Genomic DNA, 57,671 nt, shown 5'->3' on the forward strand with positions numbered 1-57,671 from the left:
AGGAGTGCAAGCACTCCATCAAGTCCGCTCGACTTGCATGTATTAGGCACGCCGCCAGCGTTCGTCCTGAGCCAGGATCAAACTCTCCATAAAAGTTAGTTTGACTTGCTCAATAACGTTGTTGCTTCAAAATTTCTCATCACCAGCAAGCTGATGTTGTAAACTTTGTATCGATTCAATCTTGCGATTGTATCGGGCAGTTTCGCTCGTTGTTCAGTTTTCAAAGAACAATTACTTATCTTTTGTTTCTTGTTTGTCAGCCGTTTCTCTCAGCGGCGACTTTTATAATATATCACAGGTGCCTATCTTATTGCAAGTACTTTTTTTCGACTTTCGACATTTTTTTAATCATGTCTGTTTTCGATATTTATCACTCGCAAAAGCGGCGAGTTCTAATGTATCACAGAGACCTAGAACTCGTCAACACCAAACGACATATTTTTTTCAGTCCTTATAATAAGCGAGACGCCAAGCCCCTTCGCTCAGCGTCTCTCCCATTTTAACTTCCTATGATGTGGCGGCAATCATGTATCTCAGCTCAAGGGCTCCAGACTCCTTGGGCTCCTGCATAATGGCGACTTCCCTGACATATGCGCGCTTGACCAGCTTATGAATGACAAGGGACAGCTCGATTTGCAAAGGACTGATCGACGGGTGGTTTTGAAGCTCCCCAATGCTCCAAGGCTCTTCACGGCTATTCATTACATTCAATAGAAGCGAGCAGCATACTTTCATCTTGCTCATTACGGAGAATTCGCAAGCCAGCATAACTAGCTGCACCCTTTGCTCCAGCGTCTCAGGACTCGCCGTCAGCTCTTCATACAACTTATATACGCCGGGATGTACCCGTCTGAGCTGCTTCCATACGGTAAGCTCCGGATGTCTTCCTTCTTCTATAAGCACAATATGCGCCCAATGATGTAGTGCAGTCAGGATATGACTGTAAGCATCCAGCAGATTGCCATCCAATAGATCCTGTTTTGCCTGCAAGTACGTTCTCAGAAATCCGGTAAACTCGATAAATTGCTTTTGCTCGCGCATGGACTCAGGAAACAGAAGCAACCTTTCACGTACGCCTGCCAGATAACCGTCGCGATCCAACCATATCTCCCCCCGCACTAACCATTCAATAATATTGCGATTCTCGCCGCCTGTAATCCACATATCCAGTTCATCTCGATGTACCAGTCGAATAAGCGCTCGTTCATCATCCAGTTGAACATGCTCCGCGGATTCCACGTCTACATATCGCTCGGTCACGAGAAGCACTAACATATCTAAACCATCAATAAGCGGGTTATAGGAGTACGGGTTTTTGATGACAGATATGGCCAGCAATCCAGGCAGTTCCCGATAGGTGTCTATTACATGCTCTCTGATATGCTCCACTGGGTTCCTCCGTATAGCTAATCGAAGTAGATTAAGCTATAATAATAATCTACAGATTTATTCCTTTTCGACAAACCGGATGCACATTCCTGCTTTCCGATGTAGAAATTGAGTCTTATTTTCGTAAGCCAATAGTCACAGGAAGGGTATGAATAATGAAAAAGATCTTTTTTAAATCGGCAAAAATCAATGAATTCCGCCTTTGGGGACTTGTCTTTACGCTGGTCGGCATGGGAATTATGATACTGGGAACCGCCGGTATTGTCCTGTGGGGACAAGCAGGCAAAATCATTGCCGGAATCTTCATGGTATTCGGCATGATCTCGCTGCTCATCAGCGTAGCTGTCTACTTCTGGGCCGGCATGATGTCGACAAGCGCGACCATGCTGCAATGTCCGGAATGCGGAAGGCAGACCAAGATGCTGGGCAAAACCGACCGCTGCATGTTCTGCCGTACCATCCTTACGCTGGACCCGTCCCAAGCGACCGATCTGAATGCAGAAGAAGCCAAAGCATAACTCAAGCGACTACATAACAAGACCTCCGGGCGATTACGCTCGGAGGTCTTTGTTATATAATGAGATATTCAATTATGGCATCTTGGTCAACGCTTCATCAATAGCGCCCCATATCGAAGGCGTCTGGAACGTACGCTGCCAGGTTGCTACACCGGCTAAATTATATTTCCGCGCAAGCTCCACTCTTGACTTCATCGACATCTCGTCCTCAATCCAGATCCGCTTCAGCGCGCCATCTTCTTGATACTCTACATAGTTCTGGCCAGCGGCTTCATCCAATACCGGCTTCAGCTTCTTCTCGCTGATGATGGATTTCATCGTCTCCATGCCAATGGCCTTCGAGGAAACCTTCACCGCTCCGGTCTCGTCCTTCTGCTCTGTCCAGACCCTTGTGTACAGCGGCATACTCAGAATAAGCTTGCTTGCGGGCACGCCGTCTTCCTCCAGAATACGGGCAATAGAACGCTCAACCCATGGCAGCGAAGCGACGGAGCCAGCCTTCGGACTGGAGCCCCAATGCTCATCATAGGCCATTACCATCATATAATCGACGACTTTGCCCAGCGCAGGACGATCCAGGAAGACCGACCACATCTCGCTGTTCGACTTCGGCGTCACATCGATCGAGACGACCAGTCCCTGCTCATGGAGCAGCGGCGTCATTTCCTTCACGAATTGAACCAGATTTTCTTTATCCTTCGTATATACGTTCTCAAAATCAATATTGATCCCTTGCAAATTGTAGATCTTGGCGAAGGCAAGCAGCTGCTGAATCATCGAAAAACGGGATTCCACGGTAGACAGAGCTTCCGTCGTCTGCTTCGGCTCAAAGCCGTTGCTGAACAGCGCCCACACCTGGTAGCCGCGATTATGCGCCCATTTCACGTAAGCCGGATCCGCTTTCCCCTCGATCGTGCCTTTGCCGTCCGTCAGCTCGAACCAGGTCGGACTGACCACGTTGACGCCTGGCATCTCCCCGATCTTGGCCGTATCCGTCTTCCGGTTATAGACCGCTTCCCAGGTCAGATTAATCTTGCTGCCCATGACCTTCCAAGGAATAAAGGCCTCCGGCTGCTCGCTCTCGGGGATCTTGTCGATCTTCGTCAGCCTAAGATCCTTCTTGTTCATATAACCGACATGACCAGCTGCGTTCTGAACGAGCATCCAGCCGTCGACTTCCTCCCAAATCCGCACGGTCTCGCCTTGACCAATCTTGAGCAAATAAGGCTCTCTAATGGAAGGCGCGACGCGGATGGCCGCGCCATCCTTTGGCGTAGCTTCCGCCAACTGAATCGTATCGGCTTCGCGCACGATCGTGATGATCGAGCTTGTCTCGTCGTATTCGGCATGGAGGCCGAACAGCTCCTCCAGCGGCTCAATCGGAATGTAGACGGTACCCTCTACCACTTCCGCCGCGATCGTGAGCTTATAATCGCTTTGATTCATGATGCCGGTCAAAGCATCCGTCTTCAGCCGCAATACTTTGTGCGCCGTAGTCATGACAAGCGTCTTGGATTCTTCTTCATAATGAATTGGCTTGTCCTCTCCAAGCAGTTCTTCCAGAAGCGGAAGCGGAAGCTTCACAGCTCCGTTGTCAATAACAGCCCCATACCCCGTATCCTTACCGGATACGATGATCGGATTCGCGGAGCTGTAGCTCGGCGCCTGATGCTCGTTGCTTGGGATAAACTTCATATATCCGAACCACCCGAAGGTAATAATCGCCGCAGCAAAAAACAACATCAGCATCAGGCCGCAGCCGCCTCTTCGTCTCTTGCGGGTTGCGCGCCCTGCATTCGTCTCCAATCCCTCACTCTCCAATCCGCGTATTGAATGAAGTCCTCTCTCAAACAAAAACGTGCAGTGTAGCGTATGATCGCTTCCGGCACGTTATGTGTAAGAACTTATCTAGTTTATATACGTTTTATTTCACGGATGTGTTGCAGGAAGAACACAAACCGTATATTTCCATCCGATGACCTTGCACCGTAAATCCCGTCTCCTTCGAAGCGGCTCTCTCCACTTCAAGCAGCGGCGGGTATCCGAAGTCGACAATTTGCCCGCAGCTCTTGCAGATCGCGTGGTAATGATCGGACAAATCCGCATCGAACCGGCTTGAGTCGTCGCCATACGTAAGTTCACGCACTAAGCCAGCTTCTACAAACAATCGGAGATTGTTGTATATGGTCGCTACGCTCATGCTCGGGAATGCCGGTGAGAGCGCTTTATAGATCTCATCCGCAGTAGGATGAGACTTGGAATCCATCAAGTAGCTTAATATGGCGTGACGTTGCGGGGTCATCCGGACGCCATTCATCTTCAGTTGCTCTAGTGCCAATTGAACGCTGGCTGCCATTCCCCTCACGCCTTTCTTCATTGTAGTTATTACTATTGTACGTTCACGTTCGCAAATTTGTCAATGAATGCGCCAATCGCCTAAAGGCCCTGACCATGTATCGATATGCTGTTCGTCGCATTAATATGAATCCGATAATCTCCGGTTCCGATGACTCCGCGCAAGGTTTTGCGTGTCTGGACAAGCGGAAGATCGGTCGTAATATTGCCGAAAGTTACCGATCCGTATACGGTGTAGCTGCCGCTGTAAGGGATGCGTAGATTGATCTCTCCTACAGAGCTGTCGAGATCCCAGTTGCCTCCGACAACCGGGCTGTCGATCTCCACGTTGCCGTTCAGCGTACTCGCTTTAATATCCATGGCAGCATTCGAAATCCGGATTCCGCCGTTCTTGGTCTCGGTATCAAGATCGCCATATATATCGATGAGTTCAAGATTTCCGTTCAAGGTGCTAGCGTAGACATCGCCCGCAGCTGACTCCACCCGGATGCTGCCGTTTTTGGTAACGAGACTGCTCTGGCCGCTAATGGAACTTGCCTCGAGGCTCGCATTGACGCCTTCTACCGAAATATCGCCATGTATGGCTGTCAACTGCACAAGACCGCTGCTGCTACGGACGGCAACGCCGCCTTTTGCATTCACATCCATAACGACGACCGAGCCGTTGCCGCTGTTGATGTTCAGCTTAAGCTCTCTTACGCCCGGCGCCCTCTGCTCCTCCGAATCAAACGAAGCATCCGTACCGGCAGGCGGCACAGCGCCGTCTTGCTCTGCATCGTCTTGCGCTGTACCGGAATCATTCGACGAGCCCTCTTCTCCAGGAACGATACCGTCAATTTCCGACGGCGCCCCCGTCTCTTGCGCGGTGATGCCAGCGTCTTGCGAATTCTCTTCCGCATTCAAGCTTGCTTCATCGCCATCGGCAGCATTGCCGGATACGCTGCCGCCATCCGCTTCTTGCTCTTGGCCGCCATCAAGCGGTTCCTCGGGAGGCGGCGGAGGGCCCATAAAGTCCTCCTGCGGCACTTCCAGCTTCGGCACAATAATCTCTACATTCATTTTGGGCAGCCGATTGCCGTTCGCGCCATAGGCCTGTCCCTTTCCCTCCAGTACCGTCTCCGCGCCGGGAACGGCATGAAAGATGGATTGGTCCGCAATCGACTTGGCCTCCGCCTCATCGGTCAGATCGACCCACACCGTCGCATGGATCTCAATCTCCTTCACTTCGCCCATGCGAACATGGATATCGCCATTGGCATTGTCAATTCGCAGGGACTCCACACTCTCGTCGAAGGGAACCTTCATCACATTTTTATCAAAACGGAATCCGTTCTCCTCGGCATATTCCTTCCGGCCGTTCAAATCCACGTTGAACTGATCCAGCCATTTCACCGGGAAGTCCGCATATTGCGTAACCCCATAAGCCGTCACCGCAATAACCAGGGAGGCGGCAATGCCCGCCGTATCGAACCGAAGTCCCGCAGCCTTCCGCTTCAGCATCGTGCTGTACAGCATAATCTCGATGCCCAGAAGCACAAATACGGCCGGCCACCAATCCTTAAGCAGCGCGATGTCATTGCGGCCCCGAAAATGGTCCCACAGCAGCAGCCCGCCGACAGCCAGCAGAATGACGCAAGCCGTTAACCGCCCCAGCTTGAACATAAGGCTTTCTCCCTTCCTTGTTGCGCGCAGCCATAAGAGCGAGGCCGTGATCAGCAGCGGGCCTACCGACCACTCCGCCAGCTCGTTCATCCACGGCAGCAGAATAGCGGGCGGCTTCAGCAAAACAAGCATAAGCGCGCCTGCAAGCGTCAGCCAGATGCCATCCTTCAGCCGCAATGAAATGCCTGCCTGCTTCTCCTCGCCGCTGAATTGCAGCACTTCAAAGACGCTAATAAAATAGAAGACCGGCAGCAGCAGCACCAGATATACAATGAGGAGAAGATGCCTTCCGCCATCAGAGTCCGCCAAGCGGAAGATCGCTACATAGTCGAGCAGCAAAGCTGCAAGCAGAAGAAAGCCTCTGGCATATTGCCCGCTGCGCATATGGCCGAGTCCCGGCAGCGCAAAAGCAAGCAGGACGGAAAGCAGCCTTCCGGCCCAAGGTTTTATTCCGAGCTTACCCAACGTATGCCCTCCAGTTTCTTCAGTTCGTCCAGCAGCTGCATCAGCTTCTCGTTCTTTCGCTGCGGCATGATCACATGCAGCACCAGCTTGGTCAGCTTTTCATCCCGCTTATCGCTGTCCGCTACGTCTTCCATATACATTTTTTTGATGACCACCTTGCGATGATCGAATACGCTGTTCAACTGGTTCATCACGGATGACAGATCTGCGGCATGGACGCTGATGAGTTGTTCCTTTTTAGCTTTAATATACCGCTTCTCCAATTTGTTAAACAGCCATAGCGTTAGCAAAACCATCACCGTCACGCTAGCCGATGCAAAATAAAACCCGGCGCCCACCGCAAGGCCGATCGCTGCTACGACCCAAAGCGATGCCGCAGTAGTCAATCCCGTAATCGACTTGCCTGTGAACAAGATGGTGCCTGCACCCAGGAAGCCTACGCCCGTTATAACGGCAGCAGCCAGACGCGCAGGATCGACGCGCACATTCGGCTCCTCGACAAAATCCGAAAATCCGTAAATAGACAGAAGCATCAGCAAGCAAGCCCCGAGACATACCAATATATTCGTCCGCAAGCCTGCCGCGTGATTCGACTGCTCCCGCTCCAGCCCGATCAAGCCGCCAAGCAGCAGAGCCAGCGACAAACGGATTAAAATATCCACTTCATCAATAAACCATGGATTATGCAACGCACTCAATGTCATCATCTTGGGTCTTGACCTCTCATCCTGTATTCTAAGCACCTTACCCCTGCCTACCTCATCATATGCGGCAAAAGGCGCGACTCATCTCTATTTGATGAATCGCGCCTAACAGGATAAAGGGTCAATCGTTATTGAAGACGCTCAAGCAACAGCTTGTTGACGAGTGCCGGGTTCGCTTTGCCCTTCGTTTCCTTCATAATTTGTCCCACCAGGAAGCCGATAGCCTTCTCCTTGCCTGCGCGGAAATCCTCGACAGACTGCGGATTCTTCTCGATGACAGCGTCGACTATAGCCAGAATCGCGCCTTCATCGCTAATTTGAACAAGTCCTTGCTCCTCTACAATCTGCTGAGGAAGCTTGCCGCTCTCCAGCATGGACTTGAATACGGTTTTGGCGATTTTGCCGCTGATGGTGCCCTTCTCCAGCAAGCCGATCATCTCGCCAAGTCCTTGTCCGGTAATCCTCACATCGGACAATTCCAGGCCGTTCGCATTCAGGTAGCCGAGCAAATCGCCCATAATCCAGTTCGAGACAGCCTTCGCGTCCTTCGTATAAGACAGGCTCTCCTCGAAGAAGTCTGCCAGCTTCTTGGAAGCGGTAATGACCTCAGCGTCATAGGCAGGCAGTCCGTAGTCTGCCGTATATCTCGCCTTGCGCGCATCCGGAAGCTCTGGAATGGAGGCGCGCACGCTTTCCTTCCACTCTTCGCTAATATGAAGACGCACCAGATCCGGATCCGGGAAGTAGCGATAGTCATGCGCTTCTTCCTTGCCGCGCATCGAGAACGACTTGCCCGCCGCATCGTCGAAGCGGCGCGTCTCTTGCACGACTTCGCCGCCGGCGTCCAGAATCTCCGCCTGGCGGAGCTGCTCGTACTCCAGTCCGCGCTGCACGCCGCGGAACGAGTTCATGTTCTTCAGCTCGGCGCGGGTGCCGAATTTCTCTTGTCCGTAAGGACGAAGGCTGATGTTGGCGTCGCAGCGCAGGCTGCCCTCTTCCATCTTCACGTCGGACACTTCGCAGTACAGCATAATCGCTTTGAGCTTCTCCAGATACGCCTTCGCTTCTTCCGGGGTGCGGATATCCGGCTCAGAGACGATCTCGACCAGCGGCGTGCCGACGCGGTTGAAGTCGACCAGCGATGCGTATCCGCCGTCTACGTGCGTCAGCTTGCCCGCGTCTTCCTCCAGATGAAGGCGCGTAATGCCGATGCGCTTCGTCTCGCCATTCACTTCGATATCAATCCAGCCGTTCTCGCCGATCGGCTGATCGTATTGCGAGATTTGATACGCCTTCGGCGAATCGGGATAGAAATAGTTTTTGCGGTCGAATTTGCTGACGTCGGCAATGGTGCAATTCAGCGCCATAGCAGCCTTCATCGCGTATTCAACAGCCTGGCGGTTCAGCACCGGCAGCACGCCGGGATGACCGAGGCATACCGGGCAGGTATGCGTATTCGGCGGAGCGCCGAAGGAAGTGGAGCAGCCGCAAAAGATTTTGCTGTTCGTATGCAGCTCGACGTGCACTTCCAGCCCGACGACCGTCTCGTATTTGTTCGATACAGACATTCTTATCGTTCCTTTCCTGAGCGTCCCTCTTGTACGCGATAATTACAGCTGCGGACGCAGCTTGTGATGGTCGGTATGAGCCTCGAAGGCATGAGCGGCGCGAAGCACCGTCGATTCATCGAATGCCTTGCCGATAATCTGCAGGCCGATCGGCAGTCCGTCAGCCGTTCCGCATGGAACGCTGATCGCAGGAATGCCGGCCAGGCTGACCGGAATGGTGCATATATCGTTCAAATACATCGTAAGCGGATCGCCGACTTGCTCGCCGATACGGAAAGCCGGAGTCGGAGCCGTCGGTCCGATGATCAGGTCGTATTGCTTGAAGATGTTGTCGAAGTCGCCTTTGATCAGCGTGCGCACCTTCTGCGCCTTCAAGTAGTATGCATCATAGTAGCCGGAGCTAAGAGCGTACGTGCCCAGCATGATGCGGCGCTTTACTTCAGGACCGAAGCCTTGGCTGCGCGACTTGCGGTACAAGTCGATCAGGTTGTCCGGATTGTCAGCGCGGACGCCATAGCGGACGCCGTCAAAGCGGGCAAGGTTGGAGGATGCCTCCGAAGAAGCCAGCAGATAGTACGTCGCGATCGCATAGTCAGTATGCGGAAGCGATACCTCTTCCCACGTAGCGCCCAGTGATTCGTACACTTTCAGCGCGTTCATTACGGCTTCCTTCACGCGCGGGTCAATGCCGGCGCCAAGGTATTCCTTCGGAACGCCGATGCGCAGGCCCTTTACGTCGCCTGTCAGAGCCGCCGTATAATCCGGAATGTCGATATTGGCGGATGTGGAATCGCTGGCGTCATAGCCGGCGATTGCCTGAAGCACATACGCCGAATCCTCGACATTCTTCGTCAGCGGTCCGATCTGGTCCAGCGAGGACGCAAAAGCGACCAGGCCAAAGCGCGATACAAGACCGTAAGTCGGCTTAAGGCCTACGATTCCGCAATAAGCAGCCGGCTGGCGAATGGAGCCGCCTGTGTCGGAGCCAAGCGAGAAGTAGACTTGTCCTGCCGCTACGGAAGCCGCGGAGCCGCCGCTGGAGCCGCCCGGCACATAGTCCGTATTCCAAGGATTGCGGGTCGGATAATAGCTGGAATTTTCATTCGAGCCGCCCATGGCGAACTCGTCCATATTCAGCTTGCCGATCGTAACCGCGTCCGCGTCCTTCAGCTTGCGGGCCGAGGTAGCGCTATAGATCGGATTATAATTGCTCAGGAATTGGCTTGCGCAAGTCGTCAGCAAGCCTTCCGTGACGATATTGTCCTTAATGCCGGCCGGAAGGCCGAACAGCAGCCCCTTCTCGCCGCCTTGCTGCAGACGGTTGTCCAGTTCGCGTGCCTCTGTGCGGGCGCCGTCCTCATTCAAGGTCAGGAACGCCTTAATCGATTCGTCCGTTTCCTTGATTCTCGCGTAAGACGCGTCTACGAGCTCCGTTACGGACAGCTCCTTGTTGTTTAGCTTGTTATGTACATCCTGCAGGCGTAGGTCAAACAGTGCCAACAGTAGCTCCTCCCTTCAAATAAAACCGTAATTTATTCAAGCACCGCCGGCACTTTGAATTGACCGTCTTCCTCATCTGGCGCGTTAAGCAGCACCTTCTCGATCGGAAGCGATTCTTTCTGCACGTCGTCACGCATGACATTCGTAATCGGAAGCACGTGGCTGGTCGGCTCCACGCCGTCTGTATCCAGCTCGTTCAGCTTCTCTGCATATTTCAATATCGCGTTGAGCTGCTCAGTGAACTGGGCTTTCTCCGCATCGCTCAGGTCCAGACGGGCCAGATTGGCGACATGCTCAACATCCTTCAATGTAATGCTCATCAGGGTACTCTCCTCTGCAAAAGTCATTCTTTTTATTATAGCCTACATATGCTCCGGTCAGCAATGATAGGGATGAATCGCAACCCCGCTTCAAAAGCAAAAAGGACGAAAGAGGCTGCATGCCTTCCTTTCGTCCTTCCGCTTATGCAGGCCGCTGCCAGATGCAGCCGTCGCTCTAATGCTTCTCCGGGATACTTCCCGGTATTAAATCCAAGCCTTCAAATTTACCTGACGGATAAAGTCCTCGCGGCTGATAGGCTCCTTGCCCGCCTGCTCTTCCTCGACTTCTTCCTCATCGCCCTTCATAATCCGGTTGAACAGTTCCTCATTATGCGTCGCAAGCGCATAATCGATCAGCGACTCCCGCTCGATGCGGTCCACTTCCAGTTGAATCAGCACCTCTTCCAGCTCCACGTCCTCGTCGGGCACCAGAAAATTGCGATTCGCGTTCGGTACGCGCACCACATAGTCGAATACATTGTCGGCATTGCGGTCATACGCGATTATATAGCCATACTCCCCAATAGGGAGCTTCTGTTCGAATTGGTCAGCCACTATGACAACCTTGGATCCTAGCTGCAGCATAAGTCTCAACCCCTATTTCATCGTTGCTGTGCTTCTTACTTTTCTATTATCCTACTAGAAATTAATATCCATGTCCAATAGGAGAATCATAGAGAAGAGATCCAGTCAGCGGCGGAATCGGACGAGCGTCTAGTTCTCTTCTCTTCCAAGCTCTAGCAGCGCGGAAGGCAGCTTGAACTGCTGGTTGCCCATCAGCAGCCTGGTCAGCTCCTCGGCTCCGTCCTCACCCTGCGTTTCCTTAATGACAGAGATCTCCCGGTGCAGGCGCTCCATCTGCAGATCCAAGCGGTTGGCCGAGTCTGACGCCTCCTTCAGCTCTTGAAGAAGGCTGCCCGGCACAGACTGATTGTATTTGTAAAATATCTTATGCTCCAGGCTCGCCCAGAAGTCCATCGCTATCGTACGAATTTGAATTTCAACGCAGACGCTCTCGCGGCCGTCCGACATGACAACCGGAACCTCTACGAGAAGATGAAGGCTGCGGTAGCCGTTCGGCTTCGGATTCTGGATGTAATCCTTCTCCTCATTGACGCGCAGATCGAATTGAGTAGTCAGCATATCGCGAATATGGTAGATATCCTTAATGAACGAGCAAGTAATGCGAAGACCTGCAATATCTTTAATATTATCCTTAATATCGTCCAGCACGAACGGAATGCCCTTGCGGCTGATCTTCCTCATAATGCTCTCCAGCGACTTGACTCTGGACTTGGTATGTTCAATCGGGTTGTAATCATGAAGGAATTGAAATTCTTCTTTCAATATTTCGATCTTGGTTTCCAGCTCGTTCAGCGCGAATTGATACATCATCATAAAGCGTGTAACTTCATTCTTCATCTTCTTGAACTGTTCGAATTGTATTGGTTTCATAACGAATCTCCCTCTATAGAAGCGGCGATGCCGCCCATCACTTCGGATGAATCCATCTTAGTATGAATGAGACCGCAATTGCAAATAGAGCAGCCGGATGCATCCTGCATATGGAAGAAGAAAGGGCATTCCGTGCTGCAGTCTGGCTGCAGGCGGAATGCCCTCCTATCATATGCAATAGCCTTTGCTGCCTCCCGGCGAGCTACACTTTCACAAGCGCTCCGCGATTGTCCGCGGAACGAATCTCGGCCTCCACGATCTCCAGCGATTCCGCCGCGCTCTCCGGCGAGCATACCGATACCGGCTGACCCTTCGATACCGCATCAAGGAAGTACTTCAGCTCGCGGTAGTAGCCCATATCCGCCGGCAGCTCCGCAAGAAAGCCAGGCTGATCATTCGGATTGACACGCAGCTGATCTCGCTCGAAGATCAGATTGCCGCCTTCAAAGTTGATGCGGTATGACATCGCGAAGCCGAAGTCGCCTTGAAGCGTCCAGTCAGCCTGCGCGTTCAGCACCTTGCCGTCCGCATAGATATAGTTGGTCGATACGCTGTCATAAGCGCTGCCTGGAATGACATTCCGCGCGATAGAGGATACCTCATCCGGCTTGCCGAACAGCCAGTTGATCATATCGGTATCGTGGATATGCATATCCAGCATGCACCCTCCGCTCTGCTCCCCGTTCAGGAACCAGCCCTGCGGCGTTCCGCTGCCGCGGAAGAAGCTGCCGGACAATACGCTGCCGAAGCGGCCGTCCGTCACGCATTGCTTGGCATATTCATAAGCCGGCCAGAAGCGGAGACATTGCCCGATCATTAAGGTGCTGCCTGTGCGCACAGCCGCCTCGGCCATGCGATGCGCCTCGGCGGACGTGCGCGCAATCGGCTTCTCGCACAGCACATGAATACCGCGCTCAAGCAGCGAGACCGCCAAGTCGGCATGAAGCGGCGTCGGCAGCGTAATGCTGACCGCATCCAGCTCCTCCTTCTCCAGCATATCGTCAATGCTTTCGTACAACCGGTAAGGCGACAAGTCGTACACGTCCTGCGCAGTTGCAATATTGCCCCATGCCGATGCATTCTTCAGCTCTTCGATGCGCAGATCGCAGATCGCAATCAGCTCGACCTCCGCGCCTTCCTGCATGAGCCGCACATAATTATCGAAGTGCATCCGTCCCATAAAGCCAAATCCGATAAGTCCTACTTTCAGCATCTTCATCTCTCCTATTCCTTTAATATTCAACTGGCCGTTAGCTGCGGCCGAGAATCGCATCCATCGATTTGGAAGTATTGAAAATAATCTGGTCCGTATGATGGGCATATGGCGGAATCATCTCAGCTGTGACATATCCGTTATAGCCGATCTCGCTCAACGCCTCGACAACTGCAGGATAATCGACGTCCCCCGCGAGAAGGTCCACAAATCCATGCAAGCCGCCGGCCTGCCTTCTATAGTCCTTGAAATGAACTTTCTTGATCCGATGACCCAATATCCGTATCCATTGCTCCGGATAACCGCTGTGCACGACATTCCCCACATCGAAGTAGGAGCCGACGTAAGGCGTATTATGCGTGTCGATGAAGCCGCGAAGCTCCAGCGGCGAAAGCAGGAATTTGTTCCATACATTCTCGATCGCGATAGCTACGCCCGCAGCCTCCGCATGCGGCACCAGCCTCGCGATCGCCTCCGACGCCCGATCATACGCCTTGTCATAGGACACGACCTCGGAGCCCGGGATAAAATCGACGCCTACCGCGCCAGGTATAACCAGAATGGCGTCCACTCCAAAGGCTGCCGCCAGCTCTAACTGCTTCTTGCATATATCAATGGCCTTCTGACGCTTCTTCTCATCCTCGCTCGTCATGGCATAATCCCAATATAGTCCCGTCGCAAGGCCTGCAATTTCAAGCCCCTCATTCTCCAGCATCGTCTTGATGCCAACAACTTCCTTGTCGGTCGCATCAAGCCCCAATTCCCCAGTCTCATTCAGCGACAGCTCCAGTCCTTCGAAGCCGGCTTGCTTGGCAATCCTTGCACATTCCTGAATGGTGCGGTCAGCCCGGAACGACCAGATGTTGATCCCTTTCTTCATCGGTAGTTCTCCTTCCTCTTTGTCGGATTCCGTTCACTTGTAGGGAACGGTTGTTCATGCCATAATACTTTTATAATAATCGCTTATGAAGCATTATTCTTTAGCAGGAAAAGTTATTATTTGCACAAATCCGTTCAATCTCATACTAGGTAAGAGCAGAGGAGGAATACCCTATGGAAGCACACCAAAGCAGCTTTCCGCTGCGCCGCCAAGCTCCGGTCAAGGAATGGTCGCCGCGCATCCATTACGCCCAATTCCAGCGGATGCCGACCGGCTCGCTTCCCGAGAGGCGCATCTACGACTTCGAGCTGCTCTATGTAAGCCAAGGCGAAGCCGTAACGACAATGGGGGGCCAGCGTCACCACTTGTCAGCGGGGCAGCTGATTGTGCTGCCGGCAGGCGTCTATCACCGGAATGAAGCGGTATCCAGTCCGGATACGCGATTTCTGGGCATACACTTTGACTTCTTCGATGAGCTTGATATCCAGACGGAAGCCGATATGATTGTGAATGATGACCATGTTCAGCCCAGCCGATTCGCCCATGAAGCGGTAGCCAGCGGCTTTCAGCCCTTGTCGCAGCAGCCCGTCTATACGCCAACGCTCGCCTGCGTGCAGCTGATGGAGCAGCTGGTGCAGGAATTTACGCTTCGCCCTGCCGGCTATGAGCTCGCATGCAAGGCGCTGATGCTGAACATTCTGACGCATCTGCTTCGGCTGCAGCAATCCCGCTCCCGCTCGCTCGCTACGCAGTACAGCGGCAAGCTGATGGACATTATCGACGAGATGGAGCGCAATCCGGCCAGGCTATGGACGAATGCGGGCATCGCCGAGCGGATGAACCTGAGCGTCGATCACGCCGCCAAGCTGTTCAAGCAGATGACGGGCTTGCCGCCCAATGAATTTCTGCACAATGTCCGCCACCGCGAGGCGCGCCGCCTGCTTCGCGAAACCGATCTGTCCGTGGAGCAAATCGGCGAGCAATTAGGCTATTCCGGCATTCACTACTTCAGCCGACTCTTCCGCAAGCATGAGGGCATATCCGCCACGGAATACCGCAAGCTGTCCCGCGTGCTGTAGCCGAATTCCGGATACATGCTTCTAGTCAGCAAGACTAATGTTTTCTGCAATCGCGCAGAAGCTGTTCCTTGGCCACGGATTCCGTATTTTCATAGGGCATTTATCACACCCATCTAGGCTGGCACATAGAATAATCCTGTCAAATTCGATTCCCGAAAGGCAGGTACCAGGTCATGGCAGTCTCCTATATGGATTTCACATCACCAAGCACGCAATATACTTATACATTGTCCGACAATCCTTTTTTCCAAAAAGACGCCCAAAACTTCATCAATACGCTGTCTGTCAATCAATTAAATACACTGGGCAATGCATCGCTGCTTGATATTTTCCTCAGCAAAGACAATGTGGTCGAGCCCCATATCCACCAGAACGCAACCGAGCTTGTCTATTGTATAACCGGCGGGGCAGTCGTATCGCTGATCAACCCTTTTACGAAAGAGCTGCTGAATTTCACGATCGGGCCCGGCCAAGTCGCCAATGTGCCGCAGGGCTGGTGGCATTACGAGATTGCCAATCAGGACAATACCCATCTGCTCGCCATCTTCGACGCTCCAGTGCCGGAGGTGATCTTCGGCTCGGATATCCTGCGTCTTACGCCTGCTCATGTATTGGCTCATTCGTATTGCCTCGATGAGGCGAAGGTGAAGGATACACTCGCCCCGATTACGGACAGCGTCATTATCGGACCTCCCGCTTCCTGCTCTAAGCAGAATGCCAGCGGGATGCAGCCCATGGGCTATCCGATGGGGCAGTTGATGAATCAGGGCAATTATGGCAGCATGAATACGTCCCAGACAACGCCTGCGCCTTACCAGCAAGGCAATCAGAATCAGACCTACCATTACCCTTATCGTCCAATCAGCGAAGAAACCGTGAGCAGCTATACACCGCTGGATCAGCCCTTTCATCCCATTCCGTTCCTCTACCGGAGATGGGGGTAACAAAGGCTCCGCAGCGCCCGCTGAATCAATCAAAAAGGAGCTGCGCCACACCAGTGACGCAACTCCTTTGTTTATTTCTTTTATGAGAAACGGACAGCATGCTCACACAAAATAGAGGTCGTCAAACGCAATCACGTCATCGTCAACGGTAAAGCGATTGGTCTCCAGACGTTTTAATATTTCAAGAGAAAACTCCTCAAACGACTGGGCAATGACCTCTTCATAGCTCATGCCGGAATGAAATTTAAACACCTGTCCGATACTGCCGTTCACCCCGGGGTCCAAATCCAAAATCAGATGCGAGGAACCTTCATATTCGGTAAACGGAATCCACTTCCTGCTCCAGATCAGCGGCTTGATGCGATCCTCCCGGACCCAATCCATTTCATCTTCATCCTCGAACATATCACTCAGCATGGACCAGGTTTCAATCATATCCGGAATCGGCAAAAAAGAATTATAGCCGATAAAGGGCACAAGCTCATGCTGACCGTTCCATACCGATAAGTAACGCCGGAAGGCGTCAGGCAATTGAACGTTCAAAGCATTCTCCAATTGAGTGATCTCGTTCTCTGAGGCAGGGGGGTTAACCGACTCGTAAATCGGATGAGACACCGCCTCGATATGCTCTAATATGCTGGCCCAGACATCCTTCGCCACCTGCTTATCACCGCCGCTCTTCATAGTCTACACCTATGGGCAAGGCGTCAATGCTGCTCCGCATCCTAGTCTTCCAAAGAAACTTCATGCTTCGCAAACCGCTCTTTTAGTCCCGCTTCATGCGGAACCCACTCCCAGTCGCTCCATAGCGGCAGGCCTGTAAGCCCGGTGAGCTTGTCCACCGCTTGCGCCGGAGCTGTCAGGCTGGCTAGTTCATCCATCTCTTCCTGGCTGATGCCGAGCGCTTCCCGCAATAGATCATCCTGAAGGCGCTGTTCCTGCAATCCATATTCATCTCTTGTCCACTCTTCGCAAAAGATTCGTTCCGCCTGAATCTCTCCATCCCGAAATACCGACAGCTCAAAAATTTCATCATGAATAAATCCGAGCGTCACTACCTGCTCTCCAATATGTCTGGACAGCAATTTGCCGACGCGCTTCACCGTTCCCCATACCAAATAGTTTTGGAGCACGCTGACCCAGTTTTCGTTGCTTTGGCTAATATACAGTACAAGCTGGCCCTTGTCCGGTTCATGGCCAGAATCGGATACATACGCGCCGCTTTGCTCTTCATCCGATAACCCTAAAGAGTCAGGGTCCTGTATCGCTAACGCTCTGAACGCTTCAATAGACTTCTCCAAGCTGTCCGACTTGATATGCAGATTCGCAAATGATCTTCCCAAAGTCTCGCCTCCTGTAGGTTGCCGGCAATACAGAGCTGCCTGCTTGCGGGCATCAAGTTAGTATCTTATTTCCATTATAGTAATAGATCTTATAGGGTCCTACCGACTATTTACCTGAATTTGGGGGAGCCTGGTCCCAGCTCCTCTGCTTCTGGATGCCAAAAAGAGCCCTCAAGTCACAAGGCGACTTGAGGGCTCCTTTTAACCTGCTTATAGACCAGTCTTGCTTATACCGCGTTGACGACAATCTCCTCATCCTCATTGCGATTGAACGCCTCGCGGTCGAACTCGCCTTCGGAATTGGCTACGAGCAGCGACGTAACCGTGGTGCCTGTAGCGTTAACCGCCGTACGGCCCATATCGATCAGCGCCTCAACGCCCGCTACAATCGCGATACCTTCAAGCGGCAAGCCCAGCGCAGTCAATACGACCGTCGTCGAGATGACAGCCGGTCCCGGCACGCCGGCAACGCCAATGGAGGAGATAATGCTGACCAGCACCAGAATAATGTAATCCGTCAGTGACAGCGTAATGCCGAACAGCTGCGCGGAGAATACAGCGACGATGGCCGGCCATACGCCGCCGCAGCCGTTGAAGTTGACCGACGCGCCCAGCGGAGCGACGAAGCTCGCGATTCGCGGGGAGACGTGCAGACGCTTCGTAATCACTTCCAGGTTAATCGGCAGCGTAGCGTAGCTGCTGCGTGTCGAGAATGCTACCGTGATCATCGGATAGATCTTGCGGAAGAACTTCAGCGGATTCACGCGGGCTACCAGCCATACAAGACCGCCGAAGATCAGGACGAAATGAATAATAAGCGCTGCATAGGAAGATACGATCACACTGCCAAGCTCCGTCAGCGTCTCCCAGCCATAACGGGCCGTCATGCCTGCGATGAGGGCGAATACGCCGTATGGTGTAAGACGAATGACGAACTTGACGACCTGATGCAGGATTTGCGTCAGCGAATGAATGAGATCGCGGACTGGCTTTACGGTCTCTTCGTTTTTGGAGCCTACTTTAATAATGGCGATCGCAATGAAGATGGCGAAGATCAGGACAGGCACAACCTTGCCCTGCGCCGCTTCATTAATCGGATTGGACGGCACCAGATCCAGAATAACCTGCGAGAAAGTTGGAATTTCCCGCGCGGCAAAATCAGCCGGGATGTCCAGATGAAGCCCTTTGCCCGGATTGAAGGCAAGCGCGACCAGAAGGCCGATTATCGAAGCGATTCCCGTCGTGCCAAGGAACCAAGCGAAGGTCTTAAAGCCGATTTTCCTCAAGTAGTCGAGGCTCTTCAGCGAAGCGATACTGTTCAGCACCAAGACGAAAACAAGCGGAATAACGAGCATTTTGATCAGATTGACATAGATGCTGCCGAAGGTAGTAATGCCTTTGATCTCGAATGAATCCAGACTTTGGAATACAATGCCTGCCACGACGCCAAGCCCCAGCGCGATCAATACCCGGGTGCCGAACCCGACCCGCTTCCGTGCGAGGAAAAATAATAGCGCAAATACAAATACAGAGACGGCGAAGCTGTACCAATTCGTTTGGATGGCTAGTAACAAGTTGTTATCTATTTGATCCATCTCAGTAAACCCTCCTAATCCTATAATTTTTATCGGAATATCGTATTCAATTTACAAACAATAAATGACATTGTCAATTGCTTTTACAAAAATAAATTTCATGGAATGTTATGGAAATTGTTGTTTTTCTTTAATTCCGACAAAAACTATAGGAAAAATTAAAATAATCGTTGACAACGGGTTCCTGCCGCCTTACACTAAAGCCAGATACAGTAGGGTCAGCCACTTTTATATGGACTGCGAACGATCAAATTAATCGACTGGATAACCAGAGATTCAATGGGAGCGAAGATTTATGCTCTTGTTGGATCTTCTTTTTTTGTCCGAATTCATGATAAAGGAGGGTCCTCGGCGGACTGTATCCCTCTCGTACAGCAACAGGCAAGCTTTAACTACAACAATGCTCCCTAATGAAGGAGCCATCCGAGAAAGGAAGGTCTATCCATTATGAAAAAAACAAAGGTAAACAAGCTGTCCATTACACTGCTCGCATCTGTCGCCGCGTTCACCGTGCTTACGTATGCAGCCGTATCCGCCAATAAGGCTCAAGTGGAGTCTTCTAATAATGATCCGCTCACGCAAGAGGCAGCCGCAGTTATCGAGCCAGCAGCTCCAGCTGTTATAGAAACGGCGGCTCCAGCGAACGAACCTGCTCCAGCGGCTGAAGCTGAGACGGCTGCAAGCGAAGCTGCCGCTGAACCGGCAGCAGGGTCTGAGGAGAATACGGCTGAAGCGGACGTCCAGCTTGCCGTTGATACGCCTGCGGCTGCTCCTGCTGCAGCACCTGCCGCCAAGACAGCTGCTGAAGCGCCAAAGCAAGATTCGGCCAACGGTGCAGTGAAGACAGCCGCTTCAGCTCCGGCTGCGAATGACAACAAGGCGGGAGCAGACACGGCCCAGGCCGCGCCTCAGCCATCGGCAGCGCCGCAGAAGGAAGCTCCTGCCGCAACCGCTCCTGCCAAAGAAAGCAAGCCAGCTGCATCGGCTGAGCCGAAAGCGGCGCCTGCGCCGGCTGCTGTGGAATCCAGCCCGAGCAAATCCATTAGCTTCGTCAATAATTCCAACTCCTCCAAGCCCGTAGCGGTGGCAAAGCCTGAGCCTGCCAAGACGAATACGGCATCGGAATCGGCGTCATCCGGCTCTTCCGGAGGCTCTTCTTCGGGCTCGGCGCCTTCGAAGCCGACGCCTGCCCCTTCCGTTCCTGCGCCAGCGCCATCTACAGGCGGCGACAGCAGCTCGGAAGAAGAATGCTAATCACTTTATAATCAGAGGAGGAATGCAACTATGCAAAAGCGCAGCTTTAAAACAATCCTGACGCTGCTGCTTGCGCTTACTCTGGTGCTGCCGGCGGTCTCCGCCGGCACTGCCAGCGCTGCAGGCAACGCTCCAGCGAAAGCGGCCAAGTACGGCACTTACAACTCTTATTTCTCCGATTCCTACAGCGAGCTGGCTGGCAAAGCGAACGTATTCGAGACGCTCACCTACCACCAGCTATGGGATCTGTTCAATTCGAACGGCACATATGTCGTGCTGTTCGGAGGCGCATGGGATGAGCATACGCAAGCTGTCATCGGCTACATCAATGACGTAGCGAAGGATTACGGCGTTAGAGCCATTTACAACTTTGATACTAGACTCGACGGGGAGACAGCTTCCGCCGATATCGCGGACAGCAGCAGCCCAGATACATACCGCAAGCGTTATGTGGAGCTGGTGAACCAGCATCTGACGAATTTGGAGCTTGAGGGCGCGGATAAAATCTCCTATTCGGTCGGCTCCCAAGCCGGCGAGGCTGACCGCATCGAGTCCCCTTACCTGTTCGTCTACAACCGGACGAACGACGGCGGAGCAGCTCCGATCGTCTCGGATTTGCAGGAGCTGCTGACAGCGGAAGACTTCCTGACTGACGGCAAGATCGACTCCGCCAAGGTGGAGGCTTACAAAGCAAAGGTGCGCGAGGTATTCGAGCCGATCTCCAAGGAAACGGACGGCAAGAAGACAGCCTCCCATTCCCTGATTGATAACGAAAGCTATTTCAGATCCACTTACAGCACCGCTGCCGGCCGCACGGTCTTCACAGGCAGCCGCGTCGTGTTCCAGGCTGTTACCTACGATGAGCTGAAGAAGCTGCAAGAGAGCTCCGGCGATTACGCCATCCTGTATGGCGGTCCATGGTGCCCGAACACGCAGCCGGTCATCGATCTGATCAACCAATGGGCAATTGATGAAGGCATTCAGACAGTCTACACTTGGGATACAAGACTGGACAACGGCTTTGATCCGGTAACAAAAGAGTTCAAGAGCGCCGAGCTTCATGTGCGCGACGTGAATCATCCCAATGCCCGTATTTACGTCGACCTGGTCAATCAATATTTGCCGAACATTACGACGGCGAACAGCAAGCATGCCAACGGCAATCCGGCTTCACCGCCAGAAACGCCTAACGGCAACTATTTGATCTGGTACGGAGACGCTGGCAGCAGAGTATATGCGAAGCGCCTGCAGGTTCCTTATGTGTTCACCTACAATAAGGACAATGTGGACGCGACTGGCGCTGCTGCTCCAATCTACGGCCATGTCGAGCTCATGTACACATGGGCCAACATTGAAGAAGGCCATACAAGCGGCAACCGCGACCGGTTCAAAAAAGCGCTGAGCCTGCTGTCCAGCAGACAAGAAACGGTGCCGACCGGCCTGACCACAGTCAATGCTTCTTCATCCAGCGCCAGAAACGGCCAAATTACAGGCGTATCCGCAGCGCTGGAATACAAAGCCAACAGCTCTGACACTTATCTGCCGGCAGCAGGCACTGCTATTACAGGCCTGGCGGCTGGAACGTACCAAGTCCGCTATAAGGCAAAAACAGGCTATAACGCAGGCGCTACTGACCCTGTTGAAAATTATTATGAAGCAGGACAATCCGTTGATGTCATTGTAGGAGTAAGTTCCGGCTCACCTTCTCCAGGAGGCGGCGATCCGGGGCCTTCCACACCATCTCCGGAGCCGACGACAACACCTGAGCCTTCCGGCAGCAACGGCAAGCCTGTTGCCGTGACGCTCCCTGCAGCCAAGGATGCAACCTCGGGTATTACGGTAGCTGTCGTCAGCGAAGAGGAAGCCGCGAAGCTGATTGAAGCTGCGAAGCAAGATGCGGCGGCAGGCAAGCCGACAGCCGTGGAGCTGAACGTGAAAGCCGACTCCGCTGAAGGCACGACGCAAGTAACGCTGACGCGCGAAGACTACAGCAAGCTGATTGCCGGCTCCAATGTAGAGCTGAAGGTAAATGCAGGCTTCGCCTCCATTGTCCTTGATTCCGCTGCGTTGACAGCTATCGGACAGTCGAAGGATTCAGGAGACATCAGCTTTATTATCGCGAAGTCCTCGCTTACAGAGGAAGGCAAGGAAGTGCTGGGCGACAGACCGGTCTACGACCTGAGCGTATTCGCCGGCGAAACCTCCGTATCGGAATTCGGCGGAAGCAAAGTGCTGGTCAGCATCCCTTACCGCCTGCAAGCCGGCGAGGATGCGCATGCCATTATCGTCTACCATGTAACGGATGAAGGCGAGCTGCATACGGTGCGCGGCCAATATTCCGCTGCTGCGGGTGCCGTTGAATTTGCGACGACCCACTTCTCGCAATACATTATCGGCTACAACAAAGTGGAATTCTCCGATGTGCCAGCGGGCGCATGGTACAGCAATGCGGTTACCTTCCTCGCTGCAAGAGATATTACGAACGGCTCCGGCAACGGCGAATACAACCCTGGAGCGGCCATTACAAGAGGACAATTCATCGTCCTGCTGCTGAAGGCGTACGGAATTGAAGCGGATGCTGCGGGAGCAGCCAACTTCTCCGACGCAGGCAGCACCTATTACACCGGCTACCTGGCTGCCGCGAAGCGTCTGGGCATTACGACAGGCACAGGCGACAATCAGTTCAAGCCGAACGCTCCCATCACGCGCCAGGATCTGTTCACGCTGCTGCATCGCGCGCTTGAAGTTCTGAAGGAAGTTCCGGCCAAGGAGTCGAATGCTTCCACGGCGGACTTCAGCGACGCCGGTCAAATCGCAGCATACGCGAAGCAAGCATTCGAGGCGCTCGTAGCTGGCGGAGTCGTATCCGGCAGCGACGGCCAGCTCGCTCCTGGAGCGAATTCCACTAGAGCGCAAGTTGCTCAGGTGCTCTACAACCTGCTCTCTGCCAACTAATCTCTTCTATATAATATAGAAGGTTCCCGGCAGTACGAGTGAGCAGCTATAACAAGACATCCGCAACAGGCAGCCCCAGGCTGCCTGTTGTTTTCGTATATTTAGCGCTTTAATGGAACAAATCTCCGCAAGTGTACAGAAAACGCTTGCCAATTTCAGTCGAAATCTGTAGAATCATCAAAGGAATTTGTCGAATTTCATTAAAATTTCAAGGAGAATGATCTATGAGTAAAACGATCGGCGTCCATGAGAGGCCGCCAGCCGTCCCGAGCCTTCTGCTCAGTCTGCAGCATCTGTTCGCGATGTTCGGCTCGACGGTACTCGTACCCAACATTTTTGAAATTGATCCCGCCATCTGTTTGCTGATGAACGGTATCGGCACCCTGCTGTACATTCTCGTTACCAAAGGCAAGATCCCGGCGTATCTGGGCTCCAGCTTCGCGTTCCTCGGCCCTGGCGGCGCGATTATTTTCAGCCAAGCGGCAGGCGGCGGCTATGCGGCAGCGCTTGGCGGGTTTATCGCAGCTGGCGTAATCTTTACAGTATTAGCTTTCATCATTCAAGTGGCCGGTACAAAATGGCTGGACGTAGTTTTCCCTCCTGCAGCTATGGGCGCGATCGTTGCCATTATCGGTCTGGAGCTTGTGCCGGTCGCAGCGAAAATGGCCGGGTATATCCCTGGCGACAAGGACGATCCTGCAACTTGGGTGATGAACCCCACTATCGTCATCATATCGACTGCCACACTGGCTGTCACCGTTCTCGGATCGGTGCTGTTCCGCGGTTTTATGAGAATCATTCCGATTCTGTTCGGTATCATTTTCGGTTATGTGCTGGCTTACTTCATGAAAGAGACGAACTTCGACGGCGTTGCCGACGCTTCCTTCATCTCCAGCCCAACCTTCACCTTCCCTGAGTTCCACTGGTCGGCCATTATCGCGATCGCTCCGGTTGCGCTGGTTGTTATCGCCGAGCATATCGGCCACTTGATCGTAACGGGCAATATTGTCGGCAAGGACCTGAACAAAGATCCTGGTCTGCACCGCTCGATGCTCGGCAACGGCATCTCCACGATCCTGTCCGGCTTTGTAGGCTCGACGCCGAATACGACTTACGGCGAGAATATCGGCGTACTGGCGATTACGAGAGTATACTCTACGTTCGTCATCGGCGGCGCTGCGGTCATCGCAATTATCCTGTCGTTCTCCGGCAAGTTCTCCGCCCTTGTATCCGGCATCCCTACGCCGGTAATGGGCGGCGTATCGCTGCTGCTGTTCGGCGTTATTGCCGCTTCCGGCCTGCGGATGCTGGTGGAATCGAAGGTCGACTACAGCAAGCCGACCAACCTGTTCCTGACCACAGTTGTGCTGGTGATCGGCCTTAGCGGCGTGAAGCTAACACTCGGCGAAGTATCGTTCAGCGGCATGTCGCTTGCGACAATCGTAGCTATTGTGCTAAGCCTTCTCTTCAAGCTATTCGAAGTGCTTCGCATGACGAACGACGACGACGCAGCTGCTCATTAATCGGACAAGCTGTCCTGCCTGCAGACCTTCGGGTTTGCTGGCAGGGCTTTTTTTTTATCGAAACGAACGGGATTCGGCAATCGTATGTTATAGAACAGGCAGAGAAGCGAACCACACAAAATTACGATTTCTGTTAAGGAGGAATGACATACAATGTCCGCTTTCGGAATCTTAGGCCTACTAATGCTGCTCATTATGTTCATGCTGTTTCTTCTGAATATCGCCACCAGCGTATGGGCTTATCGCGATGCCAAGCGGATGGGCAAAAGCAATGAATACGCTCTGCTCGTTCTTATCGGCACAATCGTGTTCCCCGTAGTGGGCTTCATTATTTATTTGATAATCCGCAGGGACTGATTTGATCTGAGCTGATCTGATCTGATCCGCTCTATTCTCCTGCCGCCGCATCTCTGCACGAAACTCCAATCTAAACCGTTCCTCCTATGACCGCTGTCCATGGAGGACTCTTATTCGCGCCATGCTCCTTCCCCGCCGCGCATCATTTCACAATCTTGCTTTTCCATCTTATACACCGTACATTCGTTCCGTCTTTCCGCTATACTAAGAGCAGAAGGAGTGAAGCGGATGGCGATTCAACGCAATGATCGGTTAATGAATAGACAGGCAGGCCTTGTGCACCCAAGAAGGCTTGGCATCATATCTGAGGAGCAGTGGACGGCGATTTGCGGGAATGACGGCTCCTATGACGGGCGCTTCTATTATGCGGTACGGACGACAGGCATCTATTGCAGGCCGTCCTGCAAGTCAAGACCTCCGAAGCGGAGCAATGCGGAGGTTTTCGCCACTTCGGCGGACGCCGTCTCTGCCGGCTATCGGCCGTGCAAGCGCTGCAAGCCTGCCGGTGAACGGCTCCCTGACGAGGAATGGTCAGCGCAGATTGCCGCCTATGTGGACCATCACTATATGGAGGAGCTTGATCTGGCGACGCTTAGCGAGATTTGCCATGGCAGTCCCTATCATCTGCACCGCACCTTCAAGAGAACAACGGGCATGACGCCGCTTGCTTATATTCAGCAAATTCGGATGCAGCATGCCGCGCGGCTGCTGGAGGAGACGGACAGCCCCGTATCCCGCGTCGGCGAGCTGGTCGGCATTCGCAATACACCTTACTTTATTACGTTGTTCAAGAAAACAAACGGATGCACTCCTGCCGTCTTCAGGCAGCGGCATCAGATCGGAGGGTTTTGAGGATGGCATCACTGACTAAAGCTCGTGAAAGAACGATATATGGAGCGCTGCTGGAGCATGGCGGCTGGACATTGCCGATTGGGGCTACCGCGGACGGACTTTGCTGCGTTGGAGCAATCGGAGAATCACTTGAGGACTTGATCCAGCGCGAATCATCCCGCTTTAAGCCGTCTCAGTGGGTACGGGATGATAGCAGGCTGAACCTGTATATGGATCAGCTTAAGCAATATTGGGACGGTGAGCGCACCTCGTTTTCCTTTCCGCGCGATGTAACGGGAACGCCCTTCCAGCAGGCTGTATGGGAAGCGCTGCTCGCCATTCCTTACGGGGCTACCGTCTCCTATTCGGATATCGCGCAAGCTATCGGCAAGCCAAAGGCGGTTCGCGCCGTCGGCACCGCAATCGGGTCGAATCCTGCATTGATCACGATTCCCTGCCACCGTGTCATCGGCAAGAATGGAGCTCTCGCAGGTTACAGAGGCGGACTCGCGATGAAAACAAAACTGCTGGAGCTTGAGCATGCGAACAGAGCTTCAATATAGAGAGCCCAAGTCCATTCTGAACAAGGGGACAGGCTTTCTCTCCGGCTACACTCATTCGCTGAACCCTTATGGGGGCTGCGCTTTCGCATGCTCCTATTGCTATGTCAGGGGAATGCCCGTCTCACTCTTCAGGCAGCAGGAATGGGGGTCGTGGGTCGACATTAAGCAAGGCGCGGCAGAGGTGCTTCGACCGCAGCTTCGGACAGCTAAGAAGAAAGGTCCGGTCACCATCTTCATGTCGTCGAGCACGGATCCGTATCAGCCTGCAGAATACAAAGAGCAGGTGACACGCTCGCTGCTGGAGGCCATGGCTGACGAGCCGCCGGACTTCCTGCTTCTGCAGACGCGCAGTCCGCTTGTTGCGCGGGATGTCGATCTGCTGAAGGGTCTGGGAGAGCGGGTGCGCGTCAGTATGACGATCGAGACGGACCGGGAGGATATGCGCAAGCTGTTCTCGCCGTCGGCACCGCCCATAGCGGCAAGGCTGCGGACACTTGCCGCATTAAGCGAAGCGGGCATCCCGACGCAGGCGGCGATCGCGCCGCTTCTTCCGAGCAGCGAGAGCTTCCCGTGCCTGCTCCGCCAAGCGACGGGCCGGGTATGCGTCGACGACTACTTCAACGGAGACGGCAGCGGCGGCAAGCGTACGCAGCGGCTTGGTCTGGAAGAGCTCTATCGTAAGCATGGCCTATCGGAATGGTATCATCCGGACGCGCTGCAGCTCGTCATCGAACGTATCCGGGGGGAATTCCGGGATGGCGAATGGCTGGTCAGCCAAGAGGGCTTTGAGCCGTAACCGCAATCGGGAGAATCTTCTCATAGTTGCCTACGGAAGCCTTCCAGCAAAGCAGGAGAAGCGCGGAGCAACTCAGTCTCATGTGGCCGAGAGAAAGCTGAGCTGCAAGACGAAAACACGGCCTAGAAAGCGCCGCCGTGCGGAAAACAAAGCTGCTGGACGAGAAACTCGGCTTAGACAGCACCGACGTGATGAAAACGAAGCTGCTGAACGAGAAACTCGGCTTAGAGAACGCTGCCGTGCGGAAAACGAAGCTGCTGGACGAGAAACTCGGCTTAGAGAGCGCCACCGCGCGGATAACGGAGCTGGAAGCCGAGAAACTCGGCTTAGACAGCGCCGCCGCGCAGATAACGGAGCTGTACGCCGTAAAACACATCATGATTTTGCATCCCCTGCGACTCAAAAGAAATGCCTTCAAACCCACTTTTGAGGTGGTTTTGAAGGCATTTTCAACGTTTGAGTTTCGGTCGCTTCCCTTTTGGGAAAGCTCTTTCCCCTATAAGAAAAAACTCGCAATGATGCCGCCCAGCCCCACCAGCGTGCTCACGACGCCTCCCAAACGGGTGGACAATAAGTAGAGATCGGATGGTTCAGTCGCATCATTGGACTTCCACTCCTCGGAAATAGCCCATATCCATTGCGGCTGTATGAGCATCACGAGCCCCATAGGCAATAACACGATCGAGAGAATGAACAACATTTGAACGGCCTCCTCTACTATGAACCGATACCATGCTCATAACTATTGCTTGGCAGCCTCGCAGAACTGGCGCAGCGCCTGCTCCACAATAAACCGCGGACACGCCAGGTTGACGCGCAGCCAGCCTTCGCCCTCCACGCCGAACATTGAACCTTCGTTGAACGCTACCTTGGCTTTCTTATGCATCAGATGCTTGAGGCCGTTCTTGTCGAGTCCAAGCGCTCGGCAATCCAGCCATAGCAGATAAGTGCCGTCCGGCTTCATCGGCTTCACTTGCGGCAGATGCTCCTCCAGGTAAGCGAGCGCATAATCCAGATTGCCCTTCACGTACACAAGCAAATCTTCCAGCCATTGCTCGCCTTCATTATAAGCCGCCACTACCGCATCTTGCGCGAAGTGCTGCGCCATATGAATGCTGAGCGTCTTGATCCGCTTGTCGAGGCGCGCTCTCATGCCGCTGTTCGACACAACCATAAAGGAGGTATGAAGGCCCGGCAGATTAAAGGTTTTGGTCGCAGCGAGACACGTAATGGTAATAGCGGCAAGCTCCTCCGACAGCGTCGCGAACGGCACATGCTCATGGCCCGGGAAGATCAAATCGCAATGAATCTCGTCCGACACAACAATCACGCCATATTGCAAGCAGAGTTCGCCCAGCGCCAGCAGCTCATCACGGCTCCATACGCGTCCGCCCGGATTATGCGGATTGCAGAAGAGCAGCAGCTTCGCGCCGTCACGGAACAGAGACTCCAGATGCTCCAGATCCATCTCGTAGCGGCCGTCCCGGTTGATTAGCGGGTTAAGGGCCAGGACGCGCTCGTTGCTCTCTACTACATCGTAGAACGGATAATAGACTGGCGTCTGTATGACGACCTTGTCGCCCGGCGCAGTGAACTGCTCGACAGCCAGGCTCAGCGTTGTGACGACGCTTGGACTGTCGACAATCCAGGCTTTGTCGATCTTCCATTGATGCCTGCGCTGGAACCAGCTTATAATCGCGTCAAAATAATCATCTGTGCGGATTGCATAGCCATAGGCTCCAAGCTCTACCCGCTTATGCAGCACCTCTCTTACAGCCGGAGGGCTCGGGAAGTCCATATCGGCCACCCACAGCGGCAAAATATCCTTATCTCCGAATAGCGGCCCTACTTGATCCCACTTGTAGGAACGCGAATTTTTACGATCAATCAACTCATCAAATGAATAAGACAAAGCTATCACCCCGTCGTTGTTATCGCTCCTCATGCCGAGAGCTGGTCTATTTCTCTATCTTAACCATTCCTCTATCTGAAATCAAAGAAAATCAGCAACAGCAGCAGACCGCCCCTGCCTTCGCATGATGCGAAGGAGACGGCGGTCTGTATGCGGTCGGATATTCTAATCGAATGCCGGTATGACAGCGCCTTTATAGGTATCATTAATAAAGGTTTCAACCTCCGGCGATTTCAATGCCTTCACCAGCTTCTGAATAGCATCGCTGTCCTTGTTGTCCGGACGGACCGCCAGTATATTGACGTATGGCGAATTCTTGTCCTCGATAAACAGCGCATCCGCCGTTGGATTAAGATCCGCTTCAAGCGCGAAGTTGGTATTGATCGCCGCGATATCCACCTCGTCCAGCACCCGCGGCAGCGTCGCCGCTTCCAGCTCTGTAAACTTGAAGCCGCGCGGATTGCCCTTAATATCCGATACCGTCGCTTCGACGCCGGCGCTCTCATCCAGCTCGATTAATCCATGCTGCGCGAGCAGGATAAGCGACCGGCCGCCGTTGGTCGGATCGTTCGGAATGGCGATCTTGGCGCCGTCCTTCAATTCATCGATCGATTTGATTTTGCGGGAATACACCCCGAATGGCTCGATATGAACGCCGGCCGCTTTCACCAGATTGTAGCCGCGGTCCTTATTGAATTGAACCAGGTAGGGTTCATGCTGGAAGAAATTCGCATCCAGCTGCTTCTCGTACAGCTGCACGTTGGGCTGAATATAGTCGTTGAACTCCACAACTTCCAGCGCAACGCCCTGCTCCTTCAGCACGGGGATCAAATGGTTCAGAATGGCGGCATGCGGCACCGGCGAGACGCCAACCTTAAGCTTGACGGCCTCTCCTCCCGTCCCGGGGGCCGGCAAAGCAGCGCCCCCGCCACCATTGCCCGCTCCATTATTGCCGCAAGCCGCGAGCAGCATAGCCAGCAGCAAGAGCATCCCTATTCTCAGCGCATGTTTTCTCATCTGTAGGTTCACCTGTTTCTCTCAAGAGTGGTTGGAGCTGTTACCTTCGGCTGAACGCCTTGACCAGCATATCGCCCGCCGTTTGCAAGATTTGAACCAGAATAAGCAGCAGGGCGACCGTTACAATCATGACATCCAGCCGGAAACGCTGGTAGCCGAAGCGAAGCGCCAGGTCGCCTAAGCCGCCGCCGCCGATGACGCCGGACATGGCCGTATAGGAGACAAGCGTAACGGCTGTAATCGTAATCGCCGCGATCAGCCCGGTACGCGCCTCGCGCAGCAGCACATGCAGCACAATCATGCCCTTCGATGCGCCCATTGCCGTCGCCGCTTCGACAACTCCCTTGTCCACCTCCCGCAAGGAGGTCTCCACCAACCGTGCAAAGAATGGAGCGGCCGCAACGACCAGCGGCGGTATGGCGCCCTTCACGCCGATGGACGTACCGACGATCGTCTTCGTGAACGGCATAATCAGAATCATCAGGATGACAAAGGGAACCGAGCGCAGCACATTGACGATCACCGACAATAAGCCGTACAGCGCCCGATTCTGCAGCAGCTGCCCCTCCGAGAACAGAAACAGCACTATGCCGAGAAGCAGCCCCAGAATAACCGTGAACAGCAAAGAGAACGCGAGCATATATAAGGTTTCATTCGAAGCCTTGAAGATGTCATTCCACTGGATGTCCGAGAAAAAAGAAAACGGGGCAGCTCCGGCCATCTTCACGATCCCGTTTGTCATAGTCTGCTCACCTCAAGTCCCTGCTGGCCCAGCTCTTCAATGATGCGGTCGACCTCTCCGTCGCTGCCTCTGAGCTCCACAATAAGCTGCCCGTAAGGCACATCCTTCATCTTGGATACGGTGCCCTGCAATATCGCAAATGTCGCATCTGTCCGCCGAACGGTCTCATACAGGACAGGCTCATAGGTCTGCCCGCCGCGGAAGTGGATGCGCACCATCCTTCCTTGCGCGCGGTAAGCGTCGATTGCTTCGCTGCCGAACGCATCGGACACCTCGCTGACGAACTCTCTCGTCACACTATCCCTTGGGCTCAGGAATACATCCAGCACCGTACCGCTTTCTACAATCCGGCCATGGTCCATGACGGCGACGCGGTCGCATACCGCGCGAATGACGCCCATCTCATGGGTAATGAGCAGGATCGTAATGCCCATTCTCCGATTAATCTCCTTCAGCAGCGACAGGATGCTGTCCGTCGTCTGCGGGTCCAGCGCCGAGGTGGCCTCGTCGCAGAGCAGCACCTCTGGATCATTCGCCAGCGCCCTGGCGATGCCGACACGCTGCTTCTGCCCGCCGGACAGCTGCTTCGGATAATGATGCTGATACGCCGTCAGCCCCACCAGCTCCAGCAGCTCATCGACCCGAGGCTTAATGCGGCTGCCGCCAAGCTTCGCAATGCGAAGAGGAAAGGCGATGTTCTCTCTTACCGTGGCGGTCGTCAGCAGATTGAAGTGCTGGAAGATCATCCCGATCCGCTTGCGCTTCTCCTGCAGCGCCTTCTCCGTAAGCTCCGTCAGCTTGTCCCCGCCCACGATTACGGTGCCCCCGGTCGGCCGCTCCAGCAGATTGACGCTGCGAAGAAGCGTGCTCTTGCCCGCTCCGGAACGGCCGATTACGCCGAATATTTCTCCCTTCTCCACCTTCAGGTTAATGCCGCGCAAAGCGATGAAGGATGATTTTTTGCCGGTCTGGTATACCTTCTCGATGTCGATGAGATCAATCAACGGGAGCCCCCCTTTCTGCCCTATTTTTCATATTCGGCAACCATAATATTCATTGGGCAAGAACGGTAGGGCTAAGCAAATTAAACCATCAACGGGAAAGAGGCCAATCCGCTGGATGCGGACTAGCCTCTTAGCCTGCTGCATGGCAAAAACATTACATCGCATTCGGCATCGGATCGGCGAACGACTGCCAATCCACTGCCATCTCCCCTTCGGTCAGCAAACATGCGTCAAGTCCGGCAGTAATGCCGTCTCTGTCCATGCCGATCCCGATAAAAACAAGCTTGTTGGTCCGGTCGCCGTACTCCGGATTCCACTGGCGCGCAAGGTCGGGCTCCTCCCGCAAGATTGCCCTCTGCTCCGCTGCGGGAAGGGCAGCGACCCAATAGCCCGCCGGACCGAACTGCACAGATGGCCCCGCTTGGCTTAAGCTTTGTGCCACGTCGCTGCGCGTAGCCAGCCATACGATGCCTTTCGCCCGGACAACCTCAGGCGACCAGTCCTGCATCCAGTCCATCAGCCGGACCGGATGGAACGGCCTTGCACGCTCATAGACAAAGGAGGAGATGCCATATTCCTCTGTCTCCGGCGTATGGTGGGGCTTCGACAGCTCCTTCATCCAGCCGGCAGAGACGCTGGCTTCCTCGAAGTTGAACAGGCCAGTATTCAAAATGTCGGACGGCTTCACGCGGCCCTGCTCGGTACGAATCATACGCGCTCTAGGCTGAAGCTTGCGCAGAATGCCTTCCAGCTCCGCAAGTTCATCCTCCCCGACCAGATCACATTTGTTCAGCAGCAGCACATCGCAAAACTCGATTTGGTCCATCAGCAGATCGACCACATCCCGCGTATCTTCTTCTCCCACCGCCTCATTGCGGTCAAGCAGCGATTGTCCGGAGGAGAAGTCATGCCAGAACCGGTACGCGTCAACGACCGTTACCATGCAATCCAGCTGGCAGTATTGCGACAAATCAATGCCCAGCTCCTCATCGACGTAAGTGAACGTCTGTGCGACTGGAACCGGCTCGCCTACTCCAGTCGACTCGATCAGTATGTAATCGAACCGTCCTTCCTTCGCCAGCCGCTCTACCTCTTGCAGCAGGTCATCGCGGAGCGTGCAGCAGATGCAGCCGTTCGACATCTCCACCAGCTTCTCCTCCGTCCGGCTAAGTCCGCTGCCTCCCCTCACAAGATCGGCATCAATATTCACCTCGCTCAAATCATTGACGATCACGGCAACACGCAAGCCGTCCCTGTTGTTGAGCACATGGTTGAGCACAGTCGTTTTGCCCGAGCCCAGATAGCCGCTTAATACCGTTACCGGAAGTTTTTTCGAATGTCCAGATGCTAATTGTTCTTGAATCATGTTTGCAGCACTCTCCTTAATCGTAATCGTAATTATTACGATTATATGACTTGGACGAAGGAATAGCAAGTCTGAATTATATTCCAGAAGAAATCGGCTCTCCTCTTGCGATGAAAAAAGGCTGCCGGCCAGTTTTTGCGATGCCAGGGTTAGCCTGACCGGCAGCATAAGCGCCGCATAAGTTGGGCTGCGGCATAGCTTCTCTGACATCACCTGAATGCGGGCAGCCGCATAGAATACAAAAAAAAAGTCAGCACTCTTGTGCTAACTGCTCAAACTTTTGCCAAATTCATTTTAATAAAATTGGAGTGATATCATGTCATTTCTACCGCCATTCGGACCTCCCTTTGGGCCGCCAGGAGGACCACCGGGACCACCGGGACACGGTCCGGGCCCGACACCAGGCCCCCCAGGCCAGCAAATGGCGCCTACCTCGCCGCCGCCGTCATTCGTCCCGCAGCAGCAATCCGCATCCCTGCTGGCCGTTGACCCAGGCGCTATTCGCCGCTGCATGTTCCGCTTTACGTATATCTGGATGCATCACGGCCAGCAATTCTGGTTCTTTCCCGTATTTGTCGGACCGACTTCCGTTGCGGGCTTTAGGTGGACCGGTTTCTCCTGGATGTACACCGGCTTTGATCTGAGATCCATCCAATCCTTTACGTGTGTTTAAGGACGATCATCTTATCTTTGCAGATATATTTGAACTTCGTATTCAGTTTGTCTGGCCCAACCTTCTTGAGCAGCTTATAGACATGCTCGTTTAATTTTCTCACCTGTTTCGGAATCGGTACGCAAATATAGCCGGGATGTTGTCCATGGTCGCAGCACGGACAGCAGCCGCTTCTCGAAGCTGCGGCACCGGCAGCATGGTTGACCGCGGACGGAAGGACATCGGTTCCTCCCACAGCCACTAACGGAGCGCCGATAACATTCTCGCGAATGACTCTGCTTTGGCTGGCCACGTTGCATTGCGCGGCATTAATAAACGGGTTGCTTGCCGGAATGAACGGAAACATGAGGTTTTGCGGATCGTTGTTATGCCCCTCCCCAGGGTTCGATGGGTCGTTAATGGTGAAGCTGTCGGAATTGTTATTCAGGAACCGGCCAAACAGAACATGTCCCGCTTCATGCGCCAATGCATAGGTGTCGATAGCATCGTCGCTCATGACGCAATGGCCCGACAGGCGGAAATTCGCGGTGCTGACAAAATTGTCAAACTGCGGTCCCGCATTGCCGATCGCGCCTGAACTTAGAGTTGGCCCGCTCACATAGATAACATAGATCGCTACTGCATTGTTCACCGCCGCTTTCGTCTGCGAAATCAGATTGACAATTCGGGGATCGCCGATATTCGGGACGGTGCTGGCCACCAATGTAACGTCATCCCGAAAAATAACCTGCAAGGAGTTGAAATTGATATTGCAGCTTACGCCAGGGAAAAAACCTGTGCTCCATGCCGCTGTGGCTCGCGCAATATCGTTCGCTACCCTTGCCTGACGCAGCTCGGCCGTATCGCTTGACCTTGCGCCTCTTGTGAATACACTAACTACATCAACTGTCGCCATTCATAAACCGCCTCCTCCAAAATTCCAAGAATTAAGGGTTGTACAATATTAGAAGATGCAGCAGGTTCACGAATGGCTTGGACAAACAGACACGGCATCCAACAGTTTCTGCAAAAAAAAGCTTAACCGGGCAAGCTGCCCGGTTAAGCTTATTTGAAGGTTGCCGTTGTTATATTCCGCTAAAGCGGCCCATCATGTTTCATTCATCCCATTATTTCTGGATTCCCCTGGTGAAGATACGAAATGCCGCCATCAATTGATCTCCAAGATTCGTTTTGGCTCCGCTTGTACACCAATCCACTAATGTGCCCTTGTATAGTTTCAGCGCTGTCTGCGCCATTTCTTCAGCCGGAATGTCTTCGGTCAGCTCGCCCGCTTGCTGGGCTTTTTGAAAGATCAGCTTTAAGGCATCCACCTTGGCTTGCATGCTGCCTTGGACCGTTCCCTCCGAGCCTGCCGACAAGAGCTGCTGGAAGGATACGCGCACCAGATTCCGGTTATCATTGAACGAATCTCCCATATCCTTGACCAGTGTCAAAATCTTGGGCGTATAGGGGGCCTCCGCCCTCTCGCTGATTTGGGTAAGCTCGCTGAAAAACAGCGCCTTTTGAATGCGGATTAATACCTCATCTTTTGTACGGAAATAATTAAAAAATGTGCCCTTTGCAACACCAGCTAATTCGGTAATGCCAGCTACAGTCGTTAGATCATAGCCTTTGGTGGAAAACAATTGATAGGCAGCTTCAATAATATTTTCTTCCGTTACGCGCTTCTTCTCTTCCCGATTCACACATACAGCCTCCCTGTCCATCTTCATTGTAACATGAGCATGGCTCTTTCCATACCTGTCAATTTCAAAAGTTGACTACTGGTCATATTTTTTCTTATAATAAAGTCAGCAGCTATGCTTAAGGCATTCCTTTCGCTGCGGGTATCGAAAAACTTATCATTGGATCATAATAAAAGAGGTGTTCCCTATGTACAGCCGATTTTATAAAAATATGAGGCATAATAATGTGGTCAGACAGAAGCTTGGCATGCCGCCGATCCGGATGTCGTGGCTTGGATATTTCAGAAGCTTGTGTTTCTTCAAATAAGGCCAGATCCATAGAGAAAGCCCGGAGGCATCGATCACGAATCGATGTTCCGGGCTTTTATTGATACGCAGACTGGAGCAGCAGTCGCTCTTTTAGCGTTTCGGATAAAGGGGATAATCTACGGCTGGCGGCACGTCGATCAGAATGAGCCTGAGCGGCTCTTCTTCTCCGGCCTTGATCGTAATCTCATGATCATCATCGGCTCTCGCCACGATAAAGTCTCTGGGCTTGAACGGAGTCGATGTCCTGCCCTCTCCTTCCCCTTCGAGCCACGTGCCTCCTCCGCGTATGGCAAGTGCCGTCAATGCTCGGCCGCCCGTTGCCGGATGCCTGTATTCCTTGCCTGCATCAACGATAACATCCCACATTTGCGCGTCGACTGTAATCGAGACAGGCGAGTCTCCGCCAATGATCGTCTTCTTCAAGTATCCGTCTCCCGATTGCTCTGGGAATTGCTCGTGCTCGTACTGGTTGTACGTCGGCTTCATCTGGAGCGCCTTGTCGATATGCGGCTCAAACCAGATTTGGAAGCCTTCCATGTCCGGTCCGATGAACCTCTCCTCATGGCTGACGCCCGATCCTGTCTGCATCAGCTGCACGCCGCCTGGTCCCACCGTGCTGCGTGTCCCCAGCGTATCGCCATGCTGTGCCTGGCCGGAGATGACATAAGTCATAATCTCGAATGCCTGATGGGGATGAAGCGGAATGCGGCCTTCGACTGCCGACTTCGCCCAAGCCCAGTAGAATAGCGGTCCAACCCGCTTGATTGCGGAGCCTTCTCCGGAGAAGGCGATTGGCTTCTGCTCCGTAATAGTGCCGCCGTCGAAGGCGCCGATCGCTTGAAGCGCAGGTCCATATACCATGGTTTGCATGATGTTTCCCTCCAGTGGAAAATGTTTATTTGTACCCATCTGTCCTCTGCCCGTTCATAAAATTCTCTCTCCGATTACCAGCTGCCGATGGCGTATGCTCCCGGTCCGATCAGCGCTAGTCCAACAGCGGCAGCAATAAGAATCAAATTGTACTCCATGCCGTTTTTCGTCATCCACAATCCGTTTTGGCCATGAACCGTAACGATCGCTCCAATCATCGGAATGATGATCATAGCAGCAGCAACCGGCATCCACAGGCCGAGCGCAAGCAATATACCGCCGATCACTTCGAACAGTCCGATCACTACAGCCAATAAAGCACCCGGCTTGACGCCGATGGATTCGAACCACCCGCCTGTTCCCTTCAGTCCGGGCCCGCCGAACCAGCCGAATAGCTTCTGGGCTCCATGCCCCGCAAAAATCAAACCGATTACCACTCTCATAATAAGCAATCCAGTATCCATATTCATTCTTCATTCTCCTCTATTTTAAAATTCTTTAAATTAAGATGTTTGTTATAAAATTCCGCTTAACAGCCGCTATGGATCATTCTATATGATTTTCGGAGAAAAGCACCTATTCTGCGGCTTTCCGATATCCGTATTTCACGCTAATCCCCGGTATCGATTGTTTTTCTAGCGGGTACATGGCAGAACGATAAACATCCGTACCAAATAGTCCTGCCTTCTCTCATGCGTATCCCTCGCTTTCGTTTTGGTTCATATCATTTATCTTAAATTTAAGATATATGATTTCGAGAGAAGTGTCAAGCCTTTTCTGAAATAATGGCTGTCTATTCAAGTGAATAAGCCATGCCGCCGATTGATGCGGCGGCTGGCTTATGATTGGAGAGGCATAACCGAGTTTCTCGGCTTTCAGCTTCACTTTCCGCTCGGAGCTGCCAGCTAAGCCGAGTTTCTCGGCCTACAGCTCCACTTTCCGCTCAGAGCTGCCAGCTAAGCCGAGTTTCTCGGCCTACAGCTCCACTTTCCGCTCAGAGCTGCCAGCTAAGCCGAGTTTCTCGGCCTATAGCTTCACTTTCCGCTCGGGGCGGCCTGCTATGCCGAGTTTCTCGGCTTGCAGCTTCACTTTCCGCTCGGGGCAGCCAGCTAAGCCGAGTTTCTCGGCCTACAGCTCCACTTTCCGCTCGGAGCTGCCAGCTAAGCCGAGTTTCTCGGCCTACAGCTCCACATTCCGCTCGGGGCGGCCAGTTAAGCAGAGTTTCTCGGCCTACAGCTTCACTTTCCGCTCGGGGCGGCCTGCTATGCCGAGTTTCTCGGCTTGCAGCTTCACTTTCCGCTCGGGGCGGCCAGCTAAGCCGAGTTTCTCGGCTTTCAGCTTCACTTTCCGCCCGGGGCGGCCTGCTATGCCGAGTTTCTCGGCTTTCAGCTTCACTTTCCGCTCGGGGCGGCCAGCTAAGCCGAGTTTCTCGGCTTTCAGCTTCACTTTCCGCCCGGGACGGCCAGCAAACCTTTACTTCGTAAACCGGACGGTAAACGTCCGCCCTTTCGCTCCCGCCACATTGACGGTTAATTTGATGGATGTCGATACTTGCTGCACGGTTATGCCCGGGTCGCTCGAATCAAGCGTCCACCCCGCCCTGCTCAGCTCCATCGAGATGGAAGCTTGGCGCTGCGTCGGATCGGACACCGCAATGACAAGCTCGCTGTCCGTCTCCTTCACAACGGCTGAAGCCGGCCCCCGCGCGGCGATTCCGTCTACCACGGCGGATGCCCAATAGTTGATCGCCGTCAGGCCAAGCGTATGCTCCCTTACCGATTGTACGCTTGTGCCGTTGCTCAGCACGGTAATATCGGGCGATTCGCTATAGCTTTGCGTTGCTGCGGCATCCGCATTAGGGAGCAGCACATAGGAGTAATGGCCGATATTCGGATTCGCTCCATGCGGGAATGCCAGACTCGTGTATTCCCTGGTGACCGAGGCCGAAGATCCTCCGCTGTTCACCGCGCTCCAAGTACCTGTACGCGACTCACGTTTTCCTTGCAGCACAGCCGGTCTCGGGAAATAGTAGCCGATATCCCCTTTGCCGTCGCCGCTCAGATGCGCCCATGTTACATCGGACCATTGCGCATTCCAGCCCGGCTGCACCGGCTGAACCGTTCCGTTCACCGTCAGCGCCTGTCCGCCGGACTGCACCTTCCGGTTTTCTACGATCGTCTCTACCGGACGTCCGTCTCCGCCCGTAATGCCGGTGCCTATTGCCACAATTTCATTATCAAAGAAGAACCATGACTTCTTGCCCGTGAGCGAGCTGTTCTCCATATCAAGCTCCATGCCCGCCGCCCCGTACAGTCCTGCAAGCGTTGCTCCGCCCGCCCAAGGCTTGGAGCTGAAATAATATTTCCAATCCGTTAGCGGCGCCGTCGCATAATCCGTTGTAATGCCAGGCAGCCGAAGCATATCCACCGTCGCCCAGTATCCGTCGCTGAATTGCTTTAAATCGTTATTGTACAGAAAGATTACGCCATTGCCGGTATGCCATGGCTTCTTATTCTCGCCGTTGCCGTACTCGTAGCTGGCAATGCGGCTTGAAGACATGCTCACGCCTGCGGCGAAGCCCGGCCGGGCATGGACGACGCGGTCCATGGCCGCGAACACCTTGTTCCGGCTGGCCTCTTGCTCCGGCAGGACACCTGGATCATTCAGCAGCTGCTTAAGTCTGGCAATATCGTATACGCTTAAGCCGACATAATAATTGTCGAAGGACGTATCCTGCTGAAGCCAGTTTTTCAGAACGGACTTGATGCGGACTCCCTCAGCGGCCGGCGCAGACTGGGCCAGCCGGAGCATGCTGCGGATGGCGCCGCGCCCAGTCGTATGGTCGGTCGACAGCTCCCGCGAGATAGCCCTTCCCCGCACCATATCCATCATGGCTCCTTTGTACATCAGCGGCTCGAAGGAATCCTCAATCCAACGGTACACATTGCCCGCCTCCGGATCGTCAGGCATCCAAGGGGATTGATGCAGCAGGTCGAATAAATCGCCCAGACGGTCTATCAGCACCGTCCCATAGCTTCCCGTGTAGGCGATATACCCGTGCTGGACGAATGAGCCGTCCCTGTAAAAGCCGTCCCCTTGCGTCACATAACGAAACACGGGACTGAGCGCGTTCTTGGCTTGAGCCAGCTTGGTAGCGGATTGTCCTGTCGCTCCGCGCAGCGCAACGACGAACACCTTGTCCGCCAGATTGGCGCCGGTCTCGACCAGGCTTGGCTGAACGGTCCTTCGCGCCGGATCGGGTACAAAACGGTCAATTGCCCGATTGAAATTCCCGAGCTGCTCTGAAGACAGGCTGCCATAAAGCAAGACCGCAATATCATTCAAATGCTGGGGCGAGCCAATCTCCCAATCCCACCAATTCTTATAAGGAGACACGGTCTCGTTATACCGTTTCGCATACATCCAATCAAGCGCAGATAACAGATCCTGAAGCAAGACCGGGTTGCCGTTCAGCGGCGAGCCTGATGTCGCATAAGCAAGGGCCATGTCCCTCAGCCGGCCGTACGCCCCGGTAACATGGGCGGATTCCGTCGTACTGGACAGATCGCTCCAAAGGAAGCTGCGAACGCTTTGCTTGTTCATCGTATCCCAAAATCCGCTGCCGCCGCTATTGCTCACCCGGCTTGCCATTGCGCCTACAGCAGCGTTCATATCCGCATCGGCAGAATTGTAATAGGCGTTGCCCGTCAATTGCTGCAGGCGCTTCTCCCGCAACGCGCCGAACAGTGACGGATCGACGGGCGGCTGGGAGCCGCCGCCGCTGATGGATACGGCATCGAACCAGGCTGTTCCCGTAGCGCTTTCATAAAACAATTCGATTTTGACTCGCGTCACATTCGCTGGAATAACAAGCTGCAGCGTCTGCTCCGTCCATCCGGTCGTTCCCTTGACCGGGGCCGATGCCGGACCATCGCTTATTTTCACATTGGCGCTGTTCAAGTATTGCGTCCTAATAAACGCGCCGCCATTCGGTAATGCGGATTGCAGCGCCTCCGTCTTGATCCATCCGCTTAACAGATATGTTTCTCCCGGCACAACCTCGACGGTCTGCAGCACATCCCCCCGCGCCGCAGCCTCAGCGCTGATCCGGAGCGATCGCGCCCCTTCGTAATAGACCGAAGTGTCGACGGCTAGCTGGGGCGATCCCGCCGGCACCCAGTGGGTCCAATAGGCAGGCTGGGAGCCCTGCCAGTAACCGCTTGCCGACTGCACCGTCTCGAATCCGCCATTCTGCACTACTGCCCCCGCTGCCTCCGCGACGGACCGGCCCGCTTGCGGAAGCGCACCCGCGATTAAGGCTACCGATAATAGAATACTTGCCATATAACGCAGCCATACGTTCATGCTTGCATTCCTCCCTTTACCATTATGTAAGCGCTAACATAAATAGGTTTGAGAAAACTATACCCTGCTCGATTTTGGAAGGGAGGGGAGATTTTTGACTTTGTTGTGCGATTTTTTGCCACAGCAGCAAGAGGCGCTCGCCGGATCGAAGCTTTGCTTCCTCCAGCGAGCGCCGCCAACTTAGTGAAGTACCCTGCCTGCTATAGAACCGTCAGGCGAACCTCCCGTGGCGCTGCGCCCAGCTCATCGAAGATGAGCAGTTCATGATGCTCCCGCAGCTTATCTATCGGGATTTTATAAGTCCGGGAGCCTCTTCATGCCAATTCCAGGGGATATACGTCTCGACCGTATTGCAGCCAGCGAGCAGCACCTTGTCCAGCAGCTCGGTCCACTCGCCTCTTGTCAGCCGGTAATAATGGACGGCAGCGGAGCGGATGAACAGGCGCCGCCCCCCGATCATCCAGCTATGCCGGTCATACGTGATTTTTTTGTCCCCATATGCCCCTTCAGCCGCCCTGCTTGATCACGTCAGTCACTGATCCTTCTGGTCAGTCACGATTGTGCTTTCATGCCGTCCGCTCATGCTCGGCCTCCCCGATCCGCTTGCGGCGGATACCAATATCCGCGAATGCCGCGTTCCAGTCTCATTAAAGCCTCCAGATAATAATAGTCGCCCCAGATAATGAAGTCATCCGGCGCAATGTTGCCCCTGACATAATACGAGCCATGTCTCAGAAGTCCTTCCGCCTCAGGATCGCCCATCGTCGAATACCGCTCGATTAACGAATCGATGGAAGCCGTTAAGCCTGACCAAAGCTCGCTCCTATCGGAATCGTCCGCAGGCAGATGCTCCAACAGCTCCTGCAGGCCGGCGGCGACGATCGCGGAGGCCGAGCTGTCCCGGTAAGTATCCGGACAGACAGGGGCATGGAAGTCCCAATAAGCGACATGATCCTCCGGCAAGCGGCGCAGAAAATAAAGCGCCATCCGCTTCGACGTATCCAAATAGGCTTGGTCGCCCGTATAGCGGTAAGCCAGCGCAAAGCCGTATACGCCCCACGCCTGCCCGCGCGTCCAGGTGGAGCCGTTGCTGTAGCCCTGATGCGTCGTGCCTCCGATCGGCTCGCCATTCTCTTGATTGAATATAAAAGTATGATAAGAACTGTCGTCACCGCGTACCAGATAGCGTCTTGTCAACTCCGCTTGCCTTACGGCAGCTTGACGGAAGCGCTCCTCGCCGGTCTCATTCGCAGCCCAGAAGAGCAGCGGCAGATTGAGCAGGCAATCGATAATGATGCGGCCGCCTTGCGCCTCATCGCCGGCCGGCCCCCAGGCTTGAATGTACCCGCCGCCTGCCTCCCGCCAGCGCTCCATCAGCTTATCCGCCGCGCGCAGCGCAAGCTCACGGGCATCCTCATGGCCCAGCACGAACCATTCCGCCTTCGCCGACAACGAATACAGGAAGCCGATATCGTGATGGTCCAGCACAGTATTATGCTCCAGCCTTTGACGGAAGCTCTCTGTCACCTTCCGAGCCGCATCGGCAAATGCCCCATCGCCGCTATATTCATAGCACAGCCACAGCATTCCCGGCCAAAAGCCGTTCGTCCAATCCTCGTTTTCAATACGTTCATAGGGGCCCCCGCCGCTTCCGACATGAGGAAACTTCCCGCCAAAGGCATCCATATTCCGTCTGACTCTTGCGACGGCATCCTCAATAGCCTGCTTGCGCATTCTCATCACTCTCCCAAGCTTTCCCGTTTGCTCAGCATTGTACCGTTTCCGCGCTCCGCGACCTAGGGCGTATTTTTGCTCCGATGTGCACTATTTTGATCCTGCATGCAACATGCGCCGTATACCGCCTATCTATTGCATTCTATGAGGCAAGGAGGGCAAAAAAATCCCGGAAGACCGGAAAATTATTTTTCCCGATACTCCCGGGGCGTTGTGCCCATATATTTTTTGAAAACCTTGGAGAAATAGGTGCGGTCCGAATAGCCGAGCTTCAGCGCTACCATCTCGACCGATTCTTCTCTCTGCTCCAGCATGCGGGCCGCTACTCCCATCTTGTGGCGATGCAAGTAATCGGTAAAGTTCTCTCCCGTCAGCCGCTTGAAATAGCGGGAGAAGTAGCTGGAGTTGAGGCAAAGATGATTGGCCGCATCAATTGATGTAATATTGTCGAACAAGTGGTCTGCGATGTAATGGTCGATTTCTTGCAGCTTGGGCTCCTTGTTGACGCCTTCCTCTTCTGCCGCGCGAATATCCAGCAGCCGCTCCAGCCTCCAGCGGAGCATGCCCATCGTATCTTCCAGCGTCCCCGTTCCCTGCAGGCAGGCATAATATTGCTCGCTGACCGTATGCGGCGCATATTGCAGCTCCAGCAGACGCAGCAGCTGCACGGTGAACTGGATTAGCTCCGCAGAGTCGATCCCGCGGCTGCGCGCAGTCTCGGCCGCGCTCTCCAGGCTGTACAGAAGCTTGCTCCGGTCACTCTCCCGTACGGCGTCGGAGATTTCCCGCTTCTGCTGCTCCAGGAAGCTGCCAAGCGGATAGAGGAAGGGTTCTTCCTTGCTCCCAGACCAGGACAACAGCGCGCCCGGAACGTAATAGCTTCTCTCCTTGAGCCGCAGCAGCCGCTTGTAAGCCGGCCCGATATCGCCCGCCTCAAGCTTGCTCGGACCGCACAGCATCCGCACTTGCACCTGCAAGTATTGGCTGCACCGCTCCTGCACTTCCTTTAGATAGTCCTGCATCCGCTGCTCATAATTGACCGTCAGGGAAGGCTTGTAATTATGCAAAGCGACCAGCCCGCTCTCTTCGTCGAATACCGTAATGCCCTCATAGCCTTTGGCTACCTCGCTGGCAATATTGTAGACCGAATACCGGATGAGATGGATGTCCTTCGCTTCATAGCGCGGAAGCAGCGAGGCGTATTCCAGCATGCCTAGCGCCAGCATATAGGATGGATAATGCCATGCGATGCCAAGCCGCTTCGCCGCCGCAATATGAGCTCCCGTATCTCCGCCCTTCACCAGCTGGCGGAACAAAGAGAGCTTCAGCACATCGGCATTGCGGAGCAGATCATCGCGGTAGGAGATTTGGTCCGGCAGCTGGACGGCGGAGCGGAGGCTTTGGACACAGCCCCGCAGGCTGGCCTCCAGCTGCTCCGACGTCAGCTCGTCCTTGATCAGATAATCATTGGCGTTCAGCGTCAATGCCTTCTTCGCATAATAGAAATCTTCATGGCAGGTCAGGAAGATGATGCGCGTCTCGGGGCTTTGCCGCTTGAACTCAGCCGCCAGCTCCAGGCCGTTCATCTTCGGCAGGCCGATATCGGATATGACGATATCCGGCTTCAGCTCGCGGAACAGCTGAAGCGCCTTGACGCTGGAGTACGTATCGCCGCAGACCTGCAGTCCAAGCTCCTTCCAATCGATCAGCTGGCGCAAATATTTGAGCATCGGCACATCATCGTCAATGAGCATTACTTTGTACATCTTAAGTCACACTCCCCTTTCCGCAGGCGATCCATTCTCCGGTATTCGAATCTCGGCCACTATGCCGCTCTCCCGGCCTCTGGCAAGCTTAAGCTCCGCCTTTGAACCGTAAGCCAGCTGCAGGCCCTGATAGACGCTAATAAGGCCGACCCGCTCATAGGATGCATGCTCGGACGCCTCCAGCGGGTCGAACAGCTTGTTCAAATTCGCAAGCTTCTCGTCCGGCATGCCGCCGCCGTTATCCGTCAGTGAAATGACAACTATGCCCGACTCTTCCTCACGGCGAACCGTAATCCCGATGCGGGCCTCTTCCTCCAGCTCCGCAAAGCCGTGCACAATCGCATTCTCCGCCAAAGGCTGCAGCAGCAGCTTCGGAAGCATCACATCCTCCAGCTCCGCTGGAATATCGGTCACGAATGCGATGTGCCTGTCATTGCGCATCTCCATGATCTCGATGTAATGCTGCAGCAGCTGGCATTCCTTCTTCACTGTAGAGGGCTCATTCACCTTCATATACGCGCGCAGCAGGCTCATAAGCGCATCAATCTTCATGCTGTGCTCGCGGTCGTTCTGGACGGCAAGGCTGCATTTGATTGAATTAAGCGTGTTCAGCAAGAAATGCGGCCGGATCTTGGAGAAGATTGCCTGCATCTCCATAACCCGCTTCTGCTCCTGCTCCTGCTCGATATCGGCAATCAGCTGATTGATCCGATCCAGCATATCGTTCAGCGTACCGCCCAGGGCATTAATCTCATCCTTGCCCCTGACCGGATAGCGCACGGTGTAGTTGCCTTCGCCGAATTGACGTGCAACCGCTTCCAACTTGCGAATTGGACGGTGCAAGCCTCTGGCCATCAGCAGCGACAGCAGGTAGAAGCAGGCGACGAAGGCCACGATCAGCATAGCGCTGGCAAAATAGGTTTTGGAGATTTGGCCAAGCACATTTTGTTCCGGCAGATCATAGATGAGCCGCCAGTTCGTTCTCGATATGGTCACCTCGCTGCGGACGGAGCTGATCTGATCCTCCTCCAGCAGAGACGCATCCCCGGCAATCAACGCGCCTTTGGTGTCAAGCAGCGCATAGGAGCCTGAGCTGGTCTGGCTGAACAGCTTCTCGAAGTATCCCTTGGAGATGCCAATGACGATCGAGGCCATATATTCATCAGCGCGGTAGTCGCGCATCGCTCTTGCCGCATAATAGTATTCATTCTCGCCTTGCCGCTCGCCATGCGCCATGCCGAGCCACTGGACACGTCCCGATATCGTCGTATCAAGCCCTTCCTTCACCTGATTCCAGTGATGCTCCAAATAGTCCATGCCCCCCGGGCTTTCCGCTGAGGGAATAATAAATCCGTCGGGATTGACCAGGAACATATGCAGCTCCGAGTTCAGCGCCTTCATCGATATCGGTCCAAAGCTGTCCTTCAGCGCGATATATTGCTCATAGTCATTATATTGCTCAATGCCCTTCATCGTCATAAAATGCTTCAGCCGGGGCCGAAGATTCGCATCCTGAATCATAAAGTCGGATGCAAATACGAGGTCATCCACCGTCTTGGCGATATCGCGCGCCATCACATTCAGCGTCCCCTGGTTGGAGGCGCGAATCTTATCGACAATATTGTTTTTTGTCGTATGGTAAGACAGCAGCGATACCGCTATAAGCGGCAGCAGCACCAGGATCAGGAACGAAAGCTGGATTCGCCTGTAGTATGAAAATTGAAACATGCCCATCCTCCTCCCGCCTATCCATTATACTGGCCGCCCTCTGTCATGAACAGAGAGATGAAAGGGAAAAGGGAACATCCGCATAAGGGATGTTCCCGGGCGCTGGAGAAGCCGCCTTCTTATTTGCTGTTCTTCTGAATCACTTTATTCGCTTCGTCAACCATCCACTTCTGAGCTTCATCAGCCGACTGGTTGCTAAGAATGAATTTGCTGAAGCCGTCTGTCAGAATCTGATCCAGCTCCTTGTCGTACGATACCACTACATTGGAAGCCGGCAGCGGCTTGATCTCATCCGTGAACAGCGTATACATCAGGGAATCCAGATCGTACAGCTCCTTGTTCTCCCCGATCAGGCGCTCGACAATCGGCTTCGCGTCGCCCTTGATCCAGCCCGGAAGCTCGATACGCGCTTCGCTTAGATTCGTTGAGATGAAACGCGCGAATTTGTAGGACTCTTCCTTATGCTTGGAGTTTGCCCCGATCGATACAAAGTTGCCGCCGATGAATACGGACGGATCTGCTCCCTCAGAAGGCAGCGGCACAGGCGCTATAGCCGTCTTGAAGGTATGCGGGTATTTCTCCGTATCGCCGATCTCCGAGATCATCCAGCTTCCCGTCAGCATCATCGCAGCCTTGCCGTCGAAGAACTCCGTGCGGTAAGCCAGCTTCGCGCCGATGACATCCGAGTAAGGCTTGGCCGATTTGTCTTCCGCTTCCATCGCGCGGCGAAGCTCGAAGAAGTATTTGAACGTAGGATCGCTAAAGTTGGTCTCGCCTTCCTCCGTCAAGAACGGATGGCGCATATTCACTTGCGCTGCAGGGTTCATGTACAGCGGCCAGCTATGGAAATAAGCTCCGTATTGCTTCGTGCCGTTGTTGTCCTTCGTCAGCTTTTTGGCATAGTCGCGGAAGTCGTCCCATGTCCAGCCTGCCTTCGGAACTTCCAGTCCCGCTTCATCCAGCGCATCTTTGTTGAGCACAATAAAGTTCGTGGTTGCATTGGTCTGAATGCCGTAATAGTTGTCGTTCATTTTAGGGTTAACCATATATTCTTCATCCGGCTTGAGGCCATCCGCCGCATAGAAATCGTTGAGCGGAGCTAGCACGCCATTCTGGGCGCGGGCGAACAATTCGGATGCGTTCGGGAAGGCGATCAGATCGACCTGCTCTTCAGAAGCGACAAGGAAGTCGAGCTTCTTCATCGTCTCCAGCGAGTTGCCCGGCACCAGCGAAACCGACTCGACGCGAATATTCGGATTCTCTGCCTCGAACTGCTTGATATATTCGGCAGTCGTCTGGGCCTGCACATCATTGTCCCAGTTGAAATACCGGATCGTTACTTTCTCTTGAGCCGCCGGCTCCGAGCTGGACTTCGGAGCGGTTGTGCCGCTGTTTCCTTTGCTGTCGCCTGTCGATGACGAGCATCCGGCCAATACCGTTACAGCAAGCAGGATGACGCTTAATAGCAATGTCGCGTGCTTCTTCATGTTATTTCCCCCTGAACATAAATTTGTTAGCGCTGCCGCGATTACATGACTGATTATATAGCCGCCGCTCTTAACGGGGTGTGTACAATTTGATTCTATACGTGCAAAGATTTGACTTTATCGCGGGACCGCCCGTTATCCCTTTACGCCGCCGAGCGAGATGCCTTTGATGACATGCTTTTGCAGCAGGATAAAGATAATGACCAGCGGAATGATCGCAGACAAGGAGGCCATCATCAGCACAGCGAAGTTGTCCGCATAGTCGTCGCGGAACAACTGGATGCCAAGCGTAATGGGATACAGCTTCTTGTCGAGCAGGAAGATCAGCGGATTCTGATAGTCATTCCAGGTCCAGATGAACTTGATAATGCCGACAGTCGCCAGAATCGGCTTGCACAGCGGCAATATGATCTTCCAGAAGATCGTGAAGTAACCCGCCCCGTCCATCTTGGCCGCTTCCAGAAAGTCATTATGGATGCTTGCCATGAACTGGCGCATCAGGAAGGTGAAGTAGATCGAGAACATGCCCATGACAATAAGTCCGGTATGTGTATTATACAGCCCAAGCCACTTCATCAACAGGAAGCGCGGTACCAGCGTCGCCTGTTCTGGAATAATCATGAACGACAGCAGCAGCGCAAAGACAAAGCCGCGTCCCCGGAATTGCATCTTGGTAAAGGCGAAAGCCGCCATGGAGCTGATGATCATCGTAATGGCCGTCATCAGAATAGCCAGCTTCAATGAGTTGAAGTAGAACAGGTGGAAGGGAACATTGCCCATCCATACTGCCTTGAAGTTGCCGACGGCGTTCCACGCCTGCGGGATCCACTGGATCGGGAAGGCCATAACATCCTTCTCATATTTGAACGCGGCGGAGATCATCCAGATCAGCGGCACAAGAAAGACTACCGAGAAGGCGCCCATAAGTACCGTCGTGATCAGCTTGGTTATCTTGTTTTTGGTCGTATGCATTGCTCCGGCTCCTCTCTAGCCTAGTCTTGTGCGAATCGCTTCTGCAGCACCCACGTCAGCATCGTCAACAGTCCGACGATCATGAACAGCAGCCAGGACAGAGCGGACGCGTAGCCCATGCGGAAGTTCTGGAAGCCTTCCTCATAGATGCGGTAGACCAGCACGGTTGACGAGTTGAAGGGTCCTCCCGACGTGAGGAATGCCACGATATCGAATACTTTGAAAGAGCCGATCAGCAGCGTTATGAACAGGAAGGTTGTGGTTGGCGCAAGCAGCGGCAGCGTAATTTTGTAAAACTTCTGAAAGCTGGTAGCGCCGTCTATGCTTGCGGCTTCATACATCTCTTCCGGAATATTCGTCATGCCGGCGAGATAGATGATGATGATATAGCCGACAATCGCCCATACCGCGATAATCGCAATCGATATTAAGGCGAAGTGAGGATCGGCAAGCCACTTCGGAGGATTGTCGATGCCAAACGAGAAGAGCATCCGGTTAATCGGGCCCTCTGACGGATGGTAGAGGGCGCTCCATACTGCCCCGATTGCAATGATAGAGGAGATATAAGGGATGAAAAACGCCACTTTGAAGTAGCTTTGGAAATAGACGCGATTATGGATAATGACCGCCAGTATAAGAGACAAAATCATACTGATCGGAACGGTCATAACCGTATAAATGAGATTGTTGCGAAGAGCCATATGCACCTTCTGGTCGGACAGGATCTCCTTGAAGTTGTCGAAGCCGATTAGCTTCACGGATGATAGTCCGCCCATCAGATTCCACTCGCTAAAGCTCAGATATAACGAAAAAAATACGGGAAACACATACAGCAATACGATGCCGATCGCTTCCGGTCCTAGAAACAGCCAGCCGAACAACGCTTCCTTGCGGCTGTTGTTCCAGTAACGGCGTTTCGGCGCAGGAGCTTCCGCTCCCGCAGGCTTGCTTAATTCCATAAGGGTTCACCTCTGCCATCTGTTGTAGTGTCTTCATATTAAGCGGATGGCCGGCCGGCCACAGGCAAGAATTCTGACTGAAACGTGCATTTTTTTGACCTGCGGCCGGTATTCGGCATGAGGCGATTATTTTACGATATAGGCTTGATCCTCTTGCCCCTGTTGACGGCGGAGCCACAATACCTCGCCTGTCAATTGAACCTCTGCAAAGCGGCAGCTTTGCGGTCCTTGCCGCGAAATGACCACATAGTCGGAGGTCATCCCGCCGCCGCTGCGTATCTCAAAGCCGAGGGCCTGCTCCTCGCTCAGCGCCTGCTCGCTTTTGCCGCGAATGTCTATAGGTACAATCTCCAGCTCGGCTTCTTTCAGGCGGTTGAATGGACGGAGTACGGTCACGACCGTTGTATAAGGACCCTCTTCCTCCGTCTCCAACACAATCTTGGCGGAGGCGGCCTTCTCATTGTAGTGCCGCGCAATCCAGCAATCCTCTTGGCGGAGGCGGACTCCCGCGCCTGTAGCCTGCAGAAGCAGATTTCCGCCATTCTTATGATTCGTGACGACTCTGTTCCGCTTATGGTCTACCTGCAGCGGCGTATCCTCCGCAAAGTGAAAGTGAACGCCGTACGTATGCTTGCCATTGGATCTGAACGTATCGACCATGATCCAATATTCTCTTTTGATATATAGAACCTGACGGTATACGGCGACCGGCTCGCTAAGTCTCCAGTAGCCGTCATGGCCCGCTTCGGCGTAATCATAACGCTCGCTCGCCTTGAAGAATGCATTGACCGGAAGCGCGGGCTTGCCCCAGGTCCACGTATCGATATATTCCGTTGCGGGCAGCCCGTCCACCGACAGCGTATTATGCTGCAGCGAGGGCTTGAAGTAACGGCGCTCATCGCTCTCCTTGTACGTATACCGTCCGGTATCGATAAGGAAATCCCTGCCTCTGGCATGCAGCTCCACATGGAGCAGATCATCATGTCCATGGCCGGACATGGCCAGATGGCCCCCGTCCATCAGCAAATAATCATCGTGTCCGCCCCAGCCCGAGCGCATGACCATCAGCCCTGCAGGCTGCAAGGCTGCAGATGTATAAGCTGGCAGCTTCCAGGCCAGCCGGTCATAGGCTGCGACTCCTTGAGCGCCGAAGTACCATAGGCTGTCAAAGTCGAGGGACGAATAAGCAAGCGCCCTCAGGTCCTGCCGGCCCAGCAGCAGCGCTCCTTGGCACCATTTGTCCCGCACATCGACATCATCGCTGTCGCTCAGCATCGGCTGGCGGCGGTTCGGCTTCGCAATCGCAAGCGAGGCATCGAACATAGCGTGCAGCACAGCGTATAATCGCTCGCGAGGGGGCTCGCTGTTCCTTTCCCCAAGCCATACCGTCTCGAGGAGATGGTGCAGCACTTCGTGATGGTATTGCGGGGACTGCTCGCCATGGAAGCCGTCAGCGAGGAACTGGGCATCCGCCATCTCCTCCATCCGGTCCAGCGCATCCTTCTTCCACTCCGCAGCTTTCTCCAGTTCAGGATACATAAGAGCGATCTGATACAAGCCGTTAGCGGAAATAAAGCCCCAATTGCTCTGCACATCAAAGGCGGTATACGCCATATGCAGGAACTCGCCATGCAGCTCAGCTTGCTCGATCAGGAGCTTCTCCAGCTCTGCCCGCTCAGCCAGCCATGCCGCCGAGTTGGCAACGCATACATATCCCTTCAGCCAGTTGCCGAAGCGAATAGAAGCGTCAATACGGCGCCAGCGCGAATTCACGTGGTAGCCCCGATGCACGCTGTCCGCCATCTCATCCCGGCTGATACTGTTGTTCGCGCACCAATCCTTGAGCAGTCGAACATAAGCCTTGGCGAAGCGCTCTTCCCCTGTCAGCCAATATGCCTGTCCCAGATCGCGCATATAGCTCATTCGATTCAGCATATACGTCCACTCCGCATCCCCTTCGCGGATATAGTCCCACTCTATGCTCCCCTGGAACGATACCGGATCCTGGCAAGGCTCCATATCCCAGCGGGAGTTATAGATGAAGGTTCCTTCCTCAGCCAGCGCCGCCCGGCGAATGACCCTGCCCGACTCCTCCGGACACAGCTCCAGACATGCCTTCACAATGAAGGCCCGATCCCCCGGCGACCAGAAAAATTGCGGCTTGCCGCTCCAGCTCCGCTCTTGCTTTTCCATGAACCCATCCCCCTGCACTAATTGGTATTGGCAAAAGAAGAGCAAGCCCGCAGCCATCGCTGAAAACTTGCTCTTCTACTCACTTATGCGTATCTTGCTGCGCAGATATTCTAATGCAGCAGGCTTCTTAGTTAAAGGTCTGCTGCAGCATTAACGGGCCAGCCAGCCTCCGTCAACAGCGAGGACATGCCCGTTCACGTAATTCGAAGCGCTTGACGCGAGGAATACCGCCGCTCCCGCGAGGTCCGAAGCTTCGCCCCAGCGCCCTGCCGGAATGCGGCTCAGAATCGATTGGTTGCGCTCCGCATCTTCGCGAATCGCTTTCGTATTGGCTGTAGCGATGTAGCCCGGCGCAATCGCGTTCACCTGCACATTGCGGCTTGCCCATTCATTGGCCAGCGCCTTCGTCAAGCCGGCTACCGCGTGCTTGCTTGCCGTATAAGCCGGTACGAGAATTCCGCCCTGGAAGGACAGCAAGGAAGCGATGTTGATGATCTTGCCTTGCTCCCGCTTCAGCATGCCCTTGCCAACCAGCTGGCTGAGCTGGAAGACCGCATGCAAATTAACGTTGATCACTTCATGCCACTTGCTTGCCGTGTACTCTGCGGCAGGCTCGCGCCAGATGATGCCCGCATTATTGACCAGAATATCGATAGGCTCATCGCCCACCAGTTCCTGGTAGTTGCGATCCAAGCTATCGAGATCGCTCAGGTCAATGAGCACTTCCCGCGAGGAGCCGCCAGCTTCAGCAATTCGAGCAGATGTATCCTCCATATTGCTGCGATGACCGAGCAGCAGCAGCTCTGCTCCCGCTTCCGCAAGGCCGATCGCGATTGCTTGTCCGATCCCCGATGCCGCGCCTGTGACGATCGCTTTTTTTCCCGCTAACGAAAATGGCTGCTTCACTTCACTCATTGGCCGCAGCCTCCTTATTTCAAGGCGTCCATCGGGACGCTGTCCATGTCCGTGAACGTGTAGTTTTCCCCCGCCATCGCCCAGATGAACGTATAGCTGCTAGTCCCGACGCCGGAGTGAATCGACCAAGCCGGAGAGATAACCCCCTGCTCATTGCGCACGACTAGATGGCGGGTTTCTGCAGGCTCTCCCATAAAGTGAAAGACAAGTCCGTCCTGCGGCATGTCGAAGTAGAAATACAGCTCGCTGCGGCGGTCATGAATATGCGCCGGCATCGTATTCCACATATTGTTCGGCTCCAGCAGCGTCATGCCCAGCATCAATTGGCAGCTTTCTACGCCGTCCGCATGCACGTATTTGTAGATGGTGCGTTCGTTGGATTGCGCAATCGATCCCAGATGCGCAGGTGTCGCTTCCGCAATTGCTACCTTGCGAGTCGGACAAGACCGGTGCGCAAGCGTCGATACCAGATAATAACGCGCAGGCTGCGCCGCATCGTTGCTGTGGAAGGTCACCTCTTGGTGGCCTAAGCCAATGTATAGGCAATCCTTGGCCTCAAGTGTATATTTATCGCCGTCCACGATCACATAGCCAGGCGCTCCAACATTAATGATGCCGATCTCACGGCGCTCCAGGAAGTATTCCGTTTTCAGCATATCGCCCGCATCCAGCTTCAGCCCTTCCGCCGTTGGCACGGCGCCGCCCATAATCATGCGATCCTCATGGGAGTGGCACAGGCGCAAGCTGCCCTCCACCATCAAGCCTTCAACCAGGTAGTTTTCTCTCAGCTCTTCTGTTCCATAACGACGCGCATCGCGCGGATGTACTGCATATCTGTTGTCCATAGTTCCCGCCCTCTCTTATCGTTTCCTATTACTATGCGGTATAGAGCGGCCAATGACAGGACATAATTCTGACCCGGTTGTGCATTTTTTTGACTTCGATGGATTTGTAAAAAAAGAGCAGCGGATACAATCCGCTGCTCTCTTCATATACTATTCACCAATCATAACTCGATTTATAGAGGGAGTCCGCTTTCCGGTTTATACACTCTCGAGAAGTGGATTCCGCCACTCGCGTAAAAATGTCCGATCAACTTATATTTGCCCGTTAATTGGTTCGTTTCTGTTGAAAAAACGCCATTCCCTGTATAGGTCGTTTTTAGCCACTCGGTACCTTTATTGCCGGAATTCCTAACTTCAAAGAGTACCCATGATTCGCCGCTGACAGCCGACTCGTTAATGGCTAATGAAAGCTGGACCTTGTCGCTGGATTCCGCTATATCTTGAACAGAAATATCGATATCGAACAAACCGTCATCGCTTAACATTGAACAACCTGCTAGAACAAAAGCCAGCAGCAGCATTGGCACCATTTTAAGAGCTGCATTTCTCATTGCCCCTACTCCTTTCTCACATATCTTATCATGTATTCATATATGGCATGCGGCCCAATATTGACGGAAGATAAACAATTGGGCTTACAAATAGTTGATAGAAAACTACTAGCCATGCCAAAGAAAAAAGCTCCCAATATTGTACCAAGCTATAATACGCCTGCGTACCGTATGGGAGCCCTATCTATTCTCTCCAATCGAATGGATTACTTCTGGGAGTACTCCAAGGTTCTGAGCATAATAACCGCAGCCTCAGCCCGATTTGCCGTTTTGTCTGGGGCGAATGTGTTGCTGCCGATTCCTTGGACAATTCCTCTCTCTGCCAAAAATGCGATGGACGACTTAGCCCAGCCAGGAATTTCGGCGTCATCGCCGAACGATGTCATGGTTGCCTCATTTGATTGCTGGCCAAAAGCTCTTGCGATCATCGCAGCCATTTCTGCACGGCTGATTCTGGCATTCGGCCTGAAGCTGCCGTCGTCGTATCCCGTAATGATCCCCGCCTCTACAGCCTGAGCGATTCCCTGCCTTGCCCAAGCGCCGAAGGATTCGTTATCGGTAAACGTCAAGGCTGCCCCCGCTCCGCTCAGCTTTAATGCTCGCGCCAGCATAACCGCAAATTCGGCGCGTGACACTTCGCCGCCCGGTCTAAAAGCTCCATCTTCATACCCATTTATAATGCCTTCTATTGCAGCGCGTTTAATGAACGCTTCTGCCCAATGACCGGAAATATCGTTTAAGTTCCCTCCGGAGCTTTCTTCGGGCTCGGTACCCGGGGTTTCTGCTGACTTCTCAACGGCGAATACCGCGAACTTCGCAAAATGGTCGACTTCCGCTGTAATTTTGTCACCAGACACGGCACCGCCGACTTCTATCCATTCTCTGTTGGTCTCATCAAAGTAGAACAGAGATGCCGTTTGATTATGGCCAATCCGTTTCGAATCGAACTTAAAGGTCAACGAAATAGCCTTGGAGAAATTCTCTGTAAAATTTTTGTGAATTTCATACACGGAGCTAAGCAGAATATCTTCTTCCGTTATGATCCCCGAAGGATCCAACAGTTTCTCGACTGTAATCGTCAGCTGCTTCTCAGTCGCTCCCGCTGGTATGGTTACTGTGACAGCTCCGCCTGCAAATAGAGCCGAACCTCCCGTTCCGGCAGGGAAGGTATGGCTGTCCGTATCCGGAGTTGGCGGCGTTATGCCCCCTCCGCCGTTACCGCCGCTTGGAGCAGCTGCCCGTGTCACCAAAATCGTATAGACTTTCGTGGTATTCCCATCCTCCGCTGTGACGGTGATCTCGATCCTGTTCATTCCAACCGCCAGATTGTCTCCGCCCGTAATTGTGTATGAAGCTTTCGTGTCTGCGGTTGCGGCAGCAATGATGACGGCAGTCCGGTTATTGGACACACTCACATTATAAGTGGTTTGATCTGCGCTAAAGCCGCTTAGCACGGTTCCGTCTATCATAATTTCGCTTAGATTGGCGTTGTTAGACAAGACGGATTCAATAAAGCCGACTTCAATCGTATGCGCATCGGTGACAAGCTCGAACGTGTATTCACCGGCTTCTGCGGCAGCATCATTGTCGATGCCGTCGATCTTGACATAATCTACGATATAATTTTCGTTTGGCGCGAACGTAAAGGTCTGGCTATCACCGCGCTCTACAAGCACGCTTCCTTCTGGCGTGATCGTTCCGCCCGCTCCTGCGGCAGCAATGATAGTAACAAAGTGGTCTTCCTCATCATCGCCTGTTGCCAGCAATCGAGGCAAAGGCATTTGATTCGCTGCATCCCACTCCCAGACGTGCTCGAAGTCCCAGCCCAGCGACTCAAATGCCGCCTGCTGCGTAAAATCAGCCTCAGTCTTGCCTGCGAATGCAGATACAACACTGGAAGGGACGCCGCTAGTGTTTAACTTTTCATGGTTAAAGAAGTTCATTGGACTGGCATCTATGATCGGCCGGCTGCCAGACCAATACCCTGCGACTTTCCCCGGAGCGGCATCCTTCACCTCACCGACAACGGCGTTTCCATTAAAAGTTTGAAGCAAGCTGCCCGATGAACCGCCCATGTCGCCAAGAATAGCGCCAAAATATTGGCCGCCTGCCGGTCCGGAAACGGTACTCTGTATATAGTTATTTACAATAACATTGCCTGTCACCGTATCGCGTTCCGTTAACGGAGAACCTGAATTGTTCCAGTTCGTCCCCCCCAGCAAACCGCCCACGGTGTTTCCATTTACTTCAGCTTTTACAAAGGAATTTTGCAAGGTTCCTGCATGAAGCAAGCCTACAATTCCTCCGGTGTATCCATTGCCGGTAACTTTACCGGTCACGTAGCTGTTCTCGATAGTTCCCTTTGATGTTCCGGCAATAGCACCAGTGCTATGCGCACCTGTAATATCGGCTTGATCCAGCGCAAGATTTACAATTCGCCCGCCAGTACCCAGATATGCAAAGAACCCGGTGTTATTCGCACTGCTCACTATCTTCAGATTGCGAATCGTATATCCTTTGCCATTGAATGTGCCTATGAACGGTGTTGGCGTTGAGCCTCCTCCAATTGCAGAAAACGCTACATCTGCCATATCGATATCTGCAGTCAATACATAATGTCCATCGATTGGATAATCGGACGATCCAAACTGCTCAGTCAGCGCAGCCAATTCTTCTGCGCTTCCAATCTTGATCGCAGCCGAACCGCCGACGGCCAGCGGATTGACTTTCGCTGTTGCGGAGCTTCTCGCAATGCCGCTATAAAAACCAGTACCCGTCGCAACCGCACGCAAAAATTGTCCGGCGTCTTCCCCTTTGATTTTATATACCGCAGCCGTCTCGCTTGGGATGGTTGCCCAGTATGAACCATCTGCTGAACGCTCCCATTGTATAGAGGCCGTAGCGCTGCTCGGGGTAAGCGATGCGCGCAAAGTCTGCCCTTCCTTTGCAATTCCGGTCACGTCAACACTTTCAACACGCAGCTCTTCATCGTCCTGAGGTACAGCCGGGTATGTCCATGCTGACAAATTCGGCGTTCGCGGAGAATTGGTAATAAGCGCATCATCATCTCCGACGACCAGTGTGCCATTGGCATCAAATCCCTTGCTGGTCACACGAATTTCGGATGGAGAAATCGAGATGTTCGCATAACCTGGTCCGATCGGTCTCACGTCGACGTATGCAACCGTGTCCGGATCCTTGGTAAAGTATGCGCCTCGTCTGTCGTTATTGGCCGAGTAGTTGGTAATATACGTTGTCCCATTGCCATAGGCTTGCGGGTCAATGTTCCCCCCATTGGCATACAGCTTG

At 53.7% G+C, this 57,671-nt stretch carries 51 protein-coding genes and 1 rRNA gene (1 of these 52 running past the window's edge); 12 read left to right on the forward strand and 40 right to left on the reverse strand.

Annotated elements, in window-relative coordinates:
• Together D3P09_RS13480 and D3P09_RS13485 are read right to left on the reverse strand one after the other, a co-directional pair.
• A 16S ribosomal RNA gene (locus D3P09_RS13480) occupies positions 1 to 93 on the reverse strand; the annotation flags it as partial.
• Between the two features lie 414 nt (positions 94 to 507).
• Positions 508 to 1,389 (reverse strand): nucleotidyltransferase-like protein, encoded by an 882-nt coding sequence (locus tag D3P09_RS13485; RefSeq protein ID WP_120110853.1) that lies wholly within the window; start codon positions 1,387 to 1,389, stop codon positions 508 to 510.
• Between the two features lie 164 nt (positions 1,390 to 1,553).
• Here D3P09_RS13485 and D3P09_RS13490 point away from each other — a divergent pair, with 164 nt between their 5' ends.
• Complete coding sequence (locus D3P09_RS13490) at positions 1,554 to 1,907, forward strand: YgzB family protein (protein WP_120112417.1); 354 nt, start codon at positions 1,554 to 1,556, stop codon at positions 1,905 to 1,907.
• A gap of 72 nt (positions 1,908 to 1,979) precedes the next feature.
• Here D3P09_RS13490 and D3P09_RS13495 read toward each other — a convergent pair whose 3' ends face one another.
• The 11 genes from D3P09_RS13495 to D3P09_RS13545 all read right to left on the reverse strand — a co-directional run bounded on the left by D3P09_RS13495 (position 1,980) and on the right by D3P09_RS13545 (position 14,029).
• A complete protein-coding gene (locus tag D3P09_RS13495) occupies positions 1,980 to 3,713 on the reverse strand; it encodes a glycosyl hydrolase family 18 protein (RefSeq protein WP_243644160.1) in 1,734 nt (577 codons plus the stop codon).
• Between the two features lie 118 nt (positions 3,714 to 3,831).
• Positions 3,832 to 4,263, reverse strand: coding sequence for a peroxide-responsive transcriptional repressor PerR (gene perR / locus D3P09_RS13500; RefSeq protein ID WP_120110856.1), 432 nt, complete (start codon positions 4,261 to 4,263; stop codon positions 3,832 to 3,834).
• Between the two features lie 80 nt (positions 4,264 to 4,343).
• Complete coding sequence (locus D3P09_RS13505; RefSeq protein ID WP_120110859.1) at positions 4,344 to 6,389, reverse strand: DUF4097 family beta strand repeat-containing protein; 2,046 nt, start codon at positions 6,387 to 6,389, stop codon at positions 4,344 to 4,346.
• Positions 6,371 to 7,078, reverse strand: coding sequence for an MgtC/SapB family protein (locus D3P09_RS13510; protein ID WP_120112419.1), 708 nt, complete (start codon positions 7,076 to 7,078; stop codon positions 6,371 to 6,373). The genes D3P09_RS13505 and D3P09_RS13510 overlap by 19 nt, the downstream gene beginning before the upstream one ends.
• 143 nt (positions 7,079 to 7,221) lie before the next feature.
• Positions 7,222 to 8,661: an Asp-tRNA(Asn)/Glu-tRNA(Gln) amidotransferase subunit GatB gene (gatB, locus tag D3P09_RS13515; RefSeq protein WP_120110861.1), complete on the reverse strand. Its 1,440-nt coding sequence runs from the start codon at positions 8,659 to 8,661 to the stop codon at positions 7,222 to 7,224.
• A 42-nt stretch (positions 8,662 to 8,703) separates the two neighbouring features.
• On the reverse strand, positions 8,704 to 10,161 hold the full coding sequence (gene gatA / locus D3P09_RS13520; RefSeq protein ID WP_120110864.1) for an Asp-tRNA(Asn)/Glu-tRNA(Gln) amidotransferase subunit GatA: 1,458 nt from the start codon (positions 10,159 to 10,161) through the stop codon (positions 8,704 to 8,706).
• A gap of 32 nt (positions 10,162 to 10,193) precedes the next feature.
• Positions 10,194 to 10,481 carry an Asp-tRNA(Asn)/Glu-tRNA(Gln) amidotransferase subunit GatC gene (gene gatC, locus D3P09_RS13525; protein WP_120110867.1) on the reverse strand — a complete coding sequence of 96 codons (288 nt, stop codon included), beginning with the start codon at positions 10,479 to 10,481 and terminating at the stop codon, positions 10,194 to 10,196.
• A 204-nt stretch (positions 10,482 to 10,685) separates the two neighbouring features.
• Entirely contained in the window at positions 10,686 to 11,066 is a 381-nt protein-coding gene (locus D3P09_RS13530) for an ATPase (protein ID WP_120110869.1), read from the reverse strand.
• A 129-nt stretch (positions 11,067 to 11,195) separates the two neighbouring features.
• Positions 11,196 to 11,936, reverse strand: coding sequence for a GTP pyrophosphokinase (locus tag D3P09_RS13535; protein WP_120110872.1), 741 nt, complete (start codon positions 11,934 to 11,936; stop codon positions 11,196 to 11,198).
• A 202-nt stretch (positions 11,937 to 12,138) separates the two neighbouring features.
• Entirely contained in the window at positions 12,139 to 13,149 is a 1,011-nt protein-coding gene (locus tag D3P09_RS13540) for a Gfo/Idh/MocA family protein (protein ID WP_120110875.1), read from the reverse strand.
• A gap of 37 nt (positions 13,150 to 13,186) precedes the next feature.
• Complete coding sequence (locus D3P09_RS13545; protein ID WP_120110878.1) at positions 13,187 to 14,029, reverse strand: sugar phosphate isomerase/epimerase family protein; 843 nt, start codon at positions 14,027 to 14,029, stop codon at positions 13,187 to 13,189.
• A gap of 173 nt (positions 14,030 to 14,202) precedes the next feature.
• Here D3P09_RS13545 and D3P09_RS13550 point away from each other — a divergent pair, with 173 nt between their 5' ends.
• Both D3P09_RS13550 and D3P09_RS13555 read left to right on the forward strand, forming a co-directional pair.
• On the forward strand, positions 14,203 to 15,108 hold the full coding sequence (locus tag D3P09_RS13550) for an AraC family transcriptional regulator (RefSeq protein WP_120110881.1): 906 nt from the start codon (positions 14,203 to 14,205) through the stop codon (positions 15,106 to 15,108).
• A gap of 173 nt (positions 15,109 to 15,281) precedes the next feature.
• Entirely contained in the window at positions 15,282 to 16,052 is a 771-nt protein-coding gene (locus D3P09_RS13555; protein ID WP_120110883.1) for a cupin domain-containing protein, read from the forward strand.
• Positions 16,053 to 16,154: 102 nt separating this feature from the next.
• Here the strand turns inward: D3P09_RS13555 and D3P09_RS13560 are convergent, their stop codons facing one another.
• The 3 genes from D3P09_RS13560 to D3P09_RS13570 form a co-directional block, all read right to left on the reverse strand.
• Positions 16,155 to 16,736, reverse strand: a complete 582-nt coding sequence (locus tag D3P09_RS13560; protein ID WP_120110886.1) for an SMI1/KNR4 family protein — start codon at positions 16,734 to 16,736, stop codon at positions 16,155 to 16,157.
• A gap of 41 nt (positions 16,737 to 16,777) precedes the next feature.
• Complete coding sequence (locus tag D3P09_RS13565; RefSeq protein WP_120110889.1) at positions 16,778 to 17,395, reverse strand: hypothetical protein; 618 nt, start codon at positions 17,393 to 17,395, stop codon at positions 16,778 to 16,780.
• Between the two features lie 227 nt (positions 17,396 to 17,622).
• Positions 17,623 to 18,990: a dicarboxylate/amino acid:cation symporter gene (locus tag D3P09_RS13570; RefSeq protein ID WP_207892495.1), complete on the reverse strand. Its 1,368-nt coding sequence runs from the start codon at positions 18,988 to 18,990 to the stop codon at positions 17,623 to 17,625.
• A gap of 447 nt (positions 18,991 to 19,437) precedes the next feature.
• On the opposite strand from D3P09_RS13570, the gene D3P09_RS13575 reads away from it, so the two are divergent.
• From D3P09_RS13575 to D3P09_RS27385, 8 genes are all read left to right on the forward strand, one after another.
• Entirely contained in the window at positions 19,438 to 20,244 is an 807-nt protein-coding gene (locus D3P09_RS13575) for a hypothetical protein (protein ID WP_120110892.1), read from the forward strand.
• A 30-nt stretch (positions 20,245 to 20,274) separates the two neighbouring features.
• Complete coding sequence (locus tag D3P09_RS13580) at positions 20,275 to 23,199, forward strand: S-layer homology domain-containing protein (protein ID WP_120110894.1); 2,925 nt, start codon at positions 20,275 to 20,277, stop codon at positions 23,197 to 23,199.
• A gap of 224 nt (positions 23,200 to 23,423) precedes the next feature.
• Positions 23,424 to 24,722, forward strand: coding sequence for a uracil permease (gene uraA, locus D3P09_RS13585; RefSeq protein WP_120110897.1), 1,299 nt, complete (start codon positions 23,424 to 23,426; stop codon positions 24,720 to 24,722).
• Positions 24,723 to 24,875: 153 nt separating this feature from the next.
• The gene (locus D3P09_RS13590; RefSeq protein ID WP_120110900.1) at positions 24,876 to 25,079 is read left to right on the forward strand and encodes a PLDc N-terminal domain-containing protein; all 204 of its coding nucleotides are present in this window, start codon (positions 24,876 to 24,878) and stop codon (positions 25,077 to 25,079) included.
• Between the two features lie 228 nt (positions 25,080 to 25,307).
• Entirely contained in the window at positions 25,308 to 25,931 is a 624-nt protein-coding gene (locus tag D3P09_RS13595) for a bifunctional transcriptional activator/DNA repair enzyme AdaA (RefSeq protein ID WP_243644163.1), read from the forward strand.
• An 11-nt stretch (positions 25,932 to 25,942) separates the two neighbouring features.
• Positions 25,943 to 26,473: a methylated-DNA--[protein]-cysteine S-methyltransferase gene (locus D3P09_RS13600; protein WP_424452449.1), complete on the forward strand. Its 531-nt coding sequence runs from the start codon at positions 25,943 to 25,945 to the stop codon at positions 26,471 to 26,473.
• A complete protein-coding gene (locus tag D3P09_RS13605) occupies positions 26,451 to 27,269 on the forward strand; it encodes an SPL family radical SAM protein (protein ID WP_120110905.1) in 819 nt (272 codons plus the stop codon). The genes D3P09_RS13600 and D3P09_RS13605 overlap by 23 nt, the downstream gene beginning before the upstream one ends.
• Positions 27,270 to 27,406: 137 nt before the next feature.
• Positions 27,407 to 27,847: a hypothetical protein gene (locus tag D3P09_RS27385; RefSeq protein WP_133305005.1), complete on the forward strand. Its 441-nt coding sequence runs from the start codon at positions 27,407 to 27,409 to the stop codon at positions 27,845 to 27,847.
• On the opposite strand, the gene D3P09_RS28425 is transcribed toward D3P09_RS27385, so the two are convergent.
• The 6 genes from D3P09_RS28425 to D3P09_RS13640 form a co-directional block, all read right to left on the reverse strand.
• Positions 27,766 to 27,969: a DUF6199 family natural product biosynthesis protein gene (locus D3P09_RS28425; protein ID WP_341538289.1), complete on the reverse strand. Its 204-nt coding sequence runs from the start codon at positions 27,967 to 27,969 to the stop codon at positions 27,766 to 27,768. The two genes, D3P09_RS27385 and D3P09_RS28425, sit on opposite strands and share 82 nt — an antisense overlap.
• A gap of 42 nt (positions 27,970 to 28,011) precedes the next feature.
• Complete coding sequence (locus D3P09_RS13620) at positions 28,012 to 29,181, reverse strand: MalY/PatB family protein (RefSeq protein ID WP_120112424.1); 1,170 nt, start codon at positions 29,179 to 29,181, stop codon at positions 28,012 to 28,014.
• 165 nt (positions 29,182 to 29,346) lie between these two features.
• Entirely contained in the window at positions 29,347 to 30,198 is an 852-nt protein-coding gene (locus tag D3P09_RS13625) for a MetQ/NlpA family ABC transporter substrate-binding protein (protein ID WP_120110912.1), read from the reverse strand.
• A gap of 40 nt (positions 30,199 to 30,238) precedes the next feature.
• Entirely contained in the window at positions 30,239 to 30,940 is a 702-nt protein-coding gene (locus tag D3P09_RS13630) for a methionine ABC transporter permease (RefSeq protein ID WP_243644165.1), read from the reverse strand.
• Positions 30,937 to 31,944, reverse strand: a complete 1,008-nt coding sequence (locus D3P09_RS13635) for a methionine ABC transporter ATP-binding protein (RefSeq protein WP_120110914.1) — start codon at positions 31,942 to 31,944, stop codon at positions 30,937 to 30,939. Before D3P09_RS13635 ends, D3P09_RS13630 begins: the two co-directional genes overlap by 4 nt.
• A gap of 154 nt (positions 31,945 to 32,098) precedes the next feature.
• Complete coding sequence (locus tag D3P09_RS13640; RefSeq protein WP_120110917.1) at positions 32,099 to 33,310, reverse strand: GTP-binding protein; 1,212 nt, start codon at positions 33,308 to 33,310, stop codon at positions 32,099 to 32,101.
• 316 nt (positions 33,311 to 33,626) lie between these two features.
• Here D3P09_RS13640 and D3P09_RS27675 point away from each other — a divergent pair, with 316 nt between their 5' ends.
• Positions 33,627 to 33,983 carry a hypothetical protein gene (locus D3P09_RS27675; RefSeq protein WP_165867434.1) on the forward strand — a complete coding sequence of 119 codons (357 nt, stop codon included), beginning with the start codon at positions 33,627 to 33,629 and terminating at the stop codon, positions 33,981 to 33,983.
• Here D3P09_RS27675 and D3P09_RS13650 read toward each other — a convergent pair.
• From D3P09_RS13650 to D3P09_RS13735, 18 genes are all read right to left on the reverse strand, one after another.
• Positions 33,970 to 34,878, reverse strand: coding sequence for a hypothetical protein (locus D3P09_RS13650; protein WP_120110923.1), 909 nt, complete (start codon positions 34,876 to 34,878; stop codon positions 33,970 to 33,972). The two genes, D3P09_RS27675 and D3P09_RS13650, sit on opposite strands and share 14 nt — an antisense overlap.
• 211 nt (positions 34,879 to 35,089) lie before the next feature.
• Positions 35,090 to 35,668, reverse strand: a complete 579-nt coding sequence (locus D3P09_RS13655) for a TetR/AcrR family transcriptional regulator (protein WP_165867435.1) — start codon at positions 35,666 to 35,668, stop codon at positions 35,090 to 35,092.
• Between the two features lie 399 nt (positions 35,669 to 36,067).
• Positions 36,068 to 36,847 (reverse strand): pirin family protein, encoded by a 780-nt coding sequence (locus tag D3P09_RS13660; RefSeq protein WP_120110928.1) that lies wholly within the window; start codon positions 36,845 to 36,847, stop codon positions 36,068 to 36,070.
• 74 nt (positions 36,848 to 36,921) lie between these two features.
• Entirely contained in the window at positions 36,922 to 37,311 is a 390-nt protein-coding gene (locus D3P09_RS13665; RefSeq protein WP_120112427.1) for a DoxX family protein, read from the reverse strand.
• Between the two features lie 766 nt (positions 37,312 to 38,077).
• A complete protein-coding gene (locus D3P09_RS13670) occupies positions 38,078 to 38,293 on the reverse strand; it encodes a hypothetical protein (protein WP_120110931.1) in 216 nt (71 codons plus the stop codon).
• Between the two features lie 27 nt (positions 38,294 to 38,320).
• On the reverse strand, positions 38,321 to 41,212 hold the full coding sequence (locus D3P09_RS13675; protein ID WP_120110934.1) for a polysaccharide lyase family 8 super-sandwich domain-containing protein: 2,892 nt from the start codon (positions 41,210 to 41,212) through the stop codon (positions 38,321 to 38,323).
• Positions 41,213 to 41,495: 283 nt separating this feature from the next.
• Positions 41,496 to 41,672, reverse strand: a complete 177-nt coding sequence (locus tag D3P09_RS13680; protein ID WP_120110936.1) for a beta-galactosidase — start codon at positions 41,670 to 41,672, stop codon at positions 41,496 to 41,498.
• 119 nt (positions 41,673 to 41,791) lie between these two features.
• Positions 41,792 to 42,946 carry a glycoside hydrolase family 88 protein gene (locus D3P09_RS13685; RefSeq protein WP_207892496.1) on the reverse strand — a complete coding sequence of 385 codons (1,155 nt, stop codon included), beginning with the start codon at positions 42,944 to 42,946 and terminating at the stop codon, positions 41,792 to 41,794.
• Between the two features lie 185 nt (positions 42,947 to 43,131).
• Positions 43,132 to 44,712, reverse strand: coding sequence for a response regulator transcription factor (locus tag D3P09_RS13690; RefSeq protein WP_120110940.1), 1,581 nt, complete (start codon positions 44,710 to 44,712; stop codon positions 43,132 to 43,134).
• Positions 44,713 to 44,718: 6 nt separating this feature from the next.
• Complete coding sequence (locus tag D3P09_RS13695) at positions 44,719 to 46,440, reverse strand: sensor histidine kinase (protein WP_165867436.1); 1,722 nt, start codon at positions 46,438 to 46,440, stop codon at positions 44,719 to 44,721.
• Positions 46,441 to 46,559: 119 nt separating this feature from the next.
• Positions 46,560 to 47,927 (reverse strand): ABC transporter substrate-binding protein, encoded by a 1,368-nt coding sequence (locus D3P09_RS13700; protein ID WP_120110946.1) that lies wholly within the window; start codon positions 47,925 to 47,927, stop codon positions 46,560 to 46,562.
• Between the two features lie 135 nt (positions 47,928 to 48,062).
• Positions 48,063 to 48,899, reverse strand: coding sequence for a carbohydrate ABC transporter permease (locus tag D3P09_RS13705; protein WP_120110948.1), 837 nt, complete (start codon positions 48,897 to 48,899; stop codon positions 48,063 to 48,065).
• Between the two features lie 20 nt (positions 48,900 to 48,919).
• Positions 48,920 to 49,858, reverse strand: a complete 939-nt coding sequence (locus tag D3P09_RS13710) for a carbohydrate ABC transporter permease (protein ID WP_120110951.1) — start codon at positions 49,856 to 49,858, stop codon at positions 48,920 to 48,922.
• Between the two features lie 126 nt (positions 49,859 to 49,984).
• A complete protein-coding gene (locus D3P09_RS13715) occupies positions 49,985 to 52,051 on the reverse strand; it encodes an alginate lyase family protein (protein WP_165867437.1) in 2,067 nt (688 codons plus the stop codon).
• 150 nt (positions 52,052 to 52,201) lie between these two features.
• Positions 52,202 to 52,966 carry a 2-dehydro-3-deoxy-D-gluconate 5-dehydrogenase KduD gene (gene kduD, locus D3P09_RS13720; RefSeq protein WP_120110958.1) on the reverse strand — a complete coding sequence of 255 codons (765 nt, stop codon included), beginning with the start codon at positions 52,964 to 52,966 and terminating at the stop codon, positions 52,202 to 52,204.
• Between the two features lie 14 nt (positions 52,967 to 52,980).
• Complete coding sequence (kduI, locus tag D3P09_RS13725) at positions 52,981 to 53,811, reverse strand: 5-dehydro-4-deoxy-D-glucuronate isomerase (protein ID WP_120110960.1); 831 nt, start codon at positions 53,809 to 53,811, stop codon at positions 52,981 to 52,983.
• Between the two features lie 173 nt (positions 53,812 to 53,984).
• Positions 53,985 to 54,362: a hypothetical protein gene (locus D3P09_RS13730; RefSeq protein WP_120110963.1), complete on the reverse strand. Its 378-nt coding sequence runs from the start codon at positions 54,360 to 54,362 to the stop codon at positions 53,985 to 53,987.
• Between the two features lie 206 nt (positions 54,363 to 54,568).
• Positions 54,569 to 57,671, reverse strand: partial view of an S-layer homology domain-containing protein gene (locus D3P09_RS13735; protein ID WP_120110966.1) — the 3' portion only. Its footprint extends 2,492 nt past the window's final position; 3,103 of the gene's 5,595 nt are visible here — the last part of the coding sequence; its start codon lies beyond the right edge, outside the window; its stop codon occupies positions 54,569 to 54,571.

The organism is Paenibacillus pinisoli (genome assembly GCF_003605435.1).
GTDB lineage: Bacteria > Bacillota > Bacilli > Paenibacillales > Paenibacillaceae > Pristimantibacillus > Pristimantibacillus pinisoli.

Bases quoted from the DNA above. Each gene is read 5' to 3' on its own strand.
- perR (WP_120110856.1), bottom strand. From the start codon at position 4,263: ATGGCAGCCAGCGTTCAATTGGCACTAGAGCAACTGAAGATGAATGGC.
- gatB (WP_120110861.1), bottom strand. From the start codon at position 8,661: ATGTCTGTATCGAACAAATACGAGACGGTCGTCGGGCTGGAAGTGCAC.
- gatC (WP_120110867.1), bottom strand. From the start codon at position 10,481: ATGAGCATTACATTGAAGGATGTTGAGCATGTCGCCAATCTGGCCCGT.
- D3P09_RS13530 (WP_120110869.1), bottom strand. From the start codon at position 11,066: ATGCTGCAGCTAGGATCCAAGGTTGTCATAGTGGCTGACCAATTCGAA.
- D3P09_RS13535 (WP_120110872.1), bottom strand. From the start codon at position 11,936: ATGAAACCAATACAATTCGAACAGTTCAAGAAGATGAAGAATGAAGTT.
- D3P09_RS13540 (WP_120110875.1), bottom strand. From the start codon at position 13,149: ATGCTGAAAGTAGGACTTATCGGATTTGGCTTTATGGGACGGATGCAC.
- D3P09_RS13545 (WP_120110878.1), bottom strand. From the start codon at position 14,029: ATGAAGAAAGGGATCAACATCTGGTCGTTCCGGGCTGACCGCACCATT.
- D3P09_RS13550 (WP_120110881.1), top strand. From the start codon at position 14,203: ATGGAAGCACACCAAAGCAGCTTTCCGCTGCGCCGCCAAGCTCCGGTC.
- D3P09_RS13555 (WP_120110883.1), top strand. From the start codon at position 15,282: ATGGCAGTCTCCTATATGGATTTCACATCACCAAGCACGCAATATACT.
- D3P09_RS13560 (WP_120110886.1), bottom strand. From the start codon at position 16,736: ATGAAGAGCGGCGGTGATAAGCAGGTGGCGAAGGATGTCTGGGCCAGC.
- D3P09_RS13570 (WP_207892495.1), bottom strand. From the start codon at position 18,990: ATGGATCAAATAGATAACAACTTGTTACTAGCCATCCAAACGAATTGG.
- D3P09_RS13575 (WP_120110892.1), top strand. From the start codon at position 19,438: ATGAAAAAAACAAAGGTAAACAAGCTGTCCATTACACTGCTCGCATCT.
- D3P09_RS13580 (WP_120110894.1), top strand. From the start codon at position 20,275: ATGCAAAAGCGCAGCTTTAAAACAATCCTGACGCTGCTGCTTGCGCTT.
- uraA (WP_120110897.1), top strand. From the start codon at position 23,424: ATGAGTAAAACGATCGGCGTCCATGAGAGGCCGCCAGCCGTCCCGAGC.
- D3P09_RS13590 (WP_120110900.1), top strand. From the start codon at position 24,876: ATGTCCGCTTTCGGAATCTTAGGCCTACTAATGCTGCTCATTATGTTC.
- D3P09_RS13595 (WP_243644163.1), top strand. From the start codon at position 25,308: ATGGCGATTCAACGCAATGATCGGTTAATGAATAGACAGGCAGGCCTT.
- D3P09_RS13605 (WP_120110905.1), top strand. From the start codon at position 26,451: ATGCGAACAGAGCTTCAATATAGAGAGCCCAAGTCCATTCTGAACAAG.
- D3P09_RS28425 (WP_341538289.1), bottom strand. From the start codon at position 27,969: ATGTTGTTCATTCTCTCGATCGTGTTATTGCCTATGGGGCTCGTGATG.
- D3P09_RS13625 (WP_120110912.1), bottom strand. From the start codon at position 30,198: ATGAGAAAACATGCGCTGAGAATAGGGATGCTCTTGCTGCTGGCTATG.
- D3P09_RS13630 (WP_243644165.1), bottom strand. From the start codon at position 30,940: ATGACAAACGGGATCGTGAAGATGGCCGGAGCTGCCCCGTTTTCTTTT.
- D3P09_RS13640 (WP_120110917.1), bottom strand. From the start codon at position 33,310: ATGATTCAAGAACAATTAGCATCTGGACATTCGAAAAAACTTCCGGTA.
- D3P09_RS27675 (WP_165867434.1), top strand. From the start codon at position 33,627: ATGTCATTTCTACCGCCATTCGGACCTCCCTTTGGGCCGCCAGGAGGA.
- D3P09_RS13650 (WP_120110923.1), bottom strand. From the start codon at position 34,878: ATGGCGACAGTTGATGTAGTTAGTGTATTCACAAGAGGCGCAAGGTCA.
- D3P09_RS13660 (WP_120110928.1), bottom strand. From the start codon at position 36,847: ATGCAAACCATGGTATATGGACCTGCGCTTCAAGCGATCGGCGCCTTC.
- D3P09_RS13665 (WP_120112427.1), bottom strand. From the start codon at position 37,311: ATGGATACTGGATTGCTTATTATGAGAGTGGTAATCGGTTTGATTTTT.
- D3P09_RS13675 (WP_120110934.1), bottom strand. From the start codon at position 41,212: ATGAACGTATGGCTGCGTTATATGGCAAGTATTCTATTATCGGTAGCC.
- D3P09_RS13680 (WP_120110936.1), bottom strand. From the start codon at position 41,672: ATGATCGGGGGGCGGCGCCTGTTCATCCGCTCCGCTGCCGTCCATTAT.
- D3P09_RS13685 (WP_207892496.1), bottom strand. From the start codon at position 42,946: ATGCGCAAGCAGGCTATTGAGGATGCCGTCGCAAGAGTCAGACGGAAT.
- D3P09_RS13690 (WP_120110940.1), bottom strand. From the start codon at position 44,712: ATGTACAAAGTAATGCTCATTGACGATGATGTGCCGATGCTCAAATAT.
- D3P09_RS13695 (WP_165867436.1), bottom strand. From the start codon at position 46,440: ATGTTTCAATTTTCATACTACAGGCGAATCCAGCTTTCGTTCCTGATC.
- D3P09_RS13700 (WP_120110946.1), bottom strand. From the start codon at position 47,927: ATGAAGAAGCACGCGACATTGCTATTAAGCGTCATCCTGCTTGCTGTA.
- D3P09_RS13705 (WP_120110948.1), bottom strand. From the start codon at position 48,899: ATGCATACGACCAAAAACAAGATAACCAAGCTGATCACGACGGTACTT.
- D3P09_RS13710 (WP_120110951.1), bottom strand. From the start codon at position 49,858: ATGGAATTAAGCAAGCCTGCGGGAGCGGAAGCTCCTGCGCCGAAACGC.
- D3P09_RS13715 (WP_165867437.1), bottom strand. From the start codon at position 52,051: ATGGAAAAGCAAGAGCGGAGCTGGAGCGGCAAGCCGCAATTTTTCTGG.
- kduD (WP_120110958.1), bottom strand. From the start codon at position 52,966: ATGAGTGAAGTGAAGCAGCCATTTTCGTTAGCGGGAAAAAAAGCGATC.
- kduI (WP_120110960.1), bottom strand. From the start codon at position 53,811: ATGGACAACAGATATGCAGTACATCCGCGCGATGCGCGTCGTTATGGA.
- D3P09_RS13730 (WP_120110963.1), bottom strand. From the start codon at position 54,362: ATGAGAAATGCAGCTCTTAAAATGGTGCCAATGCTGCTGCTGGCTTTT.